General features: G+C 68.1%; 43 protein-coding genes and 9 pseudogenes. 29 read left to right on the top strand and 23 right to left on the bottom strand.

Features of this window, described 5'->3' with window-relative positions:
• A partial coding sequence (locus B073_RS0130530) for a quercetin 2,3-dioxygenase (RefSeq protein WP_018541883.1) occupies nt 1-390 on the bottom strand: 390 nt, incomplete at its 3' end.
• 120 nt (nt 391-510) lie between these two features.
• Here B073_RS0130530 and B073_RS0130525 point away from each other — a divergent pair.
• Nucleotides 511-954, top strand: a complete 444-nt coding sequence (locus B073_RS0130525) for a MarR family winged helix-turn-helix transcriptional regulator (protein ID WP_018541882.1) — start codon at nt 511-513, stop codon at nt 952-954.
• Nucleotides 955-1403: 449 nt separating this feature from the next.
• Here B073_RS0130525 and B073_RS46775 read toward each other — a convergent pair whose 3' ends face one another.
• Entirely contained in the window at nt 1404-1601 is a 198-nt protein-coding gene (locus B073_RS46775) for a hypothetical protein (RefSeq protein ID WP_158690257.1), read from the bottom strand.
• Between the two features lie 730 nt (nt 1602-2331).
• Between B073_RS46775 and B073_RS44670 the strand changes: the two are divergent.
• Nucleotides 2332-2575, top strand: a pseudogene (locus B073_RS44670) (transposase); the annotation flags it as partial.
• Between the two features lie 181 nt (nt 2576-2756).
• Here B073_RS44670 and B073_RS41575 read toward each other — a convergent pair.
• Complete coding sequence (locus B073_RS41575; RefSeq protein WP_158690256.1) at nt 2757-3938, bottom strand: AbrB family transcriptional regulator; 1182 nt, start codon at nt 3936-3938, stop codon at nt 2757-2759.
• A gap of 519 nt (nt 3939-4457) precedes the next feature.
• Here B073_RS41575 and B073_RS0130510 point away from each other — a divergent pair.
• Together B073_RS0130510 and B073_RS48305 are read left to right on the top strand one after the other, a co-directional pair.
• Nucleotides 4458-7139, top strand: coding sequence for a hypothetical protein (locus B073_RS0130510; protein ID WP_018541879.1), 2682 nt, complete (start codon nt 4458-4460; stop codon nt 7137-7139).
• Nucleotides 7140-7472: 333 nt separating this feature from the next.
• A pseudogene (locus B073_RS48305) lies at nt 7473-7892 on the top strand (hypothetical protein); the annotation flags it as partial.
• A gap of 154 nt (nt 7893-8046) precedes the next feature.
• Here the strand turns inward: B073_RS48305 and B073_RS49120 are convergent.
• The 3 genes and pseudogenes from B073_RS49120 to B073_RS48300 all read right to left on the bottom strand — a co-directional run.
• On the bottom strand, nt 8047-8865 hold the full coding sequence (locus B073_RS49120) for a VC0807 family protein (protein WP_324608808.1): 819 nt from the start codon (nt 8863-8865) through the stop codon (nt 8047-8049).
• Nucleotides 8780-9418, bottom strand: a complete 639-nt coding sequence (locus B073_RS0130495) for a TetR/AcrR family transcriptional regulator (protein WP_026247878.1) — start codon at nt 9416-9418, stop codon at nt 8780-8782. The genes B073_RS49120 and B073_RS0130495 overlap by 86 nt, the downstream gene beginning before the upstream one ends.
• Before the next feature lie 456 nt (nt 9419-9874).
• Nucleotides 9875-9967 (bottom strand): annotated as a pseudogene (locus tag B073_RS48300) (ketosteroid isomerase); the annotation flags it as partial.
• Between the two features lie 489 nt (nt 9968-10456).
• On the opposite strand from B073_RS48300, the gene B073_RS0130490 reads away from it, so the two are divergent.
• The 4 genes from B073_RS0130490 to B073_RS0130475 all read left to right on the top strand — a co-directional run bounded on the left by B073_RS0130490 (nt 10457) and on the right by B073_RS0130475 (nt 15225).
• Nucleotides 10457-11227: a class I SAM-dependent methyltransferase gene (locus B073_RS0130490; RefSeq protein ID WP_018541875.1), complete on the top strand. Its 771-nt coding sequence runs from the start codon at nt 10457-10459 to the stop codon at nt 11225-11227.
• A gap of 397 nt (nt 11228-11624) precedes the next feature.
• Nucleotides 11625-11948: a hypothetical protein gene (locus tag B073_RS0130485; RefSeq protein WP_018541874.1), complete on the top strand. Its 324-nt coding sequence runs from the start codon at nt 11625-11627 to the stop codon at nt 11946-11948.
• Nucleotides 11949-12140: 192 nt separating this feature from the next.
• Entirely contained in the window at nt 12141-12920 is a 780-nt protein-coding gene (locus tag B073_RS0130480; protein WP_026247877.1) for an SDR family NAD(P)-dependent oxidoreductase, read from the top strand.
• Nucleotides 12921-13491: 571 nt separating this feature from the next.
• A complete protein-coding gene (locus B073_RS0130475; RefSeq protein ID WP_063740917.1) occupies nt 13492-15225 on the top strand; it encodes a PKD domain-containing protein in 1734 nt (577 codons plus the stop codon).
• Nucleotides 15226-15649: 424 nt separating this feature from the next.
• On the opposite strand, the gene B073_RS0130470 is transcribed toward B073_RS0130475, so the two are convergent.
• On the bottom strand, nt 15650-16012 hold the full coding sequence (locus tag B073_RS0130470) for a hypothetical protein (protein WP_026247876.1): 363 nt from the start codon (nt 16010-16012) through the stop codon (nt 15650-15652).
• On the opposite strand from B073_RS0130470, the gene B073_RS48295 reads away from it, so the two are divergent.
• The 6 genes and pseudogenes from B073_RS48295 (at nt 15902) to B073_RS45995 (ending at nt 18870) form a co-directional block, all read left to right on the top strand.
• Entirely contained in the window at nt 15902-16363 is a 462-nt protein-coding gene (locus B073_RS48295; RefSeq protein WP_234025203.1) for a DUF6262 family protein, read from the top strand. The genes B073_RS0130470 and B073_RS48295 overlap by 111 nt on opposite strands.
• A gap of 254 nt (nt 16364-16617) precedes the next feature.
• Nucleotides 16618-17175, top strand: a complete 558-nt coding sequence (locus B073_RS0130465; protein WP_018541871.1) for a DUF3291 domain-containing protein — start codon at nt 16618-16620, stop codon at nt 17173-17175.
• Between the two features lie 97 nt (nt 17176-17272).
• Nucleotides 17273-17512: pseudogene (locus B073_RS48290) on the top strand (transporter); the annotation flags it as partial.
• A gap of 71 nt (nt 17513-17583) precedes the next feature.
• Nucleotides 17584-18027, top strand: coding sequence for an Imm63 family immunity protein (locus B073_RS0130455; protein ID WP_078508249.1), 444 nt, complete (start codon nt 17584-17586; stop codon nt 18025-18027).
• Nucleotides 17934-18365 carry a TNT domain-containing protein gene (locus B073_RS41555; RefSeq protein ID WP_324608807.1) on the top strand — a complete coding sequence of 144 codons (432 nt, stop codon included), beginning with the start codon at nt 17934-17936 and terminating at the stop codon, nt 18363-18365. The genes B073_RS0130455 and B073_RS41555 overlap by 94 nt, the downstream gene beginning before the upstream one ends.
• Nucleotides 18366-18486: 121 nt before the next feature.
• Complete coding sequence (locus B073_RS45995; RefSeq protein ID WP_158690258.1) at nt 18487-18870, top strand: Tn3 family transposase; 384 nt, start codon at nt 18487-18489, stop codon at nt 18868-18870.
• Between the two features lie 151 nt (nt 18871-19021).
• Here the strand turns inward: B073_RS45995 and B073_RS0130440 are convergent, their stop codons facing one another.
• Nucleotides 19022-19675 (bottom strand): TetR/AcrR family transcriptional regulator, encoded by a 654-nt coding sequence (locus B073_RS0130440; RefSeq protein WP_018541866.1) that lies wholly within the window; start codon nt 19673-19675, stop codon nt 19022-19024.
• Between the two features lie 130 nt (nt 19676-19805).
• On the opposite strand from B073_RS0130440, the pseudogene B073_RS41545 reads away from it, so the two are divergent.
• The 3 genes and pseudogenes from B073_RS41545 to B073_RS0130420 all read left to right on the top strand — a co-directional run bounded on the left by B073_RS41545 (nt 19806) and on the right by B073_RS0130420 (nt 23132).
• Nucleotides 19806-20767, top strand: a pseudogene (locus B073_RS41545) (alpha/beta hydrolase).
• 10 nt (nt 20768-20777) lie between these two features.
• Nucleotides 20778-21755: an aldo/keto reductase gene (locus B073_RS0130430; protein WP_018541865.1), complete on the top strand. Its 978-nt coding sequence runs from the start codon at nt 20778-20780 to the stop codon at nt 21753-21755.
• Between the two features lie 597 nt (nt 21756-22352).
• Complete coding sequence (locus tag B073_RS0130420) at nt 22353-23132, top strand: NAD(P)-binding domain-containing protein (protein WP_037813180.1); 780 nt, start codon at nt 22353-22355, stop codon at nt 23130-23132.
• A gap of 271 nt (nt 23133-23403) precedes the next feature.
• Here B073_RS0130420 and B073_RS0130415 read toward each other — a convergent pair whose 3' ends face one another.
• Together B073_RS0130415 and B073_RS0130410 are read right to left on the bottom strand one after the other, a co-directional pair.
• Nucleotides 23404-23997 (bottom strand): NAD(P)H-dependent oxidoreductase, encoded by a 594-nt coding sequence (locus B073_RS0130415; RefSeq protein ID WP_018541862.1) that lies wholly within the window; start codon nt 23995-23997, stop codon nt 23404-23406.
• A gap of 819 nt (nt 23998-24816) precedes the next feature.
• Entirely contained in the window at nt 24817-25392 is a 576-nt protein-coding gene (locus B073_RS0130410; protein ID WP_018541861.1) for a CGNR zinc finger domain-containing protein, read from the bottom strand.
• 103 nt (nt 25393-25495) lie between these two features.
• Between B073_RS0130410 and B073_RS0130405 the strand changes: the two genes are divergently transcribed.
• Nucleotides 25496-26668, top strand: coding sequence for an epoxide hydrolase family protein (locus B073_RS0130405; protein WP_018541860.1), 1173 nt, complete (start codon nt 25496-25498; stop codon nt 26666-26668).
• 250 nt (nt 26669-26918) lie between these two features.
• On the opposite strand, the gene B073_RS0130400 is transcribed toward B073_RS0130405, so the two are convergent.
• The gene (locus B073_RS0130400; protein ID WP_018541859.1) at nt 26919-27416 is read right to left on the bottom strand and encodes a hypothetical protein; all 498 of its coding nucleotides are present in this window, start codon (nt 27414-27416) and stop codon (nt 26919-26921) included.
• Nucleotides 27417-27474: 58 nt separating this feature from the next.
• Here B073_RS0130400 and B073_RS41540 point away from each other — a divergent pair.
• A pseudogene (locus B073_RS41540) lies at nt 27475-27657 on the top strand (hypothetical protein); the annotation flags it as partial.
• Between the two features lie 282 nt (nt 27658-27939).
• Here B073_RS41540 and B073_RS0130390 read toward each other — a convergent pair.
• Nucleotides 27940-28608, bottom strand: a complete 669-nt coding sequence (locus B073_RS0130390) for an NAD(P)H-binding protein (RefSeq protein WP_026247875.1) — start codon at nt 28606-28608, stop codon at nt 27940-27942.
• Between the two features lie 39 nt (nt 28609-28647).
• Here B073_RS0130390 and B073_RS49425 point away from each other — a divergent pair.
• A pseudogene (locus tag B073_RS49425) lies at nt 28648-28902 on the top strand (TetR/AcrR family transcriptional regulator); the annotation flags it as partial.
• A gap of 64 nt (nt 28903-28966) precedes the next feature.
• On the opposite strand, the gene B073_RS0130385 reads toward B073_RS49425, so the two are convergent.
• Both B073_RS0130385 and B073_RS0130380 read right to left on the bottom strand, forming a co-directional pair.
• Complete coding sequence (locus tag B073_RS0130385; RefSeq protein ID WP_018541856.1) at nt 28967-29596, bottom strand: class I SAM-dependent methyltransferase; 630 nt, start codon at nt 29594-29596, stop codon at nt 28967-28969.
• 393 nt (nt 29597-29989) lie between these two features.
• Complete coding sequence (locus B073_RS0130380) at nt 29990-30388, bottom strand: nuclear transport factor 2 family protein (protein WP_018541855.1); 399 nt, start codon at nt 30386-30388, stop codon at nt 29990-29992.
• A gap of 335 nt (nt 30389-30723) precedes the next feature.
• On the opposite strand from B073_RS0130380, the pseudogene B073_RS0130375 reads away from it, so the two are divergent.
• The 3 genes and pseudogenes from B073_RS0130375 to B073_RS49420 form a co-directional block, all read left to right on the top strand.
• A pseudogene (locus B073_RS0130375) lies at nt 30724-30981 on the top strand (NAD-dependent dehydratase); the annotation flags it as partial.
• 384 nt (nt 30982-31365) lie between these two features.
• Nucleotides 31366-31995 carry an aspartate/glutamate racemase family protein gene (locus B073_RS0130370; RefSeq protein ID WP_063740919.1) on the top strand — a complete coding sequence of 210 codons (630 nt, stop codon included), beginning with the start codon at nt 31366-31368 and terminating at the stop codon, nt 31993-31995.
• A gap of 148 nt (nt 31996-32143) precedes the next feature.
• Nucleotides 32144-32443 carry a transposase gene (locus B073_RS49420; RefSeq protein ID WP_078508247.1) on the top strand — a complete coding sequence of 100 codons (300 nt, stop codon included), beginning with the start codon at nt 32144-32146 and terminating at the stop codon, nt 32441-32443.
• 68 nt (nt 32444-32511) lie between these two features.
• Here B073_RS49420 and B073_RS0130365 read toward each other — a convergent pair whose 3' ends face one another.
• The 4 genes from B073_RS0130365 to B073_RS0130345 all read right to left on the bottom strand — a co-directional run bounded on the left by B073_RS0130365 (nt 32512) and on the right by B073_RS0130345 (nt 36929).
• Nucleotides 32512-33081, bottom strand: coding sequence for a YrhB domain-containing protein (locus B073_RS0130365; protein ID WP_018541852.1), 570 nt, complete (start codon nt 33079-33081; stop codon nt 32512-32514).
• A 260-nt stretch (nt 33082-33341) separates the two neighbouring features.
• The gene (locus B073_RS0130360; RefSeq protein WP_018541851.1) at nt 33342-35168 is read right to left on the bottom strand and encodes a hypothetical protein; all 1827 of its coding nucleotides are present in this window, start codon (nt 35166-35168) and stop codon (nt 33342-33344) included.
• A gap of 426 nt (nt 35169-35594) precedes the next feature.
• Nucleotides 35595-36188 (bottom strand): hypothetical protein, encoded by a 594-nt coding sequence (locus tag B073_RS0130350; protein WP_018541849.1) that lies wholly within the window; start codon nt 36186-36188, stop codon nt 35595-35597.
• Between the two features lie 201 nt (nt 36189-36389).
• A complete protein-coding gene (locus tag B073_RS0130345) occupies nt 36390-36929 on the bottom strand; it encodes a TetR/AcrR family transcriptional regulator (protein WP_018541848.1) in 540 nt (179 codons plus the stop codon).
• A gap of 149 nt (nt 36930-37078) precedes the next feature.
• Here B073_RS0130345 and B073_RS0130340 point away from each other — a divergent pair, with 149 nt between their 5' ends.
• The 3 genes from B073_RS0130340 to B073_RS0130335 all read left to right on the top strand — a co-directional run bounded on the left by B073_RS0130340 (nt 37079) and on the right by B073_RS0130335 (nt 38508).
• The gene (locus tag B073_RS0130340; RefSeq protein ID WP_018541847.1) at nt 37079-37492 is read left to right on the top strand and encodes a PPOX class F420-dependent oxidoreductase; all 414 of its coding nucleotides are present in this window, start codon (nt 37079-37081) and stop codon (nt 37490-37492) included.
• A 28-nt stretch (nt 37493-37520) separates the two neighbouring features.
• Nucleotides 37521-37862, top strand: a complete 342-nt coding sequence (locus tag B073_RS49415) for an SDR family NAD(P)-dependent oxidoreductase (RefSeq protein WP_078508246.1) — start codon at nt 37521-37523, stop codon at nt 37860-37862.
• Between the two features lie 190 nt (nt 37863-38052).
• The gene (locus B073_RS0130335) at nt 38053-38508 is read left to right on the top strand and encodes a nuclear transport factor 2 family protein (protein ID WP_026247872.1); all 456 of its coding nucleotides are present in this window, start codon (nt 38053-38055) and stop codon (nt 38506-38508) included.
• Nucleotides 38509-38601: 93 nt separating this feature from the next.
• Here the strand turns inward: B073_RS0130335 and B073_RS44630 are convergent, their stop codons facing one another.
• Entirely contained in the window at nt 38602-39024 is a 423-nt protein-coding gene (locus B073_RS44630) for an NUDIX hydrolase (RefSeq protein WP_078508254.1), read from the bottom strand.
• Between the two features lie 50 nt (nt 39025-39074).
• On the opposite strand from B073_RS44630, the pseudogene B073_RS45985 reads away from it, so the two are divergent.
• Nucleotides 39075-39158, top strand: a pseudogene (locus tag B073_RS45985) (transposase); the annotation flags it as partial.
• Between the two features lie 163 nt (nt 39159-39321).
• The gene (locus tag B073_RS0130325) at nt 39322-39957 is read left to right on the top strand and encodes a LysE family translocator (RefSeq protein WP_018541844.1); all 636 of its coding nucleotides are present in this window, start codon (nt 39322-39324) and stop codon (nt 39955-39957) included.
• Nucleotides 39958-40263: 306 nt separating this feature from the next.
• Here B073_RS0130325 and B073_RS41535 read toward each other — a convergent pair whose 3' ends face one another.
• From B073_RS41535 to B073_RS41530, 4 genes are all read right to left on the bottom strand, one after another.
• Nucleotides 40264-41715: an MFS transporter gene (locus B073_RS41535; protein WP_234025202.1), complete on the bottom strand. Its 1452-nt coding sequence runs from the start codon at nt 41713-41715 to the stop codon at nt 40264-40266.
• Nucleotides 41716-41854: 139 nt separating this feature from the next.
• A complete protein-coding gene (locus B073_RS0130315) occupies nt 41855-42253 on the bottom strand; it encodes a MerR family transcriptional regulator (RefSeq protein ID WP_018541842.1) in 399 nt (132 codons plus the stop codon).
• A gap of 583 nt (nt 42254-42836) precedes the next feature.
• Nucleotides 42837-43493 (bottom strand): DUF5701 family protein, encoded by a 657-nt coding sequence (locus B073_RS0130310; protein ID WP_018541841.1) that lies wholly within the window; start codon nt 43491-43493, stop codon nt 42837-42839.
• 513 nt (nt 43494-44006) lie between these two features.
• The gene (locus B073_RS41530; RefSeq protein WP_018541840.1) at nt 44007-45107 is read right to left on the bottom strand and encodes an alkene reductase; all 1101 of its coding nucleotides are present in this window, start codon (nt 45105-45107) and stop codon (nt 44007-44009) included.
• 60 nt (nt 45108-45167) lie between these two features.
• On the opposite strand from B073_RS41530, the gene B073_RS0130300 reads away from it, so the two are divergent.
• Nucleotides 45168-45527, top strand: a complete 360-nt coding sequence (locus tag B073_RS0130300) for a MerR family transcriptional regulator (RefSeq protein ID WP_018541839.1) — start codon at nt 45168-45170, stop codon at nt 45525-45527.
• Nucleotides 45528-46644: the final 1117 nt, after the last annotated feature.

The following is a 46644-nucleotide window of genomic DNA, read 5'->3' as shown; positions in this document are numbered from 1 at the left end:
GGCGACACCAATGACCTGGCTGTGGTGGCGTTCCATGCGGTAGGCGTGCGGGCAATTCTTGGGCACGAAGCCGAAATCGCCGGGAGTCAGTAGCTTCTCCTGCTGGTTGCCCTCGGTGTCCTCGACGAACAGCCGCACGGCGCCGGCGGCGATGTAGAAGACCTCGTGGGTGTCCGGGTGCAGGTGGGCCGGNATGAGGTCACCCTTGGGGCCTTCGACGGTGAAGAAATTGAAGGTGTTCTCGGTCTGCTCGCCGCCGGCATAGATGGTGATCAGGTCGCCGAACAGGTGAGCGCGGTCCCCCTCGCCCTTCTCGATGAAGTAGGGCTTGCCCGGCTCGGCGGGTATGCGGGAAGCGCGCCGGTAGCGGGTGGCGTATTCGATGGTCATGCGGTCTCCTCGATGAACTGCCCCCAAGAATGTCAGGTAGCCTGACATGGAGAAATACCTGTGGGCAACCCGCGGGGGTGAGCCCGGTCTGCGCTCGTCTGCTGCCGTCGTGAGGAACAGATGCAATCCACCCGCCGTAACCTTCCCCAGCTGCTTGGCGAGGCCCGGCGCTGGTTCGAAGAAGGACTGCTGGCAGCCCTGGAAGCGGGCGGCGTCACGCCNGTGTCCCCGACACAGGCGCAGCTCTTCGCCGTGCTGGATGACCAGGGCACCACGGTGTCTGAGCTGGCCCGGCGCATGGGCGTCACCCGGCAGACCGCGCACCAGGCNGTGCATGGCCTGGTCGGCGCCGGGCTGCTCGAACAAGTTCCCGACCCCGGCTCCGCCCGGCAGCGGCTGATCCGNCGCACCCGGGAAGGCGAACGCGCACACCGCCGAGCCGGCCTCATCCTCGAACGGCTGGAAGAGCAGCTCGCCGAGCGNATCGGCCAGAACAGGGTCGATGCTCTGCGGACGACGCTGGAGGCNCCATGGGGCCAGCCGCCCGTCCCGAGCGCAGAATAGAAGCCACCCCGCCCCTCACCGCAAGGTAACTCTTCAGTCCGCAAGATCCCCCGCAAAGTGAAGCTTCAATCAGCAGACTTCGACGTCACTGGACAACCGCGACCTTCTACACAGCCCAGGACGTCAACGGGAAACTTCCTGACCCACCTCGAGCAGAGCGCAACCGCCATGCTCTTCCGCTGCACCATCTGCGGCACCCACCTTGCCTACGCCGATGGTTCATCACCACGGCCCAGCTCAACATGCGCCTTTCCCTTTCCGTGGCCCTGCGACTGCGACTGCGACCGGTGCTCCCGGAGCCACGAGATCCGACCTCCTATGAGCCCCGGCATCGCGATGGGGACTATGACGCCCATCGGATCGCCTCCGAACCAAGGAGAAGCGACCGCGGCAATGACGCATAGGCCCGGCATGTCCGCATGAATTCCGGTCCTCGGTCGTCCGCGTGTCTAACGGCCGTTCCACCACCGTGCCACGCCACCGATGACCGCTGCGGTAGCGATGGCGAAGGCCCAGCCTTGCCAGCCGCCGATGTTGTTCACCAGTACGCCCGAGGCGCCGGCGGACACCAGCGTCGCGATAAACGTCACTCGGTCTTTCTTCAGTTCGGCTGCCATCGTCGTGGAACTGGAGTTCTGATCGCTCATGACGAGACACGTTAACCGACCGCCACTGGCCATGAAGAAGCTGCCCCTCAGCACTGCACTTGGAGCTTGGAACGCTGCCCTGACGGGGCCAGGTAGGCCGAGAGTCCGCCCGAGGGGCAGCAGCGCGAAGCTCACTCCCGGGAACGGCAGAAGGAGCAGCGGATCTGCAATCGCTCAGCTCGCGGAGCACCGTTACCGCAACTTCATGGTTCACGCCCTGACTTCATCCGTACGGTTGCCTACTACGCGCCGTATCTCGCGCTTGTTCGTGTCGCTTGCGGTGGGGCACGGTGATTCCTTGTCTTCTTGGGCTGAAGTCCCCCGGCAGGAAGGCACGGGGACTTCGACAGTCGCTGATGCCGGGGAGCGGTCGCCGCCTCGCTCCGGCCTTGCCAACTGCCGCCAGGCGCAGGCCCAGGGCCGCGATGACGAGACCGTAGACTGCGCCGGCTGGCAGCGGGATCCACAACAGGGCGTGGAGGTCTGCCACATGGAGCCAGATGGCCCGTCCCAGGAGCGGTGAGTTCAGCGCGCCGGAGGTCAGGACTCCAGCCAGGAAGCCGGACCATACGAGCGAGCCCTGGACGGCGGCGATGTTCTTGTTGCCTTCCGAGGGGATGGAGTACGGGGCCGGCGCCGAGGCCATATTCCCGGTGTCTGCTGGCACGGCGAATCGGGCAGCTCACCGAGCAGATCCGGCCCTTGGAAGGCCGCCTCGCTCGGCGCTGGCGAGGCCGCCTTCGCTGCGCTGCGTGGGGTCAGTCCCGTCGAGCGTTCCTCAGGTAGTCGGCAGTACCGTCGCGTCAACTGCGGGGGAGACCGGCAGGCCAACGCGGCCCTGCACCGGATTGTGCACACCCGGTTGCGCTTTGACCCGCGGACCCGTGACTACCATGAGCGGCGCATCAAGGAGGGTAAAGGCCCGGCGGGAGATCATCCGGTGCCTCAAGCGGTATGCCGCCCGAGAGGTCTTTGGCTGGTCAGGCAGGCTGGCATGTGGAGGCCCCGTCTTGGAGTCCCGCCGCGTGGACTACGCAGAGGCGTTGGGCGTCGGGATATCGGTGGCGTCACCGAAGGCACGGGCCGGTTGCGTGGGCGCAGGGGCGAGCCGCGGACCGCGCCGGCATCAGAGATGCCGGGCGCGATCGGGGATGGTCATTCGCCCACAGGGGTGGGCTCCGGCTCGGGACTTTCCCGACGTTCCTGCGCGGTCTCGGTGGTGCGTTGAGCGGAGCTTCGGGACAGCCAGCGCTGGAGCAGGGGCAGTAGCAGCACCATGAGGAACAGCCGCAGCGTCTGCACGCTGGAGATCAACCCGAGGTGCGCGTCGCTGGTCGAGGCGCTGGCGAGGACCGCGTTGATACCGCCGGGCGTCGTGGCGAGGTAGGCGTCGGCCCGGCTCACCCCGAGCGCCGGGGCCAGGCCCACGGCGATCCCTCCGATGACGCCGCTGAGCAGCACGATCGCGCCCAGCACCAGCGGGATCATGCGCTTCACCGCGTGCACGGTCTCACGGTCGAAGCGCAGGCCCACCTCCAGTCCGACGAGCACCAGCAGCATCTGCTTGAACAGACCCGCGGGCGAGTAGCCGTGCGTCAGACCGAGCGCCGTGACCAGTGCGGAGAGCAGCATGGGTCCCAGAAGCGCCGCGCTGGGCAGCCCGATGCGCCGGGCCAGGCGCATGCCGACGGAGGCCAGGACGAGGGTGATGGAAATCCCGGCCAGCTGATCGCCCCGGGGCACCAGGGCCCAGGACCATCCGGCGCCGCCGGCACCGCCGTCCGCCGTCTCGCCGCCGACCGCGGGCTCGGCGATGAGCAGGGCCACCAGTGGCGCGGCCGCCGAGATCACGGCGACGCGCGTGTATTGCATGAAGGCCACGACCCGGGAATCCGCGCCCATGTCCTTCGCACAGGAGGTCACGGCCGCCGATCCTCCGGCGATCATTCCGAGGGTGGCGGTGAGCCGGTCCATGTGGCCGGTCCGGGCGACCATGACGGCGATTCCGACACTGAGGGCGGTGGTCACCAGCGTGAGCATCGTCAGCGGGAGCATGGCGCCGGCGACGTCGCGCAGGACGGAGATCTGGAGGAAGGCGCCGATCATGACGCCGATCAGGGCCTGCACGCTGTGGTCGACGGACTTCGACATACGGCGCTGCTGTTTGCCGCGCAGCGCGATCACGGCGCCGACGAGCAGTCCGAGGAGGAGCTGGGGCGCCGGGGCGCCCAGGGGCTCCAGGGCCGCCGAGACGGCGAGAATTCCCACCGAAATGGCGACGATTTCGATGGGACTGCCGCGTGAATCCCGGAACCAACTCACAAGCCGCTCACTCACGCGCATGGCACAATCTCCGTGGTTCGTCGCAAAACGGATCACCATGATGAACCGCCAGAGGTTTCCAAGCGGTGAATCCGCCGCTACGTTGCCGTGAAGGGAACGCGGCGCAGGCCGTTTCACCTGCTGTGTTGACCAGTTCAACGGAAACGGACGGGTGGCGACGAGCAGCGCGGATCGCACCCCGTGAGGCCGTCGACCGACCGCGCATTCCCTCGTGCGGTCAGCGGCGGCGTACGGTTCGCCGCCGGTGAGTCCGCCCGTGCCACGCCCCGTGCACCCCGGCCCATGAGCCGTGTCGGGCTGGCGCCGTGTTCAGCGGCGGTTCGCCTGTGCCGCCGTCGGCAGGAAGCCCATACCCTCGCCTCTCCCAGTCCCGCTGCGGGCTGTTGCCACCCCCTTACGTGGTGGCAACCCGGAAATGCCCCGCCTTCCCTCTTCCCCTCATTGACGCGGGCACGCCAGGATCTGCGTCAACGGCCGAGCCGGACCCCGTGCTCGCCGTAGGGAGGAGAACGCATGATGCCCCACCGGCATCGACGGCGGCTCATGACCGGAGTCGTCGCCGTCGCTGCGTTGGGCCTGGTCGGCAGCCAGGCGTACGCAGCCGCAGGAACCGCAGCGCCCAGACCCTGGGGCGCCCACCACCAGGCCGACATCGGTCGCCAGCACAGCCGACTGGTGCGCTCCGGGCACCCGATGACCGCCCTGATACCCGGTGCCAGGCCCGAAGGCGACGACGACGGCTCGGACGAGACGGAGAACTCGGCCGAGGCCACCGCCCAGTTCACCGAGGCCCGCACCGCCCCCGGTGTCGTCGCACCCGGCGCGTACGGGGCCGCCTGGCAGCAACTCCAGTCCATGGGCCACACCGCAGGCGGCTGGGACCACGTCACCAAGAAGGTGTACGACGCCGACGATCCGCGCTACCGGGACGTCAACTCCAACTCCAGCGGCGGTGCCGGTCGCGTCACCGGCCGCATCACCGGTATCGCCGCCGACGACCAGGGCTACGTCTACGCCGGCGGCGCCAACGGCGGCGTCTTCCGGTCACGTACCGGGGGCGGCCACTGGCAGCCCATAGCCGACAAGCTGCCCTCGCTGTCCACCGGCACGCTCGCCCTCGACCACGCCAACCGGCTCTGGTACGCCACCGGCGAGTCCAACACCGGAGCGACCGCCTCCGTCGGAACCGGCGTCTACGTCCTCAAGGACCCCCGGCACGGCACGTTCCAGCCGGGCGGCCGGGTGGGTGGAGCGGAGTTGGAGAGCACTGTCATCCACGCCCTGCGGTTCGCCGGGGACACGGTGTGGGCGGCGACCAGCCGCGGCGTGTGGTCGCACTCGGCCACCGAGCTGTCGGGGCCGTGGAAGCTGGAGTTCGCACCGAACCCCGCATACCTGCCCGGCGGTTCGAAAGCGTCGGACCCCGCTGCTCCGTACAAGAACATCGCCAACGACATCGCCGTGGATCCGAAGGACCCGGGCAAGGTCCTGCTCGCGGTCGGTTGGCGCGGCGGCGACTCCTACAACGGCCTGTATGCGAAGCGGAACGATAGCTGGCAGCGGGTCGAGGGCCTCGGTGACCTGCCGTCGGACAGCGCCGATGTCGGCAACATGACCTTCGCGGCCGCCGCCGACGGCTCTCGGCTGTACGCGATCGACCAGTCCCCGGCTCAGATGACCACCAACCCGGACAGTGGTCTCAAGGGCGTCTACGTCGCCAAGTCCGGCTCGCCGTTCGGCCCTTGGACGCAGATCGCGGACTACCAGAAGCTGAAGGGGTCCGGCTCGGCGCTGCAGAGCGCGGGCGACATGCCGGGCATCCAGTCCTGGTACAACCAGTTCCTCCAGGTCGACCCGGCCAACCCGGACCATGTCTACATGGGGCTGGAGGAGGTCTTCGAGACGAAGAACGGCGGCACCAGCTGGACCGTTCCGGGACCGTACTGGAACTTCCCGTTCCCCTGCTGGAGCATCGACCCGAGCAAGCAGACCGGCGACTGCTCCCCGACCACGCACTCCGACCAGCACGCGGTCGCGGTCGGCAGCTACCACGGCAGGTCCTGGGTCTACGTGGGCAACGACGGCGGCATCTACCGGCGTCCGTTGAACGGCGCGGTCGACTCCGGCGGGCATGCCAAGGACTGGCAGTCACTCGCCGACGGCACCATCGACACCCTTCAGTACTACTCCGTCGGTGTGGGCAAGGACCGCACCTACGGAGGGGTCACGGTCACCGGCGGCCTCCAGGACAACGGCCAGTCGATCCTGCGGGGCCGCGACAAGGCGATGGGCTCCGACTTCGGCGGTGACGGCGCCGACACGATCACCGACCCGGCCAACGGCTGCAACACCGCCCAGGAGTACGTCTACCTGGACATGTGGGTCACCCAGGACTGCGGCGTCAACAACGGCGCCTGGTCCACCGACCCGACGAAGGCCACCGAGTACGAGATCGCCCCGCCGGACAAGGACCTCGCCGGAAAGGGAGCCCGCTTCATCGCACCGCTCGCCGCCGACGCCAAGGATCCCAACACCTGGATCGCCGGCGGCCGCCACGTATGGGTGCAGACCAAGGGCTACGCGATCCGCAGCGGCTCGGAGTGGAAGAACGCCTACGACCTCGGCGACCGTCACCTTGCCACCGCGGTCGCCGCTTCCGGGGGCAAGGTCTACGTCGGCTGGTGCGGCCCCTGCGACAGCCAGGGCTTCACCCGCGGCATCGCGGTCGGCAACGCGGACGGCACCGGCTGGCACCAGCTCAACCTGCCGGTCTCCGGGGCGATTCCCAACCGCTACCTCTCCGGCTTCGAGGTCGACCCGGCGGATGCCAACCACGTGTACGTGGCCGTCAACGGCTTCTCCCGGAAGTGGACCGAGGGCCCCGGCGCGGGCGTCGGCCACATCTTCGAATCCAAGGACGGTGGCGACGACTGGACGGACATCTCCGCCAACCTGCCCGACGTCCCGGCGAACACGGTGAAGCTGCTGCCGAACGGCGGGCTGACCCTCGGCACCGACCTGGCCGTCTTCTACCGGGCACCCGGCGCCAGTCAGTGGCAGGTGCTCGGGCATGGGATGCCCACCACCGCGGTGATGGAACTGCGACTCGGCCCGGACGATGACCTGTACGCGGCCACACACGGCCGCGGCATCCGGTCGTTCGGCATACGAAGCCTGGCGGCACGCAAGCGCTGAGCACGGATGCGCCCGATCAACGGACGGCCGGTGCACACCCCTGCGGGAGGGGCGCGCGTCGGCAGTTCCGCGTTCCGGGGTCCGCCCCGGTCCCGCTCGGCCGGGGGGACAGCCGTGGCGGGTGATGCGGTGCCTCTGGGCGGGGACTCTTCTCGCCCGACTTCCGCAAACGCATCCCCCAGGACGCTCTGATGCACCGAACTCACAGCCACGGCCTTCGCGATGATGATCCACTCTGTGGCGCCCGGCGGGTGCCGCGGCGGAGCGCAGGACCAGAGCGAGGTCGCCTTCACGTCTGCTGAGCCGCGGAGGCACCGATCAAGTCCGAAGTACCCCGCCCCGCAGCGCCTTGGTGAGCCCTCCGAGCGGCTTCCGCGACCCTGGCTCGTCACCACCCGGGACCCGGGCGAGCCTGCCGACCGTGCCCCGCGACGCACCCCGCGGAGGCGGCCGCCACCCAGGCCGCCTTCCTGACGGCACTTCACCGCCCAGCCCCCGATGGAGCGCTCGATGGCCGACACCGCCTGACGCTTCATCCAACGGCTCGCCGCGGCCGCCGAGTTGGGACTGAATCGCGCCCCGGACGCCGTCCGCGCGGTCTGGGAAGATGCCGCCGCCGCGCCGGACTGGGGCGCCCTTGCCGGCATCCACATCGGTCACGCCGGCGTCCACGGTGGCCCCGGAGGCAAGCCCACCTGGGGCCCACCCGCCCACGCCGCACTGCAACGCCTCACCGCAACGGTCCACCAGTGATCAAGCATCCGGGCGGGAGGTTAAACGTCAAAGTAAGTGCGTGTTTGTCGAATCGGAGCGGCGAAGGCGTGTGGCGGGCGTTGGCGGGCGATGGACAGAGAAGGTCGTGGTTGGCGGCGCAGACGGCGGCGAGGATACGAAGTGCGTGGTCGTATCAGCTGCGGCCGCGTATCAGAGCGAGGGCGCCGCTGCGGCGGCCGTGCACCGTCACGAGGGTCTGAGCCATGCCTAGCAGGACGACCAGTACCACGACACCGAGCGAGGGCACGCTGTCGATGGGGAGTGTATAGGCCATTACCAGGCGGGCGACGGCGTCGAGGAGGAACGCAACACCCCACGCCCCACTGGCCACTTGCATCCACCGCCGGAAGACGAGGACGGTGTGCCACAGACGGTCCAGACGTTGCGCCATAGCAGCCGGAGTGACCTTGACGGCCACGTCCAGGAGGAAGGGGCGGGTCGTCGCCAGGGAGCCGAGGATCCACAGGCCCAGCGCTGCGGTGATCCAGCTCTCCCGTGCCAGCAGTGCTCGGGGGTCTCCGGTGACCATGGCGACCAGTACCGAGAGCACCATTGCGGCGATCACGAACACCGCGGTCGGATCCGCGCGTCGCTGTCGCGCCCACGTCATCACGACGCTGGCGAGTGGAGCTATGCCCGCAAGAACTAACGCCAGCCATTGACTGATCCCTGCGGCTCGGCCCCCGTAGAACACCGCGAGCGGAATTGCCACATCAAGCGTCAGCGCCGTCCATGCTCGCGCCCCTGACGGTCCTGATTCCTCGCTACCCCCGCCTGTGGTGGTGCCATGACGATCGGTTTTCGCGACATCTGTCCCGTGCACTCTCAATCCCCCTTGACTACTTCGATGTTGGCGATGTGCGGGCTCACGTCCGCCCCCTGGCCGTGGCTCGATCGAACAGCTCCACCAGATCGCGGGCGTAGCTGTCGAGGTCGAGGTCGCCCATCGCATTCAGTTGCGGTCCGATCGCGTCGATGGCCGCGCGGATCGACATGGCCATGGTGCGAGTGTTGAACTCGACGAACTGGCCCTGTTCCTGGCCGCGTTGCAGGATGTCCTGCAGCGGGGCGAGGCTGTCGCCGTAGACCGACGCGTCGAGAGGCAGAAGCCGGGAGCGGCCGTCTTCGTCGGTGAAATTCATCGCGATCGCCACCAGCGCTTTGACCCGCTCGCGGTGACTGCCGATGTATTCGACATTGGCCTCGATGTACGCCCGCAACTCATCAGCAGGTGTGGGTTCTTGGCGTGAGCGCGCGGCCATGAACTCCGCCCCTTGCTTGGTGGCCACGGCGAGGACCTCATGGATCAACTCGTCACGCGTGGCGAAGTGGTAGAAGATCGCCTGCTTGGTGATCCCCGCCCGCCGCGCGATCTCAGCCAGTGACGCTCGGTGCAACCCCACGTCCGCGATGGCCGCGATCGCACAGTCCACCAACTGCGCCCGTCGCGCCGCCTCGATGAAGGTTCGCTCTTGCTTACCGCTCGCTCGATTTTTTGACCGCACGGTAAAAACGTAGCACGCACGCTCCAGCTACGCGACGAATCTGCGAGGCATCGCCCCGAAAAAACGCGCGCAGCCGTCGCCGGCGTGGGTTCCTTGGCCGGCTGGGGCACGGGCGGCACTCGGGCGCCCGGACCGGGTGCGGGTCGACAAGGCGTACGCACGACTCCCTCCGCAGCCGCGCCTACCTGCGCAGACGCGGAAACAAAGCGGGCCACCCTGATGCTGCCGACCGCGTCCACAAGCCTCAGAAGCTCCGCTCACCGGGCGGTCGACCGTCGAAGTTCGACAGGACCTACCGCGAACGCCCTGCCGTCGTATGCCGGATCAGTCGCCCCAAGCGCCACAGGACGGTGGCTACGAGATACGACAACCTCGCCGTCCGCTACAAGGCGACCGTGCTGGTCGCAGTCCTCCTCACGAGTGGCTGTAACTTCCGACTCCGCTCAGCGGGTCTCACAGGACGCGTTCGATCTCGGTCGCTGCCTGCTCCGGCACATGATGTTCGGCGAGTTCGCGGTAGTGATCGGCGGCATTAGCGCGATTCTTGCGAGCACCTGCAGATCAGTGCCATTACCTCCGAGGTAACGGCATGGGACGGCACCGAGCACCAAGATTCACTTTCGCAACGGGCCCTGGCCCCGAGGAGTCGACGCGCGGGCGTCTTCGGAGCCTGCTGCCGAAGCACGGCAACAGACCTGTTGTGATTCGTCGGCCTACCGCTTGCAACGCCGTCGCAGGGCAGGCTCAAATCCGTTGGAAATCCGGCGCCTGCTTCCGCAAGGCCCATCAGGGCCTGTGCCCCACATCCGTCCTCGGGTAGTGGCCCGTCGTCGCCCGGTGGTTGGGCGGTGCAGGGCCTGCGAGTGTCGGTCCCGTTGTCCTGCAGGCGGCCGCTGTTCTGCCGGCCGTGCCCCGTAGTCGGCCGCTGCCCTGTGTGCCCGCGTTGCTCGCTGTCCGTTGCTCGGACGCCGCGTTCGGCCGTTGCTGGCCTGGTGGCATATCTTGATGTCAAGATAAGTTAGGCCGGGAGGTTCACTCATGCCTATCGACTTCCATGACCAGGTCAACCGTCTCACGTACGCGCAGCGTCAAGCGGGCGACGGCTGGGCGAAGGGGATCCGCGCCACGGTGTCGCCGGAAGGGCGGCACGTCATCGACGTAGGTTGCGGTGGCGGCGTGTACTGCGCCGCATGGTTGGATCTTGGGGCGGCGTCGGTCGTCGGCGTCGACTTCTCCGCTGCCATCCTCTCCGGTGCGCGCGAAACGCTCGGCGGTCGACCTGGGCTGACGTTCCATCAGGGTGATGCCCTCGAGACTGGCTTGCCGGACGGTTGTGCCGACATCGTTTTCCAGCGGGCTCTGGTCCACCACATCGATGACCTGGCAGCGTGCTTTGCCGAGGCGCGAAGGCTGCTCGTGCCGGGCGGATCACTGGTCGTGCAGGACCGTACGTTCGAGGATGCGACCCACCCTGGCAGTCCAGCGCACCTCCGTGGCTACTTCTTCGAGCGCTTTCCGGCCCTTTTGGACATCGAGCGCAAGCGACGCCCATCGACGGCTGAAGTCGAGCTCGCAATGCATGCCGCTGGATTCGGCGAGGTACGTATCCGCCCCCTTCTCGAAACGCGGCGGGAGTACGCGGACAAGCAAGAAGTCCGGCAGGATCTCATGAGGCGTACAGGGCGGTCGATCCTTCACGAGCTGACTGATGCCCAGCTCGCCGAGCTGGCGGATTACGTGGACGACAGGCTTCCTGCCGGTGAGCGCATCCGCGAGGCGGACCACTGGTCGCTTTGGGTCACTGAATAAGCTCAACAGCGAACGAAGTGCAGTATCTCTACGTCCAACCGTCGCCCTGAGCTTCCTGTCAGCTGGGCTCCGCTTAGCTATGTGCCTACCTGGCAATCGGCTTGGGGGCGCAGAACCTCTTGGTGCGGGGAGGGCCGGCATAGGGCATATTCGTTTGACCCCGACCTGAGCCAGACCACTCCCCGGGCCGGGGTCAGCAAGCCTCCCTCGCGCATGGGTGGGGGAGGAGGCCGTCTTGACCGTCGGGCAGGGGCTCAAGATCGAACTACGGCCGCGGTACGGAGACGACGAGGGTTTCGCTGGCCTCTCCTGCGTTTCCACTGTGTCGGGCCCGGCTTGGCGCCCGGGGACCAAGCCTTGGAGAGGGGAGTCGCTTGGTGTGGTGCAGGATCGGAGTGTGAGCAACGACCAGGACTTCGAGGTCATATCCCGCCTGTGGCAGGAATTCCGGAAGGTACCTTTTCCTGCCCGACTGCGTGGCGTGGAACTCGCCGGTGAGGACATGGTCTTGCTGGACTTGTGCCTCGCAGGGTGCGTGTCCACCTGGGGGGGCAAGGGCGGAGACCTCGACGCCAAAAGGCTCCGGATCCTCCGTGAATGCCTCACGGCCCTGGAGAAGGCTCTGCCCCTGGTCGGCGATACAGAGGGCCTCGATTACTACGAGCGCCTGCACCACATGGCCAAACTCGCCTTGACGGCCACGCCACACGCTACCGATTAGGGCGATCATTTCAGAATGAGGCGTGGACCAGCAACGCATCCGCTCACCGGCTGGCGCGCGTGGGGGTGGCGGCTCTGCCCTGGGCACGGAAGTCTTCCGTTCTGACACTGTCCACAACTTGCCTCTTGCAGCGCATGGTTAGGCTGAGTAGTTGCCGGATTCGACCGGCGCATCACGAGGGGAGAGGCAATCGTGGGCGAACTGGGCGGCAGGACTGCACTGGTGACGGGTGGCTCGCGCGGGATCGGCCGTGCGGTTGCCCTGCGGCTCGCCACTGAGGGGGCGTTGGTCGCGGTCCACTACGGCGGCAACGAGGCGGCCGCCGCGCAGACCGTAGCGAAGATCACTGAGAGCGGTGGCCGGGCGTTCGCGGTGCAGGCCCGCTTCGGCGAGCGCGGAGCGGTGGACCGGCTGTTCCAGGGGCTCACCGCCGGACTTGCGGACCACGATGCGGACGGCTTGGACATCCTGGTCAACAATGCAGGCATCCACTCGACCACTTCGATCGGGAAGCTCACCGAGGAGGAGTTCGAGCAGCTGCTGGCGGTCAACGTGAGTACGCCGGTCTTCGTGGTCCAGCGGGCGCTGCCGCTGCTGCGGGACGGCGGACGAATCGTCAACATGGGCTCCGCGGCCACCCGGATCGCGAACCCCCTGCAGATCGGCTACACCATGACCAAGGCAGCGCTGGCGGCGCTCGGCCCGTCGCTCGCCAACGAGCTGGGCCGGCGTGGGATCACCGTGAACACGGTCGAACCCGGGGTGGTGCTGACCGACATGATCGCCCCCTATGCCGCGGCTCGCGAGGCGGTCGCCGGCATTGAGTCGATCACCGCGCTCGGACGGATCGGCGAGCCGGAGGACGTCGCAGACGTAGTGGCCTTCCTTGCGGGCCCGCGGGGGCGCTGGGTGACCGGCCAGACCATCGACGTCTCCGGCGGTACCTACCTCGGACCGATCCCGGCAGAGTGATCCGCCCGGGGCGCGGACCACAGCGCGTTGACGTCGGCCTGGCCCGCACTGCATCCGGGGCGAACCTCTGACCGCAGCGTCGGCTCTGCCCTCCCGGATGCGGAACATCGTCATCCCCGGTGCGCACTACGCCACTGCCTCCATCCCATGACCACAGCAGGTGGGCCGGTGGCACGTGGTCGAGCCGGTCACGGCGGCCTCGCCATCGTCGTCTCAGCCCACCACTTCCTGCCGGCCAGTTGGCCAGTGCGCCCGATCGACGGGCGCAGATGAACCGTCTCGTGGCTGCACTCGTGAGGACGGCACCCACGCTCCGACGCCGCGGTCCGTAACTGCGGGTAAGTGATCAGTTTCACTTGGTATGGGCCTCCGCTCGCGACCCATGTCGCTCTCCCGGCTGCCATCATCCCTACCGGTGCGGAATCAACGGACTCCGCGCGGACCAAATGACCACGAAAACTGGGGTGTTGGCGTGAAATTGACGTGGCCGCGGTGGATTTCGCCAAGGCGGGCGGGCGCTGGCCCGGATTCCCTTAGGAGGAGGCCGGGGACGGTCCGGCGCTCGTCTGCGATGAGGCGTTTGGCAGGGGTCGGCGCGGCCGCCGCGCTCCTCGGTCAGCTCCTCGGCGGAACGCCCGCTGTGGCGCACGCCGGCATCCTGCCGGGATCCGCGTTCCCCCTCGTCCTCGACGTGGACCTGACGCCGAATCCCGTGTGCAACGGAGCCGTGCACGGCCGGGTGGAGATCTACGACCCCGCCGCGGCGAGGGCCAGAGCCACCGTGGAGTGGCGGGTGCGCGCAGGCGAGAAGCAGCTGGCCGGTGGGCGCCTGGCCATGGCCGCCACTGTCGGTACGGCGAAGTTCGACATCCCCTTCGACCGGGTGCCCGAATCCGAGACCGCCTTGCAGGTCGACGCCCGCATTGCCGGCTCGTCCGACGGCCATGCGCCCGGCCACTACGGAAAGGTCTGGCGGGACACGATACGCCGGGGATGCCACCCGGTGCGGGTGGCATCCGTCGGCGACTCCGTGGTGTGGGGGCAGGGCCTGGACCACGACCAGAAGTTCCCCTACCTGACGGCTCAGTCACTCGGCCGCCAGACCGGCCGGGGCTTCCAGCACTTCGACTACTCGATCTCCGGTGCCGTGCTCGACGCACCCGAGCTGCCCGCGGGCAACCATGACGCGGACTGTCTGCGCACGACGGAGCGGCAGGATCCGGACGGCGACGGGGAGATGGAGTTCGGCGAAGTCACCCAGCAAACCCCCGACGTCTTCTGCCAGTTGGAAAAGGCAGGCGCACAGGCCAGGGCGGGCGGCTACGGCCTGGACCTGGTCGTGATCAACGGATGCATCAACGACCTGGACCCCTTCTTCGGTATCGGCGTCGGCATCACCCCCGGCTCGGAGGACCTGCCCAAGGCAGTCAAGCGCGAGTGCTCCGGCATCGGCGCGGCAGCGAAGAACCCCGCCAAGGACGTGCCCTACTTCAGCGGCGCGAAGGTCGGATACGGCGGACGCGGAATGCAGGCGGCGATCGAGAAGGCCCATTCCCTGCCGGGGCGGCCGAAGGTGCTCGTGGCCGACTTCTACTACGCGCTCAGCCGCAGCAGTTCCCCCCTGCCGATCAGGAGCTGCTCCACCCAGGGAGTCACCGGATTCTGGCTGACCTCCTGCAAGGGCGCCCTCGGGAGCGTGGCCAAGCGCTACGAGCAGTACACGCAACTGGCCAACGCCGCCTACCACCAGGCAGCGGACGCCGCCAACAAGGCGTCCACGAACGGACCCTACGCGGTTGCGGCCGACGGACTGTTCACCGTGGACAACGCCGTCCTCGCCAGCGACTCCAAGGTCTGGAACACTCCGGTGACCGACCCGGCGTTCCCGCTGCGCACGCGGGCCTGCCCCGAGCTGAGCGCGACTCCACTGCAGTGCCTGAGTGCGGCCGTCGGTCACCCCGACATCGAGGGCGCCCGGCAGTACGCGGACAACTTTCTCCTCAACCCGAGTCTGCGCACGTGGTTCCACCTTCCCCGGCAAGGCCCCCGGGTCCACCTGAACGTTCCGCGCAGCGCGCACGTCGGCAGTGCTGTGCCCCTGTCGGTGACGGTGGACGGCAAACCGCCCGCCGCCGGGTACCGCTACCACTGGTACTTCGGGGACGGCATGCAGCAGGAGACCGACGAGGCGACCGTCACCCATGCCTACGACCGCAAGGGACCCTGGCTGCCGCGAGTCGTGATGACCGGCCCCGACGGTGGAAAGGTCCTGGCCGAGGCCGTTCGGCCCCTCACCACGGGCTGACGGCACCACCCCAGGGGGCGGCTCGCAGGCACAGGCCGCCCCCTGGCGCACCCGCGCCGGCACCACGAAGGCCCTTGCGCTCCTCCATGCGGCAAACCGGCCCGGCCGGTCGCACGAGCTGCCACAACAGGACACGATCTGCGTCCTGCGGCGGTGCTCCGGCGAGATCGAGATGGAGAGGGCAGCTGCGGGGCCCCGCCTCACGGTGTTTGCCTGGCTGATCACAGCGACCACGGTCGTATCGGCCTGCATCTCGGTGCACTTGGTGGGCCCCGGGCCGGCGGTGGGCCGCGGCCGCGAGCTGCTCCAGGGCGGGGCTCCACGCCGGGAGCGTGGGGGGAGGGGACGCAACGGGGGGCGCCATGCCGGGAGTTGGGGATACGGCGGCGGCCCCCGTTCAGCTGGGCCTGCAGCTGATCCATGGTCAGGCGCGCGGTTGGGTTCTTGTGCAGCAGCCCGTCGAGTACGGGGCCGAGCGCCCTCGCCCCGCACGGCCGGAATCGGCGGGCTCCGTCGCGACGGCGACCAGGACCGCGCTCGGGGCCGTCCCGGCGAACGGGGCGCTGCCCTCCACGGCGGCGTACAGCGTCGCGCCCAGGGACCAGAGGTCCCGTGCGGCGGCGCGGGCCTCGCGGCCGAGCCGGGCGATCCAGTTCTGCCGCTCGGCCTCGCCCAGATGCTCGGGCGGCCGCAACTCCTTGACAGCGACGTCCCGCCCCAACTGCTCACCGCGGCGGCCCTGGCCGCGCGCCGCCGCAAGACCGAAGCAGCCATTGAGCGCGTCCACCAGGCCATCGCCCGGCACCGACGCGAGAAAGCCCAGGTCGGCGTCGCCGACGTCACCCGCCGAGCGGACGTCTCACGCACCTTCCGCTACGACAACGTCGAGGCCAGAGCCGCGGTCGCCGCAGCGACGGCTCAGGTCGGCGAACCCCAAACCCGCACGCTCTCTGAACAGGGCGACGAACGCGAAGCGACCTGGCGCGAACGCGCCCTGAACGCCGATGAGTCGCTCCGTCATCCAACCCAGTCGACGCCGACAACGCCGCTGGCGCCGCCCCGGCACACCGGCTTGAGCGGCGGTGTCGGTGCTGCTTCTCGGCATGTGCTGGGCCGATGCGGACTTCCACGGAGGTAGGCAGCGCCACCGACCCAGTGCCCGCAAGGGCCTGTGCAAGAAGCCACGTGGACAGGGAAAACGCAACTTCGACATGGCTCGCAGAGGCAGCTACCTTCACCTGGACTTCGGCGATCGCCCACGGTCGCACGGGAGTTCTTTCAGGCTGGGCCACCCGTCACGGGATGAGTCGGTCACGCCCCACGAACCCTCGCCCCCATCCGTAAGTCACCGAACCGGGTCCACACCAGGCAACCCCAACCAGGGAGAGACGCATGCCCCGTCTTGCGCTGTACACATTCGGCGTCCTGAAGTCACCTCTCGCCGATCCCGCACCTCTCACGCACGAGTTCTACGACATGGGCGCGGCCGTCTACCGGAAGATCAGCCAGCATCCCGGATACCTCGCGCATGCGGAAGCGGCAGACGCTGCCCGGGGCACGCTCTTCGAGGCGGACTGGGGGACATGGGGAGAGTTCGCCGTACCGACCTGGTACGGCAAGGGCCGTACGCGGGAAACCACCGCCCTGGCCGCGACCCTCTCACTGTGGACCGACCTGCGCCCCGCCTTCGACGCCATCTACACCGGCCTGCACCGAGAGGCGCTGATCAGGCGTTACGACTGGATCGAGAGGACAGAACACCCGAATTACGTGTTCTGGTGGGTCGCCGACGACGTGATACCCACCTGGCAGGACGGGGTTTCCAGGCTGGAACACCTCCGCGACCACGGCTCCGCGCCGCACGCCTTCACCTTCCACCACTCATTCGCCCCGGACGGAACTCCGACCAGGATCAAAGACATCGGGCCGAAGAGCGACCAGGTTCGCTGACAAGGAAGCCTGAACGACTGGGTTCGCCGTCAAACGCCTCGATTGAACGACGGCGAACAGCAACGGCCCCGGTTCACAAGCTCCTGCGGTTGGTGAAATCGAGTACAGACGCGGCATCGACGCAAACGTGATCCGTCAGGGCCGGTACTGCCTGTCCTGGCTCGTGGCGCACAAGGCCGTCTTTCGATCCTTGATCCGCGATCGGCTTGGGGCCGCGGCCGCTTCCCAGATCCTGTGGAGCGCGCCGCGACTGATGTGCTTCGCTGGCGACTTCACCCGCTACGACGCCCACGCCGTGCGCGAGCACCGTCGCAGCATCGACCTCGTCCGCTACCGCAGGTGCGCGCCGGCTGGCGTGTGGTCGAGTCCACACTGGAAGGGCTCATACGGACTGCCATAATCGTCTATATGACGATAACTCTTGAGGGCGTCTACGCCGCTGTCCGTAGCATGCTGTCGGGCGTCGAAGGGCTCGACGGTGCGGACGTCGTCGGCGACGGCCCTCCCGATGCCGGCTACCCCCATGCCGAAGTCCACGACGGCGCCGTCCACTGGGTGGTGCTGGAGCGCAACAAGGAAGTGGAGCGCCGCACAACCGGGGACCTGGACGAGTTTCTGTACTGGGCGGCGCTGCACACCACCCGTGACGCCGCCTCCCGCTGGGAGCTCGACCACCGCGGTCTGCTGCCCGGCTGCAGCGACACCCGGGTGGGGTGGCTGGCCAGGCAGGTCCAGCTGCTGGGGCTGGTCCGACCCGAGTGGGCGGACAGGTTCCGGGCGCAGATCCCGCAACAGTGTCCGGGAGTGCACCTTCAGGACGTGGACGCCTATCCGGTCGGGGGGCGGTCGTGAGGCTGTGGCGGCGCAGGAAGAGGCAGGAGCGGCCGGCGGGGGGAGCGGAGGTGTGGGATCGGTTCGGGAGTCCACTGGGGAGGTTCGCGCACCCGAAGGGGACGCCATTCGCCCAGCGTTCTCTGCCGCCCACCCACCTGAAGTGCGGATACCACGTGTACAGCTGGATCCGACCGTGGAGTCCGGAGGACGTCGAAAGGTACGGCGTCATCCAGAGCGGCAAGGTCGCTCCCTGGTTCGGCCAGCCCGGGGGCGGAACACAGTTCATGCTCCCGGAGGGCATCTCGGTGCAGTGGCTCATCGACCGGGGCTACATCCGTGAGGAACCCGTACGGTGAGCGAAGCCGGTCGCCGACGAACCGGAGCCGCTTGGCATCCTCGGTTTCCCTGCGTGCGGCCAATGCGGTGACCTGATGGTTTGAAGGTTTCGGAGCCAGGTGATCGGACCGAGGTGCTCGTCTGGAAACGGCAACGAAGGGCTTCAGGTCGTGGAACTCCGTCCACCACGACCTGACCGGCTCCGTCCAGGAGAACCAGGAGAACCAGACAGAAGGCTCGATACTCGCCCTGTACCTGATCCAGTCGGCGGTGGTGCACTTCGACACCCTGCTCCTCCAAGGCATCCTGAGCGAGGAGAAGCGGCCGAAGCAGCTCGCCGACACCAACCAACGGGCCCTGTCCCCGCTGTTCTGGACCCATGCGAACCTCTGCGGTCGGTGCGAGCTGGACATGAACTGCCACCTCGCATTGCCCGCGACGGCGGCGGCCAGGGTGCCCGGCTTCCGCCCGGCGCCCGGAGTGCCCACCGTCCAGTTGGCGGGCGGCGAAGCAGGCACGGCCTGAACGACCGCCCGGCTCTCCCCGCTCCGGTTCCGGTACGGGCACATCAACTTCCTGCGCCGCTACGCCTACGCCTACATCCGGCCTTCGGCCTCCGGCGCCGGGCACACAGCAGCGGCGCGGCCCGGTCGCATCTCACTCGTGATCCGGCACGTCAGGGGATCTGGGCCTCGATGTGGGCGAGTTGGGCGGCGAGGATTTCTTCGAATGCGGCGCGTCGATCTGCTCCGAGCGGGCGGATGTCGCGGGCGAAGTGGGCCAGGGCGGGGAAGTGTTCGGGGTCGGCGCCGAGCACCGCGACGCGGAACTGCTCCATCCCCTGTTCGTACTCGTTGGGGGTGATGGTGCTGATCCCGGCCTCGGAGGCGATGAGCGAGGCGAGGAGGGTCACGATGCGGTGGTATCGCGCCGGGACCTCCTCGTCGGGCAGACCGGACGCGCGCAGGGCCTGCAGCAGCTCCTCCATGACCAATCGGGATCCGGTGCCGCCGGACCCGTAGCGGCCCCACACTGCGGCGAGTTGGGGTTGCTCGCCGAAGACCTCGCGCAGGCGCAGGGCCAGGGCCGTGACGCGCTGCTTCCAGTCGCCCTCTGGGCGGTAGCCGTCCATGGCGGCCAGCAGGATCCGGTCGGCGACCGCACGCAGGAGTTCGGTCTTGTTGCGGAAGTGCCGGTAGAGGCTGGAGGAGTCGGTCCCGAGCGCTGCGGCGAGTTTGCGCACGCTGAACGACTCGGCATCGCTCGTGCGCAGCAGGTCCGCCGCCGTGTCCAGGATCTCCTCGGTCGACCATCGCCTTCGGCCAGTCATCTCGCCCCTCTCGTCAGGACTCAGCCTAACCTATGCACTTGCTGATGCACGCACTGCGTGCATAATGAGTCAACGCACTGTGCGACCACATCGACACACCCGGCATCCGGCCGGGAGGGGAGAAGGACACATGAGCGAGACCACTGCCGCGACACGGCCGCCGGAGCCGGACTTCTCGGTGATGACGGCGGAGGAACTGCTCGCCTACCGCGACGCGGAGAACCGCTTCCGGGCCTCCGTCGCGGCGCGGACGATCCTCGGAGAGCCAGACACCGGCGCCGCGATCGACTGGCAGGAGATCGCGCTGCCCGGCCGCGACCTCCCGGTCCGGGTCTACCGGCCGGCGTCGACGGGAGGCGACGAAGCCGCAGCCGGAACCGACCTGCCACTCGTGGTCCATGTCCACGGAGGCGGCTTCGTGGGCACGGCGGTGCAGTGCGACTGGACCAACAGCCACCTCGCCGCCCACCTGCCCGCCCTCGTCGTCTCGGTCGAGCACCGCCTCCTCGCCCCGGCAGCCCGCTCGTGAACGCCGCCGACGACGGCTGGGACGTGCTCGAGCACGTGGTGCGGCACGCCGCGCAGTGGGGCGTCGACCCGGCGCGCGTGGCCGTCTTCGGTGAGAGCTGCGGCGCGCTGATCACAGCGCTGACAGCCATCCGGGCCAGGGTGGCCGGCCTGGAGCTCAAGGCGCAGGTGCTGGTCAACCCCGCGGTCGACGTGACTGGGACGATGTTCGACTATCCCTCGATCGCCGAGTACGCATACAGCCCGACCCGGGCCCTGCCGCAACTGCGGTTCCTCCAGCGGCTCGCCGTCCCGCCGGGAACCGATGCCGGCGCAGTGTCGCCGCTGTACGCGGACGACTTGAGCGGGCTCGCCCCGGCACTCGTGGTGGTGCCCACCCAGGACGCGGTCGCCGACCACGGCCGCCGCTACGCCGAGCAACTGCGCGGGGCAGGCACCCCCGTGAGCCTTTCCGAATACCCGGGCGCAAAGCACGCGTTCCTCACCCTGCCCGGCGTGGAACCACAGGCCGAGGCCGCCCAGGCGGAGATCCTCGCATTCCTCCGTGCGACCCTGGCAAAGTGACGGGGGAACGATGCACCCCACCCTTGGCCCCAACGGCCCGGCGGTCTCCCGACTCGGCCTCGGCTGCATGAGCATGGCCGGCACCTACGGCCCCGCCGACCCGCAAGAGGCCGCGGCCACGGTGCTGGAGGCGCTCGATTCGGGCGTCACCATGTTCGACACCGGCGACTTCTACGGCGACGGAGCAAACGAGGAACTCCTCGGCCGGACCCTCGCACCGCACCGCGATCGCGCCGTGCTGGCCACCAAGACCGGAGTCCGCCGCACCACCGAGGGCCTGGTCCCCGCCGGCTCACCCCACGCTCTGCGGCGTGCCTGCGAAGCGTCGTTGCGCCGGCTGCGCACCGATCACCTCGACCTGTACTACCTCGCCCGCATCGACCCCGCCGTCCCCGTCGAGGAGTCCGTCGGCGCCCTGGCCGACCTGGTCGCCGAGGGCAAGGTGGGCCACATCGGCCTGTCCGAGGTCTCGGCCGCCACCCTCCGCCGCGCCCACGCCATTCATCCGATCAGCGCCGTCCAGACCGAGTACTCGCTGTGGGAACGCCATGTCGAAGCCGACATCCTGCCCACGATCCGCAGTCTCGGCGCCGTCCTGGTCGCCTACAGCCCGCTCGGCCGCGGCCTGCTCACCGGGGCCGTCCGCACCACCACGCGCTACGAACCCGGCGACTTCCGCGCCACCGCTCCCCGCTACAACGGCGACGACCTCAAGGCCAACCTGGCCATCGTCGACGCCATCACCCACCTTGCCGCCGCCAAGAACGCCACCCCCGCCCAGATCGCCCTCGCCTGGCTCCTGGCCCGCGGCAGCGACGTCATTCCCATCCCCGGCAGCTCCCGCCGCCCCCACCTGCGCGACAACCTGGCCGCCCTCGACCTGCACCTGACCGACACCGACCTCGGCGACATCGGCGCCGCCGTCCCCGCCGTCGGCGCCCAGGGGGCCCGATACGGCGACCACGGCATCGGCTTGATCGACGACTGACGGCACATGAGCAAGTGAAGGGGGAAGAGAAGCACCCTGATGACGAAGCCACCCCGTGCGCGAGGAGCGCTCGGAGCGCTGTACGCGGGCCTTGCGCTCACTGTCCTCGCGACGATCGTCACGTACGTCGACCGCGGCACCGCCCATCTGCTCGCCGCCCACATCCGGGCCGGCTATCCCACTTACCCCAGGCGCGGGTGGACTCGGCCGTCACCACCTACCCGGTCGTGCTGTCCGTCATCGGGGCGCTCGGCGTCCTTGCCTGGCTCACGACGGCCTGGGCTGTCACGGCAGGCAAGCAGCGGGCCCGCCCCGCCGCGACCGTGATGCTCATACTCGGCACCGGCACCGGCACCGGCATCGGACGGGCCGGGCTGCTGACCAAGGACACCTCCGGCGCGACCGGACTGCGGCCGGAACTGGGCTGGGCCGGGATGATTCCTTGCCTGGCGGGCATGGTTGCGGTCACCTTGCTGTGGAGCGGACCGCAACTGACATGTCGTCGGCCCCCTCCGACTCCGCACGTGAGCAGCCGACGGCCACGATCGCGACCGCACAGACCACCCGTACCACCACAGGCCACGACCATCGCGCACCATGGAGGAAGACACAGTGCAGCGCATCGGCATCATCGGAGTAGGCGAGATCGGCCGGGCCATCGTCGACGGCCTGTGCAACGGGGGCGGTGCGTCGCCAGACGTCTTCCTCTCTCCCCGAGGAGCCCGCACCGCTGCCGAACTGTCCCAGCGTTACGAGGGGGTTGAGGTGTGCGCCGACAACCAGGAGGTGGTGGAACGCTCCGAGGTGGTGATCATCGCCGTGCGCCGCCAGGACCACCATGAGGCACTCGCCGGGCTGAAGATGGACGACGACAAGACCGTGGTCAACCTGATGGCCGGCGTCGCCACCGACGACCTGCGCCGAACCCTCGCCACCGGCGCCCCGATCGTCCGCGCCATCCCGCTCCCCGCCGTGCGCGAGCGCCGCTCCGTCACCGTGACCTGCCCCTCGAACCCGGTAGTGGACTCTCTCTTTGAACAGTTGGGCGGAGCGCTCCCCGTCCCGGACGAGGACGCCTTCAACGTCTTCTCCGCACTGACCGGGACCCTCACCGCTCACTACACCTACCTCGCCACCCTCACCTCGTGGGCCACCGGCCACGGCCTCGCCCCCGACGCCGCCGACCGCTATGTGCGCGGCCTCTTCCAGAACGTCGGCCGCTCCCTGAGCGACGAGACCCGCCCTCTGCACCAACTCGCCGCCGACCACGAGACACCCAAAGGGAACAACGAGCGCATCCGCACCACATGGTTCGATCCGGCCAACGCCGCGGCCCTCAAGAAGGCCCTGGATGACCTCCTCGCCGATCTGACGTAAGAGCTTCCGGTCCTGGACGCACGTCCCCAGACCGGAAGCGGCGACGACTTCACGGCACGCCTCTCGCACGCGACCCTTCGCCGCAGACCGTGGGCGGCCCCGGAGGCCGGGCACCCCGCCTCCGGCACCGATCGAACCGGACCTGCCGAGTGCCGACATCCACATCGACTACGCCCGCCGCTCCACCCTCGGCCGTTGGGAAGACGGCGTCCCCGGGTATGCGCCGACTGCACCGTCACGCAGGCACGCCTGGCCGAACTCCATCGCGGTGTCAGACCATCAGCGCGGCGACTTGCTCCCGTGCCTGGCGCAGCCATGATGCGCGCATTTCGTCGGTCGAGTCGGTCACCGTACGGAAGACGATTCGGCGGACGTCGGCGACACCTACGTACGGCAGGACGCACGCCGCCCAGATGCTTTGCAGTGGGTCGCCGAACTCACTCTCTTCGCGGTCGGCAGGGGTGTCGGAGGTGTTCAGAACGAGCGCCCGGCCGGCCTTCAGCAGCCCTGCGGGCTCCCCGTCTGCGGTGCCCAGCTTGTAGGCGATACCGGGCGCGAGCACACGCTGCACCCAGCCCGTGAGGACGGCGGGCGGCATGCCCCACCAGTTCGGATGGATCAACACCATGGCATCAAGGGTGGCCACCTCGGACCGGTGCAGCTCCACCTGCGCGTCACGGGCGGGGACCGCAGACTGGACCGTCTCCGTCTCGTCGGCGGTCAGCGCAGGGGCGAATCCCTCGGCGTAGAGGTCGTGCGCGAGTACGTGACACCCCCGGTCGTGCAGTTCATCCACGACGGCAGTGAACACCGCGTGGTTGAAGCTGCCTGGACGGGGGTGCGCGAGATAGACCCCGATGCGCATGGTTCCTCCCTGATCGATGGCTGTCCTCCCCGACTATGCCCTGCCGATGACTGCAAACCGCATCTGGGGTCTGTGGCCTCGGCGTTGGCAGGCAACGGCGGGCTTGTGTCCGGCTGCGTCGCCGGAAGCGTGACCAGCGCAGATGGTGCTCGCGCTGCTCTGGTGACGGGGCTTGACTTGACCATGTGGCCCGCCAGGAGGCGGATCTCCAGGAAGCTCAGGGGTATCAGCTCATGCTCATCGTCGACACTGCCCCTTGTGTGGCTGGCGGGGCCACGTCGGCGAGATCGGCCTCGGACGCTTCGGCGGATAGCAGGACTTGATACGAATGGCCGGTCGGGATGCCTGAGAGGGACTCCGTCACGGTGTACGACCAGCCGTCAGGGATCACGCCGGGCGCGTCGGTGCCTGGTATGGCCGCGCTGATCTGCCCTTGTGCGTCGAACTGGGCGGCTGATGGGGCCGCCGAGGGTGACTTCGGCGGCCGGGCAGGTGAACTGCGCCGGGCTTGGACGAGCGGAGCGGCAGTGTCGCCGCCACGGGAAGGCCGTGGGCGCTGGGGGTGATGCGGTGTGCGGTGAAGGTATCTCTGCCAGTGGTGGTGATGGTGTCGCCGCGTTGGGTGAGGCTGCCGCCGCGGTTGAGCATGAGGCGGGTCTCGGCGGTGGTGCACGCCGTTGTCGTCGTCGACCTCCAAGGCGACGCCGGTTCTGTCCTCGCGGACCATGCTCGTGCCTTAAGTGGTGCCCTCGGGATGCACCCAACGCGGCAGATGTGCCGCAGGCGTGGGGCCCACTTGTGGATGTACCGAGGTAACGATCACTTCGCTGATCGGGGGCTTTTGCGCTGGTTGGCATTGAAGCGCGCTTTCTTCTGACGGTTGCCGCACGTGTTCATGTCGCACCATTTGCGGGTGCGGCTTTGACTGGTGTCGAAGAAGGCGGCTTGGCAGGTTGGTGAGGCGCACAAGGCCAGTTTTCCGTCTCGTTCGCCTGCGATGATGCTGATCGCATCGGCGGCGATCACGCTGAGGGCGTCTTCCACGCAGGAAGCCGAGCTGAGCCGCCATTGCCGCTTTCCCTCGGCTGTCAGGATCGCTGCGCCCCGACCCTGAGTGCTGCAGTCATTGATGACTTGGACGGCCGATGCAGGGAGGGCGTCCTGGAGCGCGGCCGCTGTCGCGGCGGCGTGAATCGCCTCCCTCAGTTCCCGAGCGAGGTCGAGCTGGGCGGGGGTGCAGGAGTCCACGGCGAGGCCGTTCACTGCCAGCCAGTCGACGAGTCGTTGCGGCGTGGGAATGCGCTCCACGGCGTCGCCATGACGCTCCGACAGCGTCCCCGTGAAGCTGGTCGCCAGCACCTTACCGAGGCGGAAGTCAGGGAACGCAGCACGCATGGAACCACCTTAGCCGGTTGCAGTGTGCCTCGGAGAACTGCTAGAACCGGCTTAGCCGGTTCGCGACAGGTCGTAGCCGGTTCCGCGATGGCCAGGAGGTCTCATGCCCCGTCCAACCAGCGACGTGCAAGCATTTGAAGCCCACACAACCGACGCTGACCTCGACGATCTGCGCGCGCGACTGGCCGCGGCGCGACTACCGGAGCCCGAGACGGTCCATCGCGCCGCGCCCGACCCTCACCGATGGGAACAGGGCGTTCCGCTCGCCGACCTCGTCGATGTCGTGAACTACTGGCGCACCGGGTACAACTGGCGGTCGTTCGAAGAGCGCCTCAACCGGATCGGCCAGTTCCGCACGACCATTGATGATCTGGGAATCCACTTCCTGCACCGCCGATCCGCGCGTGCGGATGCCACTCCTTTGATCTTGACGCACGGCTGGCCGGGCAGCATTGCCGAGTTCATCGATGTGGTGGACGAGATAGCAGATCCGAAAGATGCGGACGCGCCGGCGTTCCACGTCGTGGTCCCCTCGCTGCCAGGCTTTGGTTACAGCGACAAGCCGGCCACCACCGGGTGGGGAACCGAAAAGATCGCGGCCGCGTGGGTGGAACTGATGGGAAGGCTCGGCTACAGCAAGTTCGCAGCCCACGGCGGCGACTGGGGAGGCAATATCACCACGGTTCTCGGCGGCAGGTTCCCGGCGCACGTCCTCGGCATCCACACAACGTTCGCGGAGGCACCGCCCGGATTGGCAACGGACGGACTGACGGCGGTCGAGCGCAAGTGGACAGAGGAAACCCGCCATTTCTGGCGCCATCGCGCGGCGTACGCGAAGCAGCAGGCGACCCGGCCGCAGACCATCGGCTACTCGCTCGTCGACTCACCGGTCGGGCTTCTTGCCTGGATCCTTGACAAGTTCGCCGAGTGGTCAGACACCGAAGACAGCCCGTTCGAGACGATTTCAAGAGACAGAATTCTTGACGACGTCACCCTGTACTGGCTGACACGGACCGGCGCATCGGCGGCCCGTATCTACTACGAAAGCCACAACTCGCTCGACCCCGAACTTCGGGTCGACGTCCCGTCGGCAATCACCATGTATCCCCGCGACATCGAGAAGTCTCCGCGCCCCTGGGCACAGGAGCGGTACCGACAGATCGTCCGGTGGAGCTCGCCCGAAACCGGGGGACATTTCCCGTCGCTGGAGGTCCCTGAGTATTTCGTCAAGGACTTGCAAGAGGGCCTCGCGGCAGTGCTGGCCGCTAATCGGTGAACACGGCTGGGTGTCGGCACTCGATCACCACCTGATCCGGCTCAGGACGTTGCCCGACGGCTTCCAGACCGAGCTCATCGAGACGGCAGTACCTGGGCAGACACGGCGCGGCGAAGACGGCGTGGAGCATGTCGAGGTCTTTCGGCTGGTAGATTCCGGCGCCTACCTGCCAACACCCCCGACTGTGCCCTCAACCGCGAAGAGCCTGTTTGAGATCTGGCTGACTGGCGGGTGGGCGCGCCGAGCCGGCTCAAACGAAGGCTGTCTCCGCGAAAGAGGGCCCTCCGCGCTCGCCGTGTGTGAGGACGAGCCGCTGCGAGCGCTGGGGTGCCTGCCGTAGGTACTGCTGGAATCCTGCAGCCCGGAACTTGAGCTCGAAGAAGTGGCCTTCGATGTGCCACTGAGGCCCGCCGCGGCTGTCCTTCGGGGCCGAGCGTCGTATGTGGTCGATGTCGAGACTCGGCGCCATCCCCTTGAAGTCGAGGTCGCCCTCGATATCCCAGACATCGTCGAACACGAGCGTGGACGGCGCGATCCAGAAGCTGAAGTGCGTTTCCGGCGCGACAGGTTGCACCCAACGGACGATGTAGTCGATGTCCAGTAGCAAACGTGGCAGTGCGTCGTCAAAGGCGCCCGGCTGTACGCAGAGTCCGTGGATGGTGACGTCGTGCCATCCCATCGTGTCGAAGTCGGCGTCGCTCCAGATGCTTTTCGTCAGACCGGATTCCGGGTGAGTGCCTGCGCTCATGGCGACATCCAATCAAACCCCGGCGTTTGGCCGAGGCGGCCGGGCGGTGAACGACGTCATGCGCATCGTCCTGGGCGAGACCGCGATGGCCGCCTCCGGCACAGACGATGTCCTGGCTTCCCGGCTCATCCACCACGCTCAGGGCGAACCTGGCTGGTACCTGTACGCCCCGACCTGCGAGTTGGCCGAAGCCGAAGTCGAAGCTGAACGCGCCCGCCCCGTCACGGCCGAGCACCTGGCTGGCGGCGCTACCCGGTGGTCGCCATGCCCGACGCCTGCCCGGCACGGCAACTGATCCACCGCGCCGAGCAAGAGCCAACACGGGTGACCTGGTACTCCGGTGCGGCTTTGTGACCTCTTCGGTTGAAGAGCTGGCGGGCCTTGCCGGCGTCGCGTCGGGAAGCGAGGGCGGCCGGGAAGGCGGAGTACCGGGCGTGTTCCCCTTCGAGCCGGATCGGGCAGTTGAGGGCGGCCCGATCCGGTCTGTGGGTGCCGGTAGGCGGAGATCGGGGCAGTAGTTGGCTCAGTAGCCGACGGTGAACCGGCGCTGGACGAAGCGGGGCAGCTCCGCCTCGTCCACCAGAGCGACCGCGGCGTCCTCCACCGAGATCCGGCTCAGGCCGTCGGCGTTCAGCACGGGCTGGTCGCCGCCGATGCGGAAGCGTCCGGTGCGCTCGCCGGGGGTGATCTGCTCGGCGGGGCTGAAGTAGGTCCACAGTCGGTTCGAGGTGCGCAGGACGTCCAGCGCCTCTCGGTGGCCGCGTACGGCGGCGGCGTACTGGCGGGGGAGGCCGAGTTCGTCGAGCGAGGCGTGAATGAGCTCCTCGTGGTCGGCGCGAACGACGCCCGGCTCGGTCTCCAGGCTGCCGGCGCCGCCGATGACGATCAGCCGGGTACGGGGGTGGCTCTCCAGGGCCTTGAGCAGGGCCTGGGCAGCCGCCGCATAGACGGTCGGGTCCGCGATCGAGCGCTGGACGGTGTCAGCGAAGTCCTTCGCCGCGTTCCCGGGCTGGAAGCCACTGATCAGGACGTCCAGGCCGGGCAGGACGGCGACGATGCTCGCGGCGTCCAGAACGTCGACGCTCGCCCAGCTGAGGTTCTCCCGCTGGTTGATGATCGCGGAGGCGTCGCGGCTGAACGCCGTGACGCGGTGTCCGCGCTGGAGGGCCTCGGTGACGACCCGGCTGCCGATGAGACGACCGCCGAAATCAAGTGCACAGCGCTGGAGTTGATGGGCTCGGGCGGCCCCGACGCGATCACCCTGCGAGCGATCGCCCGCGAGATGGGCATGACCGCCAACGCCATTTACGGCTACTTCGCCACCCGCGACGACCTGGTCACCGTCCTCATCACGGACGTCTACACCGAGCTCGCCGACGCCGTCGACGCCGCCTGGGTCGCCTCCGCACAGGACGCCCCGGCGGGGCGGATACAGGCATGGGCGCACGCCTTCCGTGACTGGGCGCTGGCCAACCCCGAGGGCTTCCGGCTGATCTACGGCGACCCCGTCCCCGGTTACCAGGCCCCAGTCGGCGGCGCCGCGCCGGACTTTAGCGGAGGCGGGCCAGTAGGTGTGCGTCGAGGAAGCCCCGCTCGGAGGCGGGGTCGTGGAGCAGCCGGGCGAATGGGGCGAGTCCGGCCCCAGTCAGCAACTCGGCGAGCAGGTCTACCGGCCAGCTGTAGGCGGGTGTCACCTTGTGGTCGAAGCGGATCGGCTCCGGTCCGTCGGTCGCGAAGAACGAGACCAGGAGCAGGCCCCCTGGTGCCAGGACCCGCGCTTGTTCGGCGAGCAGCGCGGGCAATTCCGCGTGCGGGGTATGGATCATCGAGTAGTGGGCCAGTACGCCGCCGAGCGCGCCGTCTTCGACCGGCAGGGCCTCCATTCGCGCCTCGTCGAATCGCACTGTCGGATGGGCCCGCCGGGCGTGGTCGATCATGCCCGGGGAGAGGTCGAGCCCGAAGGCGTCCAGCCCCAGTTCGTGGAGCATGGCCGTCAAATGTCCCGGCCCGCACCCGACGTCGGCTGCCCGCGGGTTCCCCGTCCCGCGCACCAACTCGGCGAAGGTGCCGATCATGTTCCGCGCGAACGGCTGCGTCTCCAGCCGATTGGCGAACAATGATGCATACAGATCCACGACCCCGTCGTAGGCCGCTCTGGTCTCGTCCTGGTGCTCCGCCATGGCAAGAGAAGTTAACACCCACGAAGGTTCCGCAGCTTCCCCGGCCCCGTACCTACCCGCATCTGGAGACTGCCTGTCCGGCCATGTCATCACGGACGGGTCTTGCGTCGGAGGTGTTCGTGGCCTGAACTGACGGGACGGATCGGACCAGGCTGGGGCGCGCTGGCCTCGCACGCAGTGCGCCCCAGCCGCCATCTCAGGCTGCCCTTTTCGCAAATGGGCGGTGACCGACAAGGGTGCCTTCGTCATTGCCTGGGAAGGGCGAGGCAGTGGCTACCGGGAGCCGTCTCCGCTCCGGTGGATCTGCCTGGCCTTCAAGGCCGGGGATTGATGCACCGTCGTCTTGCCGGCGAGCCGGCGCGGTGTCGAAGAACGCCTGCGGAATCGCTTCGTTCAGGATGCCTCGAAGGCACGTGCCAGGGCGAGGCTGTCCTCGAACATGATGTAGCGGGCGATCTTCCCGTCCTCGACTGTGAGGTGGAAGGCGAACGGCGAGTCGAAGACATTCCCCGTGACTTTGACGATCTGGCGCATGTGCCCGATCACCACCGCATCTGCCCCCTCCACGACAATCCGGTTCACCGTGAACTCCTTCGACTCCAGATGGTCCGAGAGCGTCGCGAAGAACTCGACCGCTTCGGCGCGCGTGCGGCGTCGGCCTGCCCACGGGACCACCTCCGCACCGTAGATGTCCCAGTCGATCTCCTCGGCGATCAACTCGCTCAGCGCCTCGATCTCACGGGCGGCCACGTGACGGTAGAACTGCTCCACGACGGTGCGGGTGTCACTCAACGGGTGCTCCTCATAAGACTGTTATTGCTGTTGAAGTAGCAACAACAGCGCCACACGCGACCGGGCTATTCCCAAGGCCGACAGTGCCCGGTGCGTCGGCGGCGCGACCGCCTTCGTCGCAGCCCGACCTGCTTGCCCCGTCGCAGTCGGTGATTGCGTTGATCCGCGCTGAAGGGCTTGGTCCTGTTCGCGTCCCCGCGACCCGGACCGCGGCCCCAGGGCATGCTCGTCAACCGAGAGCGCCGCGGCGGCCGGAGTCGTGCGGGGTGTGGCCCCGACGCCACCACGCCGTATTGGGCGGCCCGGACCGCCTGGCGGAGAGTGGCTGCGGGCCCTACAGCGTCGGCGGCGGGGAGCCGCACACTGTGGGGGAGAGGGCCGCGGCCCTGGCCGCGTCGCACGGCGGGCCGGCGCCCGTCGTCACCGGGGAGGTCCGGCTCGGCGACCTCCACCACATCACCACCTCCTCGCGTAGGCTCCGCGACGAGTCGGGGTGGCGGGTTCGGTTCGGCTTCGAGGAGGCGATGGCTGAGTTCGTGGCGGCGCCCCTGGGTGCCGGGGGAGTCCGGCTGGACTCGGCGCCCGCGCGGTAGCGAAACCCCGGCCTGGCTTGACGAGCGGGCCGAGCTTCCACCACCGCATGGGCGTCAGGGCGCCGTGGGCAGACGGGGCTCGAAACGGCAGCCGTTGGTGCGGGCGGCCCGGAGAGGACGGCGGCGTGCAGCAGGTCGACCTGCCGCAGTCGGGATTTCGTGGTCGGCGTGCGCATGCATCCTCGAGCGCTGGCCCGTCCGAAGGTCGGTCACAGTAGTGACGCGTCCGCAAGCGGCTGCGCCCTTGACGTGGCGGCCCCGCGCCGGACACTGACGCTTCAGGGAGACGCCTCTACACAACCCGAGAAGGGACAAACAGTGCCGGCCACCGAAGTATCCTCTCTGCCCCGTGTGGGCCTGCTCATCCCGTCCTCGAATACGGTCATGGAGCGAGACCTGCGCAGCAGCCTCGCGGACGTCGCCGATCTGTACTCCGCGCGGATGCACCTCGTCGAGACGACGGCGGATGCCGAGGCCGCGATGCTCGACACCTATTTGCCCCAGGCCATCGAGGACATCGCGTCGCTGCGGCCGACCGTCACCATATTCGGGTGCACCAGTGCCGGCGCGCTGCGCGGGCCGAACTACGAGCGCGAGCTCTGCGTGCGGATTGCTGATTGCACGCGAAGCCGTGCGATCAGCACGATCAAGTCGGTAAGCGCCGCGATCCGCAGAACCGGTCGTCACCGTGTTGCCGTGCTGACGCCGTACGTGGACGAGCTCAACGCAAAGATTCGCAACAGTCTGAGCAGCGATGGCCTGGAAATCCTGGACATCGAGGGCTTCGGCATCGCGGACTGCTTCCGTCTCGCCGAGCCGACTCCGCGGGAGATCGCGGACCGCGCACTGAAGCTGGTAGAGCGTGCTCGCCCTGAGGTGCTCTTCCTCTCGTGCACGAACTTCCGGGCACTGGAGGCGGCCGACGAGATCGAGTCGGTGGCTGGCATCCCGGTCGTCACCAGCAATGGTGCGGTCGCCTCGACGGTGCGCGAGGCGTTGCGCGAGGCCCAGTGATCCGGATCCGGCCGTTGGGGTGCGGAGAGCCGTCACTCCGAGAGCCGCTCAGGGGGACGGTTGCGATCAAGGTCGGGTTCTGGGCTCAGGGTGGGTGCTGGTCCGGTAGGGCGGTGGCGTGATGATGCGTGCGTAACTCCCCGATGAAGTGCGGAAGTTCATCGGGGACGTTCGAGCCGTTCGAGCCGTTCGTGCCGATCGGCAGCTTCGGCCAGTACCCGAGCGATTGCGGGCGCAGTGCGATGGGGGGATCTGGTGGTTCCGGACGGGCAGTCAGTGGCGGGAGATGCCCGAGAGGTTCGGCGCTTGGCAGACGGTTTGCGACCCCTCCATGCGGTGGCGATCTACAACCACTTGGTGCGGTGGCGGGGCGCCGGCGTCTTCCAAGCTCTGCCGGAAGGGGCGATCGCCCCCGGCTCAGGATCAGGGGTGGGCAGGACTCGGTTGACGACTACCGCCGGCCGGACGCTGAAACGAACAGTTAGCAAGGCGTCCGGCGCAGCCCCCGACCCGCAGTCACTGGTTCTGGTGGGGCGCACCGTGGCGAATCGTCGTCACACCGAGTACTGGGTTGAGAGTCTCCACGAGTTCCTTGGTGGCGACTTCCACGAGGCGCGCTGGGGCATCACCGTCCAGCAACGCGCTCACGTACTCGATGGCCTCCGCAGGTGACAGTGCCGGCAGCTTCTGGCGCAGGGTCCGCACAGCATGCAGGCGTCCGCATGTAGCGGCGACGTTGCGTACTGCGTCGTGTAGATCGTCTACTGCGGTGCGTACCGGAAGCCCACGTATACGGGCTCGGTAGTCGGTCTCCCACTCTCCGCTTTTGGCAGATACGACGCCGATCTGGTGCAGTCCTCCATTGATGCGATCGACCAGGTAAGGCCCGTTGCCGACCAGTGCGAACGCCCAAATCCCCGTGCGTGCGAACTTCTCGGACTGCCAGGAGACGATCCACACCAGCTCGTGCTCCTTGATACGGATCACCGCCATCCGCGTTGCATCCGCACTCACAGCCCGCCACTGCTGGTAGTCGCGTTCCAGCTGTTCTTCGACAGCCTGAACTGCGGCTTCTCGCTCAATCACCCGTGCAGCATTCCGTACGTGCCTTGGCCTTGACCAGTGAATTCGCACGGCCCAGGGCCATGCAGAAGGGCCTGACCGGCCTTCTTGCTCAGGGATACGACAGTTGCGCTTGGTCTCTCGCTCATGGTGCTCAGTAATGGCGACGCCGTACCTTGGAGGGCCTTGGCCGGTGGCTGGCCAAAGCCCTCCAAACGATGACGCAGTTCAAAGCAATTCAAGGCAGTTCAAGGCGTGGCAGAGACAACGACGGCGGCGGCTGGTCAGGCGCTGTCGGGCCAGGAGAACCCGAGCTCCTCGGCGCGCTCACGGCTGCCGCCGCACACCTGTGCGTAGGACTTCGGGTCCTCCTCGGCCAGCCGGCGCAAGGTGGCGGCAGCCTGAGCCTCGGGTGGGGTGCCGTCGTCCGGAATGACCCAGCGGAACTGGAGGGCACTGTCGGCTCGTTCCGGTTTGCCAGACGCCAGCCCAGGCACGTACCAGAAGGTCACCACCGTGGTGTCCGGGTCCTCAAAGCCGGTGCTGATCCAACCCTGCCTGGCGTTCCACCGGCGCACCAGCTCCGGCTTCTCGAGCAGCCCCGCCTTGATCAGGCGGGCCGTAGTGCGGGCCGGCCAGGACCAGGAACGGTCGGCCTCTGCCCGAGCGATCTCCGTGTCGTAGGCAGAGGTGTCGAACCGATAGGCGGGCAGCTCGGGTGCGGGCTGCCCGGCCCCCGGCATGGCTTGCGGCCGCCGCCAGTTCTCCCACACCACCTGGTCCGAGTCTCGCCGGATCGTGACGTAGAGCGCGCCGCAGCACCCCTCCGTGCAGTCGGCCTCCGCAAGTTGTACCTCGTGAGGCTCCGCTCCGGCCCGCAGCCGGCCCTCATCCAGCAGGTGCTCGGGACTGTGTGCGGGACCGCGGCCAAAGACTGCCGGAACCACTGGACGGCCATCGATGAGGATGCGGGCCTCGACGGGTTCCCGGTCGGCAGGGTCGCCGGCCACCACCTCGATGCGCAGCCTGCCGGACGTGGCTGGGCGCTTGAACGGCTGCCGCCCGGTGCGGCGGATCCAGTCGGCTCGCAGCCGCTGGTCAGCGTCGCCTGCGGTGGCGCTCGCTGCCGCCCACCGGGGCTCGGCCAGCAGCTGTCGGAGGGATTCCAGCAGTGTCGCGCGCCGTCCAGGGGACCAGTCCAGCAGTACGCCGGTTCCGCTGTCCAAGTCGAGGGCGAGCGACAGCAGCATGGCTGCATTGTCGAGGGTGGGCGGCAGCAGGCCGGCTCGCGTGACGACACTGTCGTACATCCTGAGCGCGTCGCAGTAAGCCAAGAGGTCGGTTGGATCGTTTCGCGAACAGCCCATCCGGGCGAGCAGTCGGCCCGCTCGGGCGAGCAAGTCCGTGTCGGAGTAGTGGTGGTCGAGCAGGTCCGGCAGTTGGGAAGCCTCTGCAATCCGGCGGGCGACCGCGCTGTTGATGAAGCGGGCCGAGGCAGGAAAGGCGACCAGCTCTGCGCCCACAGCCTGCTGGTTTCCCGTCCATAGGGCGTTGACCAGTGGCCGTAGTTCGTCGTGGCGGGCGTAGACCGCGAGCCAGACGACGGCAGCGGATTGGCGATCGAGGAGGTCGAGCGCGTCGACCGCTGAGCGGGTGAGATCCCGGAACAGCCCGAGAACGGAGAGATACGGGACGTCCTCAGGTTCGCCGAGGCGGTCGAGCAGGGCGATGCCTGCGGTGACGGCGGCCCCGGTCGTACCGGTCCGGGTCAGCTGTCGTCCAAGGGAGCGGGCTGCATCGACCTCTTCGGGCGGCACCGGCAGCTCGGCGACAGCGGACTGGATCAGATGCCTGTGGCGGGTCCGGATGCCGCCTCGTTCGAAGCGATGGTGCAGGGTTCCGGGGGCGTCCGGAAGTGGGCTGAGCGCTTCCTGGATGGCGTTCTTCGCCTCTTCCCAAGGAGGCGGCTCCTCGCCCGTGTCGGGCTTCTTGGGTAGGGAGTAGCCGCGCCGGGGCGGGACTCCGTCGGGAGACTCGCGCAGCAGGTACAGGGCGTGATCGTACAGAGCGTTCGGGGGAGTGAGCGCGTTGCACTCTTCCTGGACGCTCACCGGGTGAAGTGGGACTCGATTCCGTAGGTCATGCGCGCAGTTTGTCAGCCGGTCAGCACCGTGTCGAAGGAATTAGTGAGGGGCTGCAGCAGTACCGACCCTCCAGCAAACCATGACGGAGTCAAGGCATGCCTGCACCACTACCTCACCTGCCCGGCCACCCAGGCGCTCGTCGCCGGGCTCGGCCCCGCGCCCTGGGCATCCGCGTCCACCCCGGCGCGACGGTGGTCGCGCCCGCGCTGTCCTTCGGCACTCGACCACGTCGCGGACCGCAAGGTGCCGGGCAGGGGCGTCCTGGAGAGGCTCGCCAGCAAGGCCACCAAAGCCACCAAGACCGGCTTCTACAAGCTCGCCGACCATGGCATGAACGGTGCCTTCCACCTCGACGTTCTCTGCACCAACGGCATGCGTCGTAGGCGCTCGCTGTTATGTGGTGAACGTGGCCGGGGGCTGCTGGACCTCCAGGACAACCGCCGAGCCTGCCACGGAACGGTCTTCGTGCATGGTGATCACCTGGCCGGGGCGAAGGTGCTGCCATTGCGAAGGGTCCAGGGGCGCGAGCCGTACCGGAGCTCGTCCACCGGGCTCCAGGAAGGGCATGAGCTCCACCCAGAGCCGGGCAACGTTGAGAGCCGGTTCACCGGTCGCGGTCCGGTTGCCGATGTTCCACATCGGTCGCAGGACGCCGGCGCCGGAAAAGGGCGTCTGCCGTCGCGCTTCGGTGGCCGGGCGGAGGGTGAGGTCGGCTCGAATGACTCCATTGCGAGTCTCGTAGCCGCGCCAGTGGCACCAGGCTGCGCTCTTCTCCAGTCGCATCTGCTCTGCCGCGGTGGCCAGGGTTTCCCAGAAGCTGAGCGGAAGCGGGTGGACGCCACTGAGTTCTTCCAGCAGCCCAAGGGCCATTTCCCACTCGTCGTGAGTGAGGTACTCCCAGACATCGCTCACCGTGATGTCGTTCTCAGTGGCGATCTCCTCGGGAACCAGCAGGGAGGCGGCTTCCAGCAGCTTGGGGACGTCCATGCCCTGATTTTGGACCACTGACGCCAGGTGACGGCAGGAGGTGTCCGCCAACTACGGCACGGCATCCGGCGCGTTCAATACCGCGGCGATGTCATCGACGGATGCCTCACCGAAACGTGACTCGCACTCACGACACCCACGACGACAGGCTCAGTAACCGGCCGGTCCGCCGGCGGTCGGGTGTCGGATGGCCCGGCCGCGTCAGGCGGGGCCGAGTCCGGTGATGAGGGACTGGGTGACCATGTCGGCTCCCTGGGCGGCGGTCAGCTCCGGCATCTCGTGTGAGGCGATGTTGGTGAGGTGGATGAGCAGGGAGCGGGACCAGCGGCTGGGAAGACCTGGGCGGATGACGCCCTCCCGCACTGCGCGGTCCATGAAGGCGTCGAGTTGCTCGATCAACCGGCGCAGGCGGGCGGCCGCCGCCTCGTCCTGGACCTGCTGCACATCCACAGGCCACTGCCTGCTGATGGTGATGATGCCTTCCGCGTACCGATGCAGCGCCACCGTTACGGGCGCCTCGGTCAGCCGCGCCTCGACGACGACCTTCTCGCAGGCGTCGAGCTTGGCCGCATGAACAGCGGCCATGAGGGCTTCGCGGGTCTTGAAGCGACGGTAGACGGTACGCCGGTCGACGCCCGCCGCCGCTGCGATCGCCGCGATGCTCGTGCCGGGGTCCCGCGCCAGCAGGCGTGCGCCCGTCTGCAGGACCGTATCCAGGTTGCGTGCCGCGTCAGCTCTCATCGCAGCGCGAGCATACGCAAGGGTGCGGCCCATACGCCAGCAAGCACCCCAGAACCCTTGCTTTTACATCTCTAAATGTCACATTCTTGTGCCAGTTGACGTGTTCGGTGTGTCTGTCGTCAAGGCAGTCCTCATTCCAGGAGTCCTGTGTGAGCCCGGTCCACCTCTCCGAGAAACTGAAACAAGCCCTCGATTCCAGGGTCTTCGTCACCGTGGCGACGCTTCAGCCCGATGGGAGCCCGCACCAGTCCGTGGTCTGGGTGGGAAGGGACGGAGATGACCTCTTCTTCGTGACCGGCGTCGACAAGGTCAAGGTGCGCAATCTGCGGCGCGACCCCCGTCTGAGCGTGACGGTCAACCCGCCCGACGAGCCTTACGGATACGCGGTGATTTCCGGCACCGCCCGCTTCGAGACCGCGGGCAGCCGCGAGCGCATGGACGAACTGGCCCTCAAGTACACGGGCAAGACCTACGCCGAACACCACCCGGAGTCATACGCCACCCTCCCGGAACTGGTCACCGTCCGCGTCGCCCCCCGAAAGATCGCGGCCCGGTTCTTATGAGGCGAAGTCACCAGAGAAGAGACCCAAGTTGAAGACCTACGTCATCACCGGTGGCACGGATGGCATCGGCAAGGCCCTCGCCCACACGTACCTGGACCGAGGGCAGGAAGTGGTGGTCGTCGGCCGCAGCGCCGAGAAAGGCCAGGCATGGCTCGATGCCGCGCAACAACGCGGCGCGGCCGCTCGGAAGACCTGCAGCTGGCACAGGAATACGACGGGCAACGAGCACTCACACAAGGCGGGCGGCTCAACGATCTGCTCGGCGTCGCTTTCACCGACGCCCGATCGGGAACGAAGGTGCGGTACATACTGCTCAACCCGGGCGCCGTCGGCACCAGTGTCTCGGGCCAGTACACGCCCGAGGCGATGACACAGCTCGACGCCATCCGCCAGTCCGCCCAGCCGGTCCACGAGGCCATAGTCCCGATCTTGACTGCCGTTGTCGCATCACCCTCAGGCAGACCAACGCACCTTGGTGAGCGTGAAGGTCTGGCCAGCAACTCAACCGCTGACGGCGTACCGTGGCCGCACTGTCTCCCGCTCGGCGATCGGAGCCCACCATGCCCTCGTCACCACGCGACGTACTTGCTGCCTTCCACCGGGCGATGCTCGCCTGGTCCGCGGACGATCTGGCCAACCTCTACGCACCCGACGCCGTCCACGAGTTCCCCTTCCTCGCACCGGGCAGACCCCACCGCTACCACGGCCGGGAAGAGATCCGGGCCGGCTATCAGGCGGCTTGGAGCGCTACCTCGGTACGGCTCCAGGAGATACACGACGTCGTTGTCTTCGACAGCACTGACTCCGAGGTCGTGATCGGACAATGGAGGGCCACCGCGACGTTGGAACCTGGGGCAGCCCCGGTTGCCATCACCGGCCTCCTGATCCTGCGGGTACGCGACGGCCTGATCGTGCATGCGCTCGACTACATGGACTCACTCGGCACGTTCCATACACTGGGCCGCCTGCCCGCGCTGCTGGACAGCCTCGGCGTATCGAGCAGCGGCCAGTCCTGACCCAGGCAGATACATTGCCGGTCGACACACAAGCAGATCTCATCGGCGGAGTACGTCGTGGTTCCGCCCTCACAGATCAACTCATTCTGTCTGTCAGGACCTGCCCGGGCGATCTGGGCGTTCTTGCATGGCTCGTGCGATGAGGTCGTGGATCGAGAACTCACCGGGTCCACGGTTCTCTTTGAGTCGGTCAAGGTTTTCGGGACCGAACCAGCCGTAGGTTGAGTGCTTAGCCCATTCCGGTTTGGGATGGTCCACATCACCTTCGACGTCGACGAGATAGTCGGCCTCATGACGGAGTCCAGCGCCGTCGTCTCCGTTCCAGGTGGTGGTGCCCAGCAATGGCCGCACATGGCGGAGGCGCCAGCCGGTTTCTTCCTCGACCTCGCGCGCGAGTGCCTCAAGCAGGGTTTCTCCGGGCTCGACATGGCCGCCGACGATGTCCCAGGCGTCGGGGAAGAGGCGGCGGTGTGGGCTTCGCTTCTGGGCGAAGGCTTCACCGCCGTGGTTGAGGATGACGGCTGCGGCATTTCCGGCCGGTGAGCGACGGGCGTTGTGGTCGGTAGCGGGATCATCGACAGGTGATCGATGGAATTCTTCATCGGCTGCGGACCGGGGTGCAGTGGCGTGACCTGCCGGAACGGTTCGGCACCTGCCGGAACAACTCCCACAACCCATGCGGCACCAGACGCTCCACCATTGCCCTCACGGTAGCCGCCCTACTGACCAGGCCAGTTGGGGCGACCTTTTAGGCTGCAGGGGGCGGGGCCTGTGCTCCGTGCTCGCTCACAGTCGCTAGGTCAGGGGCTCACCGTGACAACTTCCATCGTCAGTTTCTCCCTGTTCGCCCTGGTGGTGACCATGGCTCCAGGGCCGGACACACTCTTGGTCCTGCGTAACTGCATGCGCGGCGGCCACCTCTCGGGCGTTGCGACCGCGCTCGGTGCGGCAGCAGGCTCGCTCGCCTGGGCGATTGCAGCTGCCGTCGGGTTGGCTGCTGTGCTGCAGCGGTGGGACATGGCCTTCACTGTGGTCCGGCTGGCCGGCGCAGCGTATCTGATGTTCCTGGGTGTGCAGAGCCTGTGGGCATACCGTCGTGGCGCATCGGGCCGACCGGAGATGCCCGGGGAGTCGGCAGGTCCCGCCCCGGCTGCCGGGCGGGCCTTCCGCCAGGGGCTGACGAGCTGCCTGCTGAATCCCAAGGTAGGCATCTTCTTTGTGTCGGTGGTCCCGCAGTTCCTCCCCAACGATCACGCGACGTTCTTTGCGACACTGACCTTCGGTGTCATCGATGCCGGTATCGCTGCCGTGTGGTTGATGCTGGTCACGGCGTTCGCGGGCCGCATGGTGACGTGGCTGCGTCGTCCACGTGTGAACACCGCGATGGAGCGAACCGCCGCCGGCGTTCTGGTGGTTCTGGGCGTTGGCACCGCTGTCGAGACAGTCTGAGGACCGGACTGTCCGGCGGATCACCGGAGCCACAGTCGGATCGCAGCGAAGGGTGACCGTTCCGCGAAAATACGTCAGCGCCACTACCGCCACGGCTTCTTGAGAATCCCGAACAGGTCAGCGGCCGCCGCGGGCTCGGTTTTCCGGTCTCCGTCACGATCCGTACCGCCCCTTGCGGAACGCGGGCAGCTCGGCCGAGAGGATGCAGTCGAAGCGGAGTATGAGGGGTACGCCTCGTGTCCCTGCCCTCATCAAGGGCAGGGACACGGCCCGCCGGGCATGTTCAGGCACGTCCGGCCTGCACTGTCACGGCCTCTCCTCGGAAGCTGATGGAGCGGTGTCCACCTTGGGAAACCTGGTGAGCAGAACGGTCAGCCCACCCAGGAGCCCGAGGGCGCCCGCCACCCAATACGCCGCGTGGAAACCTGACAGCTGATCGGCCGGATGTGTGGCACCGCCGCTGACACCGCTCGAAACAGCAACCAGGATCGCCAAACCGACGCTGTTGCCGATCTGCTGCGCGGTCACGTTGACCGCACCGGCGACTCCGTGCTGGCGGAGCGGCAGGCCCTCCAGGGTGGCGGCCGTCATCGCGCCGAAACCCAAACCCTGGCCGGTGCTCATGACCACGATGCCGGGGAGCATGTGCACCCAGTACGAGCCGTCCTCAGGTGTGCCCACCCACAGCGTGACGCCGCCTCCGATGAGAAGCAGGCCGGCAGCCATCAGGGGCTTGTAAGCCGCCGGCGACATCAGACGTCCGGCGACCTGCGAGCTGATGATCACGACTACGCCTACGGGCAGAACGGCCAGTGCAGACTCGAACGGCGAGTATCCGAGTATCCCTTGGGCGTACAGAGGTGAGAAGAACAGCAGCCCACCGGCACCGGTGTAGAAGACAGCACCGGTGAGGGAGGCGGCCCTCACCGGGCGGCTGCGGAAGATACTCATCGGAAGCAGCGGCTCCGTACGCCCCTTCTCCCACACGACGAACCCCGCCAGCCCGATCGCGGCCAACACCAGCGAGACCAGGACCTGCGCGGACCCCCAGCCGACTTCACCGCCCTGGCTCACGCCGTACACGACCAGTCCTATACCCAGGGTGACCACGATCGCGCCCGGGATATCCAGGGGGCGTGACTGGCGCCGGCCCGCAGGAAGCAGCGCCCGGACCCCTGCCAGGATCAGAACTCCGGCGAGGACACTGACGGCGAACACCGAGCGCCAGCCGAGGAAGTCGGTGAGAGCCCCGCCAACAACCAGCCCGGCGCTGAAGCTGGACCCGCCGGTCGCCGCGTAGACCGCCAGCGCCCGGTTCCGCTGCGGCCCTTGAGGAAAGATCTGGCTGAGCAGAGCAAGCGAGGCAGGGCCGGACAGTGCTGCGCCGATCCCTTGCACTGCACGAGCCGCGATCAGCACCCCCACGGTCGGCGCGAGCGCGGCGCCCAGCGAGGCCGCGGCGAAGAGCACGACGCCCACTGCGAAGATCTTCCTGCGGCCCAGGACGTCCGCGAGCCTGCCCCCGAACAGGAGGAACCCGGCAAAGGCAATGGAATAGGCGGTCATCGCCCACTGCAGCGTGGAGCTGTCAATGGCGTACTCATCACCGATGGAGGGCAAGGCGGCATTGATGACCGCAGCTCCACTGGTGTCCAGCGCCAGCGCTCCGGCAAGGAGAACGAGCGCCCACCGGCGTCGGCTTTCAGGGAGGCCGGTATCCGGCGCTGCCATCTGCGATTCGGTGTCGTGAAGTGTCACTTCGTACTCCGATGGTTGCCCAGGGAACTGTTGGAGTTTCGTCGGGGCCGGCGCGCATGAGGCGAGAGCCGGCGCCGGCGGCAGGGCACGGGTGATCGGCGCGGCGCCGGGGTTCCGGACCGCGCTGCGGTGCTCCTCATCAGTCCTCGCCCACCACCGGGCGCATGGCCACCGTCTCGTCGATGTGCCTGGCCAGCCGTCCCCGGAGTTCCTGGAGCGCGGCGATCCGGTCATCGAGCGTGGCCAGCCGATCGGTGGCGAGATTCAACTCTTCGGCGCAGTACGGGGATTGCCGCAGCGGCGCGTCCAGGCAGCCCTTCTCCAGGGCGGGGCGGACGTCCTCCAGGGTGAGGCCGGCGTCCAGGAGCTCCTTGATGTTCGTGACCCGTACGGCATCCAACGGGTCGTACGCGCGGTAGCCGTTGTCGGCGCGCTGCGGGGCCAGCAGACCCTGTTGCTCGTAGTAGCGCAGGGATCGGGGGCTGACGCCGGTGAGGTCGGCCAGCTCTCCGATCCGCATCTCGATCTCCTTCACCATGATGGGGACGCTAGAACCCTGACGCTAGCGTCAAGGTCAAGTCGACGAGTACGCCGAGCGGCCGCTCCCGGGTGGGAGCGGCCGCCGACGGGGACGGGAGTAATGAGCAACTGACACGTAGGGCGGCGGCCATCGGCGGCGCAATACCGTCGGCCGATCATGCGGCTGTGGCACGCCTCGATCCCCGCGGCTGCCGGGCGAACCCCCATGACAGCAGTCACAGCCTCGCCCCGCCCACACCCCTACCAGGACATCCACACCGCGATCCCGCTGACTCCACCCACTGCGACCCTGCCGCCCAACCCCAGTTGCACCCGAGAAGGCGGCCGGGGCGACAGCATCTGCGTAGGTCTGTTCCGGCGCTTCGCGTGTATGGCGGCCCCGGGCAGCAGACCGATGACCCCGGCAGGGCCGGCCGGGGATGACAGGTGCCGCGCGACGCCGGGGCGGGGCGCGCCGGATCGCCCTGCCCCGCCCGAGCGCAGGCGGGGGAGCGGGGATGGCTGGCGGCGGTCTGCCACGGGCGCACGCCGCGCGCTCGCACTCCATGGCGATGTGAAACGAAGCCGCCCATTCCGCGTACCTACTGCCTTCGGCCCGTGGCAGAAGCGAAGCCGAGCCAGGTGTGGCGGTTGCCCCACCAGCACCAGCCGACCTTTGGGGCGTTGCGGCGCTCGCGGCCGTCCCTCCCGGTACCGTTGCTGATCCAGATCGCCGGGGTACGGGCATCCAGAGCACCGCTGGCCTTGCGCAGCCGGGAACCGATGGTCATGAAGCAGCGGTTGCGCTCCAGGATCGTCGGCTGCTGGAGCACCCAGTGGATGCCCTCGGTGAGCAGCAGCGGGGTACGGTCCTGTTCGGCGAGGGCAGACAGCGCCTCCTTGGGACTCCAGTTGGCCATGTGGTCGCCACGGTCGGGGTCGGTGACGAGATAGAGAGGGACGTCGGGCAGCTCCACGGTGCAGGGACTGAAGTGGTCGACGTCGGGCATGTCGGTGACAACGAATCCGGGCTTGTCGTCGTGGCGGAGCAGTGGTGCGAGGACGGAGGCGGGGGCACGCTCCGGGTGGACGGCGAGCAGGGCGCCGTTGTTTTCGTCGCCGGCGTTCGCGGCGAAGGCGCGCAGCACGCCGGGGGGTATGTCTGCAAGCTCGTGCACCCCGAGCCCGATCAGGCGTTCAGCCTGGTCGGCGAGCGGCGGGAGAGAGGGCACGGTGTCGGAGGACGCGGTATCGGGCAAAGCACACCTCGGGTCGCGGCAGGGACAGTAGACCCAAGATCAAACGAGGCGGGCTGCCGGAATGTTCCCGGCGCGGCGGCGCATGGGCGCATCCCGTTGCCCCCGTTGGCCAACACTGTGGTGGACCTGGACCTGGACCTGGTGGCTGAGCCAGACCGTCGCGGGCCGGGATGCGGTGCACCGTCCAGCAGCCCGGTGCGTTCGCGACTGCGCGTGTGGCCCGTTGATGAGCGGTCCGGCGCTCTGCTCTCCCGGCGGCGCCCGGGCGTTGCGCCTGCGTCATACTGCAACTGCTACTCGCCCAGCGCTACATCGACTACCGCCTGGCCACTACCCTCGGCAAGGCCGCTGTGGACGTCCTGCCCACCTGGCCCGCCCGCTTCGTCATCATCGCGGCCTTCGCGCTCGTGGGAGCCATCGCGCTCGGTGCCTTCGACCGTATCGAATGGAAGTGGCTCACGACCGCAGAAGCTCTCACCTACCCGCTCTACGTCATCCGCATGAACATCGGTCCTAGGGTCGGCTTGCTGCGGCCGGCTGGGGCTCCTGCCATGCCGGGTAATCGGTGTAGCCTGCGGCGCCGTGGCTGTACAGGCCCGGCTGGTCGATGTGGGTGTTCAGCGGCAGATTCGCCGCGAAACGGTGTGGCAGGTCGGGGTTGGTGATGAACAGGCGCCCGTAGGAGACCAGATCCGCGCGCCCCGTCGTGAGCACCGCCTCGCCCGCTTCGCGGGTGGTCGGGGTGCGGTTCTCGCCGACGTTCGCGATGAGGGTGCCGTGCCAGCGCGGGCGCAGGTCGGCGAGGGCGGGGTAGCGGTCGTTGTCGGTGAGGTGGAGGTAGGCCAGACCGAGGCCGTCGAGGTGGGCGAGGAGCGCGCGGTAGACGGGGGCCGGGTCGGCCTCTTCCATACCGAATTGGGGGTTGCCCGGTGAGAGGCGCAAGCCGAGCCTGCCGGCGCCGACTTCGTCCGCGACGGCCCGCACCAGCTCCAGCGGGAAGCGGATGCGGCCGGCGACGTCGCCGCCATAGGGGTCGGTGCGGAGGTTGGTGTTGTCGGCCAGGAACTGGTGGATGAGGTAGCTGTTCGCGCCGTGGAGTTCGACGCCGTCGAAGCCGGCCCGGATTGCGTTGCGGGCACCGGCGACATGGTCGGCGATCGCCGTGTGAATGTCCGCGTACGTCATCTCGCGCGGCGTGACCGGGGCCGCCTTGCCGTCCTTCACATGTACGGGCCCGGGCACGGGTACCGGGGAGGGGCCGGCTGGGAGGTCGCCCAGGATGCGGGAGCGCGGGTGGCCTTGGCGGCCGCCGTGCATCAGCTGCGCGAAGATCCGGCCGCCGGTGGCGTGCACCGCCTCGGTGACATGCCGCCAGCCGGCCACCTGCCGCTCGGATTCCAGACCGGGGATGCGCCAGCCGCTCTGGCCCCGGCGGCTGGGCCAGATCCCCTCAGTGATGATGAGGCCGGCGCCGGCCCGCTGGCGGTAGTAATCGGCGACGATCGGCAGTGGCGTCCCGTCCTCCTCGGCCCGGAAGCGGGTCATGGGCGACATCACCATGCGGTTGGTGAGGGCCAGTTCCGTCGAGCTGAAGGGCGTCAAGAGATTCGTCATGCCGAAACCGTAGAATCTGACACCGGTGTCAATTTCAAGTCCGGCGAGAGGAGGTGCCCGATGCGGATCGGTGAACTGGCCCGCCGCACCGGCGTGAGCGAGCGCTCGCTGCGCTACTACGAGCGACAGGGGTTGCTCGCGGCCGAGCGGACACCCGGCGGCCACCGGGAGTATCCGGAAGGCGCCGTGGACCGGGTCATCCGCATCCAGGAGCTGTTCGCCGCCGGTCTGTGCAGCGCCAAGATCGCCCAACTGCTGCCCTGCCTGCGTGATCACGACGGCGGCCCGGCGATCACCGCCACACCGCGGTTGGCGCAGGAGCTACGGGCCGAGCGCGAGCGCATCGACCGCACCATCGCCGACCTGTGCCGCTCGCGCGCCGTCCTCGACGAGGTCATCGATGCCGCTTCGGGTCCATGACGACGCCCTTCCGCCGACCCGCCGCTGCTGATCCCGTTCCTCCGCCGGAGTCGGCTTGCGGTCCGGCCCCGGCCCTTGCCCATCGCCGGTCTATCGCGCTCGGCTGGCGGCTCCGGGGCGGCAGCGGCCGGTGAAGCACTGGAACGCTCCCTACGAGACTCCTTTGGGGCACTCCCTACGGCACGCTTCACGACCGGGAACCATTCAACAAAACCGCTGGTCAACATGGGTGGTAAGCGCCGCCACAGAAGGCCGACAACCCTCCGTGCTCCACTCCTCTGACTTGGCTGTGGGTGGTGGTTTGTGGGTGATGTGTGGGGGCGGTGGCTCGTGTGTCGGGCTTCTGTGTGTCGCTGGGCGCTGTGCCCGTGTGAGGCTGTCGCCGGGTGTCCGTGCGTTGTTGGCGCCCTGTCTCGGTGCGCCCGGCGCTTGGCTGCTCTGCGCGCCCGGGGGCGTATCGCGTCCTGCTCGACGCCGGCTGGCCCGCCTGCCCGCACACGAGCCGGTGACGGCACGAGCGCCCGGGGGGCACCGCCCGGGGCCCTTCGTACCTCGTGGGTCTGGAAGGCTCAAAGATCAGCCGAAGACGATGTCACGCGCATTTCATGCTCAGCTCCCGCAGTGCGTCCCGGTGTTCCTGGACGAGCTTGTCCTGCCTTGACTTGGTGTTCGCGACCCAGTTGCCCAACTTCACGAGCACGGGCTCTGCCTCGCCGTCAACCACAATCTCCCCAACGGGTTGTGGGTTTCTCGCATCGGTCAGGAAGTGGGGCCAGCGCGAGAACGGCGTTGTGGTCGCCGAAGCCGAAGGAGGGGCTGACGGTGATGCGCACGTGCTGGGCACCTGGTTGCTTGGTGACGCAGTCGATAGCGAACTTGGGTGCCTAGTGCTTAATTCCTCAAGTTGCGGGCATAAGAGGTGTGTTGGGATCGCGTAGGGGGTGGATGTGCCGGCGTTGTTGTGGGCTCGGGAGGCTTTGGGGACTGACGAGCAGAGGGCGATCGACAAACTTGCGGGAGCGCGGAAGGCGCCGGCTGATCTGGTGATGCGGGCGCGAATCGTGAATCTGAGTTGGGCGGGTATGCGGGTATCGGCGATCGCGGCTGAGCTGGGGTG

It is taken from the genome of Streptomyces sp. MspMP-M5, assembly GCF_000373585.1.
Classification (GTDB): domain Bacteria; phylum Actinomycetota; class Actinomycetes; order Streptomycetales; family Streptomycetaceae; genus Streptomyces.
This window is presented reverse-complemented; position numbering and strand designations above follow the sequence as displayed.

Bases quoted from the DNA above. Each gene is read 5' to 3' on its own strand.
- B073_RS46775 (WP_158690257.1), bottom strand. From the start codon at position 1,601: ATGAGCGATCAGAACTCCAGTTCCACGACGATGGCAGCCGAACTGAAG.
- B073_RS0130510 (WP_018541879.1), top strand. From the start codon at position 4,458: ATGATGCCCCACCGGCATCGACGGCGGCTCATGACCGGAGTCGTCGCC.
- B073_RS49120 (WP_324608808.1), bottom strand. From the start codon at position 8,865: ATGCGATGGGCGACCTCGACCTCGACAGCTACGCCCGCGATCTGGTGG.
- B073_RS0130490 (WP_018541875.1), top strand. From the start codon at position 10,457: ATGCCTATCGACTTCCATGACCAGGTCAACCGTCTCACGTACGCGCAG.
- B073_RS0130475 (WP_063740917.1), top strand. From the start codon at position 13,492: ATGAGGCGTTTGGCAGGGGTCGGCGCGGCCGCCGCGCTCCTCGGTCAG.
- B073_RS48295 (WP_234025203.1), top strand. From the start codon at position 15,902: ATGCTCGGGCGGCCGCAACTCCTTGACAGCGACGTCCCGCCCCAACTG.
- B073_RS0130465 (WP_018541871.1), top strand. From the start codon at position 16,618: ATGCCCCGTCTTGCGCTGTACACATTCGGCGTCCTGAAGTCACCTCTC.
- B073_RS0130455 (WP_078508249.1), top strand. From the start codon at position 17,584: ATGACGATAACTCTTGAGGGCGTCTACGCCGCTGTCCGTAGCATGCTG.
- B073_RS0130440 (WP_018541866.1), bottom strand. From the start codon at position 19,675: ATGACTGGCCGAAGGCGATGGTCGACCGAGGAGATCCTGGACACGGCG.
- B073_RS0130430 (WP_018541865.1), top strand. From the start codon at position 20,778: ATGCACCCCACCCTTGGCCCCAACGGCCCGGCGGTCTCCCGACTCGGC.
- B073_RS0130420 (WP_037813180.1), top strand. From the start codon at position 22,353: ATGGAGGAAGACACAGTGCAGCGCATCGGCATCATCGGAGTAGGCGAG.
- B073_RS0130415 (WP_018541862.1), bottom strand. From the start codon at position 23,997: ATGCGCATCGGGGTCTATCTCGCGCACCCCCGTCCAGGCAGCTTCAAC.
- B073_RS0130410 (WP_018541861.1), bottom strand. From the start codon at position 25,392: ATGCGTGCTGCGTTCCCTGACTTCCGCCTCGGTAAGGTGCTGGCGACC.
- B073_RS0130405 (WP_018541860.1), top strand. From the start codon at position 25,496: ATGCCCCGTCCAACCAGCGACGTGCAAGCATTTGAAGCCCACACAACC.
- B073_RS0130400 (WP_018541859.1), bottom strand. From the start codon at position 27,416: ATGAGCGCAGGCACTCACCCGGAATCCGGTCTGACGAAAAGCATCTGG.
- B073_RS0130385 (WP_018541856.1), bottom strand. From the start codon at position 29,596: ATGGCGGAGCACCAGGACGAGACCAGAGCGGCCTACGACGGGGTCGTG.
- B073_RS0130370 (WP_063740919.1), top strand. From the start codon at position 31,366: ATGGAGCGAGACCTGCGCAGCAGCCTCGCGGACGTCGCCGATCTGTAC.
- B073_RS0130350 (WP_018541849.1), bottom strand. From the start codon at position 36,188: ATGGACGTCCCCAAGCTGCTGGAAGCCGCCTCCCTGCTGGTTCCCGAG.
- B073_RS0130345 (WP_018541848.1), bottom strand. From the start codon at position 36,929: ATGAGAGCTGACGCGGCACGCAACCTGGATACGGTCCTGCAGACGGGC.
- B073_RS0130335 (WP_026247872.1), top strand. From the start codon at position 38,053: ATGCCCTCGTCACCACGCGACGTACTTGCTGCCTTCCACCGGGCGATG.
- B073_RS0130315 (WP_018541842.1), bottom strand. From the start codon at position 42,253: ATGGTGAAGGAGATCGAGATGCGGATCGGAGAGCTGGCCGACCTCACC.
- B073_RS41530 (WP_018541840.1), bottom strand. From the start codon at position 45,107: ATGACGAATCTCTTGACGCCCTTCAGCTCGACGGAACTGGCCCTCACC.
- B073_RS0130300 (WP_018541839.1), top strand. From the start codon at position 45,168: ATGCGGATCGGTGAACTGGCCCGCCGCACCGGCGTGAGCGAGCGCTCG.